This is a genomic window from Chryseobacterium wanjuense (genome assembly GCF_900111495.1).
GTDB lineage: Bacteria > Bacteroidota > Bacteroidia > Flavobacteriales > Weeksellaceae > Chryseobacterium > Chryseobacterium wanjuense.
Genome location: NZ_FOIU01000003.1, coordinates 57,672 through 115,342 on the forward strand (window position 1 = coordinate 57,672; position 57,671 = coordinate 115,342).

Annotated in this window: 54 protein-coding genes and 1 pseudogene (2 of these 55 cut by a window edge); 25 read left to right on the plus strand and 30 right to left on the minus strand. The window is 35.7% G+C overall.

Annotation, left to right across the window (positions count from 1 at the left end; all coding sequences use genetic code 11):
* The 3 genes from BMX24_RS16760 to BMX24_RS16775 form a co-directional block, all read left to right on the plus strand.
* On the plus strand, positions 1-239 hold the 3' portion of the coding sequence (locus tag BMX24_RS16760) for a serine hydrolase domain-containing protein (protein ID WP_170835735.1). 76 nt of this gene lie to the left of the window's left edge; 239 of the gene's 315 nt are visible here — the last part of the coding sequence; its start codon lies off the left edge, out of view; it ends in the stop codon at positions 237-239.
* A gap of 924 nt (positions 240-1,163) precedes the next feature.
* Entirely contained in the window at positions 1,164-1,940 is a 777-nt protein-coding gene (locus BMX24_RS16770; protein ID WP_170835736.1) for a helix-turn-helix domain-containing protein, read from the plus strand.
* Between the two features lie 166 nt (positions 1,941-2,106).
* The gene (locus BMX24_RS16775) at positions 2,107-3,504 is read left to right on the plus strand and encodes a serine hydrolase domain-containing protein (RefSeq protein WP_228404923.1); all 1,398 of its coding nucleotides are present in this window, start codon (positions 2,107-2,109) and stop codon (positions 3,502-3,504) included.
* A gap of 484 nt (positions 3,505-3,988) precedes the next feature.
* Here BMX24_RS16775 and BMX24_RS16780 read toward each other — a convergent pair whose 3' ends face one another.
* Positions 3,989-4,630: an outer membrane beta-barrel protein gene (locus BMX24_RS16780; protein ID WP_170835738.1), complete on the minus strand. Its 642-nt coding sequence runs from the start codon at positions 4,628-4,630 to the stop codon at positions 3,989-3,991.
* A gap of 380 nt (positions 4,631-5,010) precedes the next feature.
* Here BMX24_RS16780 and BMX24_RS21530 point away from each other — a divergent pair.
* A pseudogene (locus BMX24_RS21530) lies at positions 5,011-5,370 on the plus strand (TonB-dependent receptor); the annotation flags it as partial.
* On the opposite strand, the gene BMX24_RS21535 reads toward BMX24_RS21530, so the two are convergent.
* The gene (locus tag BMX24_RS21535; RefSeq protein ID WP_089794820.1) at positions 5,302-5,622 is read right to left on the minus strand and encodes a cytochrome P460 family protein; all 321 of its coding nucleotides are present in this window, start codon (positions 5,620-5,622) and stop codon (positions 5,302-5,304) included. The pseudogene BMX24_RS21530 and the gene BMX24_RS21535 sit on opposite strands and share 69 nt — an antisense overlap.
* Before the next feature lie 47 nt (positions 5,623-5,669).
* On the opposite strand from BMX24_RS21535, the gene BMX24_RS16795 reads away from it, so the two are divergent.
* Positions 5,670-7,091 carry a tetratricopeptide repeat protein gene (locus BMX24_RS16795; protein ID WP_089794822.1) on the plus strand — a complete coding sequence of 474 codons (1,422 nt, stop codon included), beginning with the start codon at positions 5,670-5,672 and terminating at the stop codon, positions 7,089-7,091.
* Positions 7,092-7,688: 597 nt separating this feature from the next.
* On the opposite strand, the gene BMX24_RS16800 is transcribed toward BMX24_RS16795, so the two are convergent.
* The 4 genes from BMX24_RS16800 to BMX24_RS16815 all read right to left on the minus strand — a co-directional run bounded on the left by BMX24_RS16800 (position 7,689) and on the right by BMX24_RS16815 (position 10,788).
* Positions 7,689-8,399 (minus strand): LytR/AlgR family response regulator transcription factor, encoded by a 711-nt coding sequence (locus BMX24_RS16800; RefSeq protein ID WP_089794825.1) that lies wholly within the window; start codon positions 8,397-8,399, stop codon positions 7,689-7,691.
* A 2-nt stretch (positions 8,400-8,401) separates the two neighbouring features.
* A complete protein-coding gene (locus BMX24_RS16805) occupies positions 8,402-9,433 on the minus strand; it encodes a sensor histidine kinase (RefSeq protein WP_170835739.1) in 1,032 nt (343 codons plus the stop codon).
* A 76-nt stretch (positions 9,434-9,509) separates the two neighbouring features.
* The gene (locus BMX24_RS16810) at positions 9,510-9,818 is read right to left on the minus strand and encodes a DUF4907 domain-containing protein (RefSeq protein ID WP_170835740.1); all 309 of its coding nucleotides are present in this window, start codon (positions 9,816-9,818) and stop codon (positions 9,510-9,512) included.
* Positions 9,805-10,788: a Kelch repeat-containing protein gene (locus tag BMX24_RS16815; RefSeq protein WP_089794832.1), complete on the minus strand. Its 984-nt coding sequence runs from the start codon at positions 10,786-10,788 to the stop codon at positions 9,805-9,807. The genes BMX24_RS16810 and BMX24_RS16815 overlap by 14 nt, the downstream gene beginning before the upstream one ends.
* Positions 10,789-11,013: 225 nt before the next feature.
* Between BMX24_RS16815 and BMX24_RS16820 the strand changes: the two genes are divergently transcribed.
* The 6 genes from BMX24_RS16820 to BMX24_RS16845 all read left to right on the plus strand — a co-directional run bounded on the left by BMX24_RS16820 (position 11,014) and on the right by BMX24_RS16845 (position 17,137).
* Positions 11,014-12,354 carry a DUF4270 family protein gene (locus BMX24_RS16820; RefSeq protein ID WP_089794834.1) on the plus strand — a complete coding sequence of 447 codons (1,341 nt, stop codon included), beginning with the start codon at positions 11,014-11,016 and terminating at the stop codon, positions 12,352-12,354.
* 9 nt (positions 12,355-12,363) lie between these two features.
* Positions 12,364-13,596 (plus strand): outer membrane beta-barrel protein, encoded by a 1,233-nt coding sequence (locus tag BMX24_RS16825; RefSeq protein ID WP_089794836.1) that lies wholly within the window; start codon positions 12,364-12,366, stop codon positions 13,594-13,596.
* Between the two features lie 184 nt (positions 13,597-13,780).
* Complete coding sequence (locus BMX24_RS16830) at positions 13,781-14,800, plus strand: sensor histidine kinase (protein ID WP_027381485.1); 1,020 nt, start codon at positions 13,781-13,783, stop codon at positions 14,798-14,800.
* Entirely contained in the window at positions 14,797-15,456 is a 660-nt protein-coding gene (locus BMX24_RS16835; protein ID WP_228404892.1) for a LytR/AlgR family response regulator transcription factor, read from the plus strand. Before BMX24_RS16830 ends, BMX24_RS16835 begins: the two co-directional genes overlap by 4 nt.
* 218 nt (positions 15,457-15,674) lie before the next feature.
* On the plus strand, positions 15,675-16,061 hold the full coding sequence (locus tag BMX24_RS16840; RefSeq protein WP_089794838.1) for a hypothetical protein: 387 nt from the start codon (positions 15,675-15,677) through the stop codon (positions 16,059-16,061).
* Positions 16,058-17,137 carry an alpha/beta hydrolase family protein gene (locus tag BMX24_RS16845; RefSeq protein WP_089794840.1) on the plus strand — a complete coding sequence of 360 codons (1,080 nt, stop codon included), beginning with the start codon at positions 16,058-16,060 and terminating at the stop codon, positions 17,135-17,137. The genes BMX24_RS16840 and BMX24_RS16845 overlap by 4 nt, the downstream gene beginning before the upstream one ends.
* A gap of 222 nt (positions 17,138-17,359) precedes the next feature.
* On the opposite strand, the gene BMX24_RS16850 is transcribed toward BMX24_RS16845, so the two are convergent.
* From BMX24_RS16850 to BMX24_RS16870, 5 genes are all read right to left on the minus strand, one after another.
* Positions 17,360-17,830, minus strand: coding sequence for a heme-binding domain-containing protein (locus BMX24_RS16850; protein WP_089794842.1), 471 nt, complete (start codon positions 17,828-17,830; stop codon positions 17,360-17,362).
* Between the two features lie 41 nt (positions 17,831-17,871).
* Positions 17,872-19,029 carry an efflux RND transporter periplasmic adaptor subunit gene (locus tag BMX24_RS16855; RefSeq protein ID WP_449390478.1) on the minus strand — a complete coding sequence of 386 codons (1,158 nt, stop codon included), beginning with the start codon at positions 19,027-19,029 and terminating at the stop codon, positions 17,872-17,874.
* Complete coding sequence (locus BMX24_RS16860; RefSeq protein ID WP_089794846.1) at positions 19,030-23,379, minus strand: CusA/CzcA family heavy metal efflux RND transporter; 4,350 nt, start codon at positions 23,377-23,379, stop codon at positions 19,030-19,032.
* A gap of 141 nt (positions 23,380-23,520) precedes the next feature.
* Complete coding sequence (locus BMX24_RS16865) at positions 23,521-23,907, minus strand: hypothetical protein (RefSeq protein WP_034753324.1); 387 nt, start codon at positions 23,905-23,907, stop codon at positions 23,521-23,523.
* Between the two features lie 289 nt (positions 23,908-24,196).
* Positions 24,197-26,002 (minus strand): hypothetical protein, encoded by a 1,806-nt coding sequence (locus BMX24_RS16870; protein WP_089794848.1) that lies wholly within the window; start codon positions 26,000-26,002, stop codon positions 24,197-24,199.
* A gap of 781 nt (positions 26,003-26,783) precedes the next feature.
* Here BMX24_RS16870 and BMX24_RS16875 point away from each other — a divergent pair.
* Both BMX24_RS16875 and BMX24_RS16880 read left to right on the plus strand, forming a co-directional pair.
* On the plus strand, positions 26,784-27,779 hold the full coding sequence (locus tag BMX24_RS16875; RefSeq protein WP_089794850.1) for an AraC family transcriptional regulator: 996 nt from the start codon (positions 26,784-26,786) through the stop codon (positions 27,777-27,779).
* Positions 27,776-28,819, plus strand: a complete 1,044-nt coding sequence (locus BMX24_RS16880; RefSeq protein ID WP_089794852.1) for a helix-turn-helix domain-containing protein — start codon at positions 27,776-27,778, stop codon at positions 28,817-28,819. The genes BMX24_RS16875 and BMX24_RS16880 overlap by 4 nt, the downstream gene beginning before the upstream one ends.
* A gap of 16 nt (positions 28,820-28,835) precedes the next feature.
* Here the strand turns inward: BMX24_RS16880 and BMX24_RS16885 are convergent, their stop codons facing one another.
* A complete protein-coding gene (locus tag BMX24_RS16885; RefSeq protein WP_089794854.1) occupies positions 28,836-29,168 on the minus strand; it encodes a helix-turn-helix domain-containing protein in 333 nt (110 codons plus the stop codon).
* A 65-nt stretch (positions 29,169-29,233) separates the two neighbouring features.
* Complete coding sequence (locus tag BMX24_RS16890) at positions 29,234-29,680, minus strand: transposase (protein ID WP_089794856.1); 447 nt, start codon at positions 29,678-29,680, stop codon at positions 29,234-29,236.
* Between the two features lie 888 nt (positions 29,681-30,568).
* Here BMX24_RS16890 and BMX24_RS16895 point away from each other — a divergent pair.
* The 5 genes from BMX24_RS16895 (at position 30,569) to BMX24_RS16915 (ending at position 34,490) form a co-directional block, all read left to right on the plus strand.
* Positions 30,569-31,306 (plus strand): hypothetical protein, encoded by a 738-nt coding sequence (locus BMX24_RS16895; RefSeq protein WP_139176870.1) that lies wholly within the window; start codon positions 30,569-30,571, stop codon positions 31,304-31,306.
* Between the two features lie 333 nt (positions 31,307-31,639).
* Entirely contained in the window at positions 31,640-32,407 is a 768-nt protein-coding gene (locus tag BMX24_RS16900) for a hypothetical protein (RefSeq protein WP_089794860.1), read from the plus strand.
* A 195-nt stretch (positions 32,408-32,602) separates the two neighbouring features.
* The gene (locus BMX24_RS16905; RefSeq protein WP_089794862.1) at positions 32,603-33,370 is read left to right on the plus strand and encodes a hypothetical protein; all 768 of its coding nucleotides are present in this window, start codon (positions 32,603-32,605) and stop codon (positions 33,368-33,370) included.
* 415 nt (positions 33,371-33,785) lie between these two features.
* Complete coding sequence (locus BMX24_RS16910; protein ID WP_089794864.1) at positions 33,786-34,127, plus strand: hypothetical protein; 342 nt, start codon at positions 33,786-33,788, stop codon at positions 34,125-34,127.
* Between the two features lie 3 nt (positions 34,128-34,130).
* Complete coding sequence (locus tag BMX24_RS16915; protein WP_089794866.1) at positions 34,131-34,490, plus strand: helix-turn-helix domain-containing protein; 360 nt, start codon at positions 34,131-34,133, stop codon at positions 34,488-34,490.
* Positions 34,491-34,793: 303 nt separating this feature from the next.
* Here the strand turns inward: BMX24_RS16915 and BMX24_RS16920 are convergent, their stop codons facing one another.
* The 3 genes from BMX24_RS16920 to BMX24_RS21065 form a co-directional block, all read right to left on the minus strand.
* A complete protein-coding gene (locus tag BMX24_RS16920) occupies positions 34,794-35,780 on the minus strand; it encodes a hypothetical protein (RefSeq protein ID WP_139176872.1) in 987 nt (328 codons plus the stop codon).
* Between the two features lie 49 nt (positions 35,781-35,829).
* Positions 35,830-36,570, minus strand: coding sequence for a hypothetical protein (locus BMX24_RS16925; protein ID WP_139176874.1), 741 nt, complete (start codon positions 36,568-36,570; stop codon positions 35,830-35,832).
* A 345-nt stretch (positions 36,571-36,915) separates the two neighbouring features.
* Positions 36,916-37,362 (minus strand): hypothetical protein, encoded by a 447-nt coding sequence (locus BMX24_RS21065; RefSeq protein ID WP_139176876.1) that lies wholly within the window; start codon positions 37,360-37,362, stop codon positions 36,916-36,918.
* A gap of 1,592 nt (positions 37,363-38,954) precedes the next feature.
* Between BMX24_RS21065 and BMX24_RS16935 the strand changes: the two genes are divergently transcribed.
* The 4 genes from BMX24_RS16935 to BMX24_RS16950 all read left to right on the plus strand — a co-directional run bounded on the left by BMX24_RS16935 (position 38,955) and on the right by BMX24_RS16950 (position 42,086).
* A complete protein-coding gene (locus BMX24_RS16935; RefSeq protein WP_089794874.1) occupies positions 38,955-39,542 on the plus strand; it encodes a DUF6759 domain-containing protein in 588 nt (195 codons plus the stop codon).
* Between the two features lie 367 nt (positions 39,543-39,909).
* Positions 39,910-40,914 (plus strand): hypothetical protein, encoded by a 1,005-nt coding sequence (locus BMX24_RS16940; protein WP_089794876.1) that lies wholly within the window; start codon positions 39,910-39,912, stop codon positions 40,912-40,914.
* A gap of 483 nt (positions 40,915-41,397) precedes the next feature.
* Complete coding sequence (locus BMX24_RS16945) at positions 41,398-41,709, plus strand: hypothetical protein (protein WP_089794878.1); 312 nt, start codon at positions 41,398-41,400, stop codon at positions 41,707-41,709.
* Positions 41,706-42,086 (plus strand): helix-turn-helix domain-containing protein, encoded by a 381-nt coding sequence (locus BMX24_RS16950; protein WP_089794880.1) that lies wholly within the window; start codon positions 41,706-41,708, stop codon positions 42,084-42,086. Before BMX24_RS16945 ends, BMX24_RS16950 begins: the two co-directional genes overlap by 4 nt.
* Before the next feature lie 390 nt (positions 42,087-42,476).
* Here BMX24_RS16950 and BMX24_RS16955 read toward each other — a convergent pair whose 3' ends face one another.
* Complete coding sequence (locus BMX24_RS16955) at positions 42,477-43,850, minus strand: MBL fold metallo-hydrolase (protein WP_089794882.1); 1,374 nt, start codon at positions 43,848-43,850, stop codon at positions 42,477-42,479.
* A 260-nt stretch (positions 43,851-44,110) separates the two neighbouring features.
* Here BMX24_RS16955 and BMX24_RS16960 point away from each other — a divergent pair, with 260 nt between their 5' ends.
* Complete coding sequence (locus BMX24_RS16960) at positions 44,111-44,791, plus strand: outer membrane beta-barrel protein (RefSeq protein WP_089794884.1); 681 nt, start codon at positions 44,111-44,113, stop codon at positions 44,789-44,791.
* A gap of 602 nt (positions 44,792-45,393) precedes the next feature.
* Here BMX24_RS16960 and BMX24_RS16965 read toward each other — a convergent pair.
* The 7 genes from BMX24_RS16965 to queG form a co-directional block, all read right to left on the minus strand.
* Positions 45,394-46,176: an NAD(P)-binding domain-containing protein gene (locus BMX24_RS16965; RefSeq protein WP_089794885.1), complete on the minus strand. Its 783-nt coding sequence runs from the start codon at positions 46,174-46,176 to the stop codon at positions 45,394-45,396.
* A 162-nt stretch (positions 46,177-46,338) separates the two neighbouring features.
* A complete protein-coding gene (locus BMX24_RS16970) occupies positions 46,339-46,947 on the minus strand; it encodes a hypothetical protein (protein WP_089794887.1) in 609 nt (202 codons plus the stop codon).
* A gap of 133 nt (positions 46,948-47,080) precedes the next feature.
* On the minus strand, positions 47,081-47,743 hold the full coding sequence (locus tag BMX24_RS16975; RefSeq protein ID WP_089794889.1) for a succinate dehydrogenase cytochrome b subunit: 663 nt from the start codon (positions 47,741-47,743) through the stop codon (positions 47,081-47,083).
* A 96-nt stretch (positions 47,744-47,839) separates the two neighbouring features.
* The gene (locus tag BMX24_RS16980) at positions 47,840-48,301 is read right to left on the minus strand and encodes an SRPBCC family protein (RefSeq protein ID WP_089794891.1); all 462 of its coding nucleotides are present in this window, start codon (positions 48,299-48,301) and stop codon (positions 47,840-47,842) included.
* Positions 48,302-48,313: 12 nt separating this feature from the next.
* Complete coding sequence (locus tag BMX24_RS16985; RefSeq protein ID WP_228404895.1) at positions 48,314-48,928, minus strand: murein L,D-transpeptidase catalytic domain-containing protein; 615 nt, start codon at positions 48,926-48,928, stop codon at positions 48,314-48,316.
* A 42-nt stretch (positions 48,929-48,970) separates the two neighbouring features.
* Positions 48,971-49,654, minus strand: a complete 684-nt coding sequence (locus BMX24_RS16990) for a TIGR02117 family protein (protein ID WP_089794895.1) — start codon at positions 49,652-49,654, stop codon at positions 48,971-48,973.
* 361 nt (positions 49,655-50,015) lie between these two features.
* Positions 50,016-50,960 (minus strand): tRNA epoxyqueuosine(34) reductase QueG, encoded by a 945-nt coding sequence (queG, locus tag BMX24_RS16995; protein ID WP_089794897.1) that lies wholly within the window; start codon positions 50,958-50,960, stop codon positions 50,016-50,018.
* Between the two features lie 123 nt (positions 50,961-51,083).
* Here queG and BMX24_RS17000 point away from each other — a divergent pair, with 123 nt between their 5' ends.
* Positions 51,084-51,383 carry a rhodanese-like domain-containing protein gene (locus BMX24_RS17000; protein ID WP_089794898.1) on the plus strand — a complete coding sequence of 100 codons (300 nt, stop codon included), beginning with the start codon at positions 51,084-51,086 and terminating at the stop codon, positions 51,381-51,383.
* Positions 51,384-51,414: 31 nt separating this feature from the next.
* Entirely contained in the window at positions 51,415-52,032 is a 618-nt protein-coding gene (locus tag BMX24_RS17005) for an HD domain-containing protein (protein ID WP_089794900.1), read from the plus strand.
* A 195-nt stretch (positions 52,033-52,227) separates the two neighbouring features.
* Here BMX24_RS17005 and BMX24_RS17010 read toward each other — a convergent pair whose 3' ends face one another.
* The 6 genes from BMX24_RS17010 to mutY form a co-directional block, all read right to left on the minus strand.
* The gene (locus BMX24_RS17010; RefSeq protein ID WP_089794902.1) at positions 52,228-53,007 is read right to left on the minus strand and encodes an alpha/beta fold hydrolase; all 780 of its coding nucleotides are present in this window, start codon (positions 53,005-53,007) and stop codon (positions 52,228-52,230) included.
* Positions 53,008-53,022: 15 nt separating this feature from the next.
* The gene (locus BMX24_RS17015) at positions 53,023-54,012 is read right to left on the minus strand and encodes an NAD(P)H-dependent flavin oxidoreductase (RefSeq protein ID WP_228404897.1); all 990 of its coding nucleotides are present in this window, start codon (positions 54,010-54,012) and stop codon (positions 53,023-53,025) included.
* Positions 54,013-54,092: 80 nt separating this feature from the next.
* Complete coding sequence (locus tag BMX24_RS17020; protein WP_089794904.1) at positions 54,093-55,463, minus strand: peptidylprolyl isomerase; 1,371 nt, start codon at positions 55,461-55,463, stop codon at positions 54,093-54,095.
* Between the two features lie 87 nt (positions 55,464-55,550).
* Positions 55,551-56,474 carry a PfkB family carbohydrate kinase gene (locus tag BMX24_RS17025; protein WP_089794906.1) on the minus strand — a complete coding sequence of 308 codons (924 nt, stop codon included), beginning with the start codon at positions 56,472-56,474 and terminating at the stop codon, positions 55,551-55,553.
* A gap of 24 nt (positions 56,475-56,498) precedes the next feature.
* Positions 56,499-57,056 carry a gliding motility lipoprotein GldD gene (gene gldD, locus BMX24_RS17030; RefSeq protein ID WP_089794908.1) on the minus strand — a complete coding sequence of 186 codons (558 nt, stop codon included), beginning with the start codon at positions 57,054-57,056 and terminating at the stop codon, positions 56,499-56,501.
* Between the two features lie 313 nt (positions 57,057-57,369).
* Positions 57,370-57,671, minus strand: the 3' portion of a protein-coding gene (gene mutY, locus BMX24_RS17035) for an A/G-specific adenine glycosylase (protein WP_089794910.1). It continues 742 nt past the right edge of the window; 302 of the gene's 1,044 nt are visible here — the last part of the coding sequence; the start codon falls outside the window, past its right edge; it ends in the stop codon at positions 57,370-57,372.

The window sequence follows — 57,671 nt, forward strand, 5'->3', positions numbered from 1 at the left end:
ATGTTCCCGGTGTAGCAGTAGCTCTGATTAAAAATGGTGATATTTCATTGATACAATCGATAGGATATGCTGATGTAGCAAGTAAGAAACGAGTGACACCACACATCATTTTCAATGTAGGCTCTGTTTCCAAGGTTGTTTCCGCATGGGGTTTTATGCAGCTTATAGAAAAAGGAGAATTGTCATTAGATAGCCCTGTATGCTTTTTGGGTAATATTCAATGTCTTTGTTCTTTCTAGTGAACCATTTGTAAATGCTTCCTTCACCACAATCAACTGTTTTACTTGCTGTCCTTCAAAAGCCAAAAGGAAGAACAAAAGATTTCATTATTTTTTGAGTAGCTCCAACGAAGTGTATATCATTATTAGACTTATAATGATTTTCATTAAAAAAACCTCATATTACTATACAAGGTCTTTTTCTAATTTGCATTAGCTTAAGCTTAATTTTCTAATTCAATTCTTATATGACTCAAAATGCCTTTAAGCCATTTAGAAACAATTTCTGATCAGATATACTGTGTTATATGTGTTCGTAATCAATAAATTTGTAATAAATTCATAAAATTATGTTAGGAGATATAAGAAAACACTTAATAGAAGTGGCTAGAAGTAAAAGAACTTGTATTATACTGAACTTAATAATCACAACTTCAGTTAAACCTAAATTTTGATAACAGTTTTGACAGAAAATTAATCGATGATTGGCTTGGTGAAATCTCATTACATGAGTATAATAATAAAAGACCTCTAATAAGTGCTTTGGTTATACACAAATCAGATAAAGAGCAGGGAAATGGATTTTATAAATTATGCCAATCTATTTTCGAAAAAAATTGGGAAGATTTAAAGGCTGATAAAAATTTTGAAAATCAAAAATCGAGGAATGTCATGAATTTTGGAGTAATACAAAGAATTATAGGAATTATAAAGATGACTACTAATAAACTTTATAAATAATAATATGGATTTATTTGTAATAGCCACGACTTTATCTGACAGTTAAGAATATGAAAAACTTTTACAAAATGAATTCTTACTTGACTTCAGTGTTTCTGTTTTTTATCAATCTCGATTAGAATAGCTGGATAGCTTCTTCGCTAAAGCCGATTATCTTTCTGATATATGATAAAATATTATCACGTAAAATCATACCTTAGCAAAATGATCAGACTAAGCAGTGGAACTTACCTTGGGGAAAACACCAGCCGATATGAAGGCAATGGTATCCAACTCGTTGATACAGTCTACCATCAGGTTGTTTCAAACGATTGGCATTCTCATGAGCACACTCACCTTACTTTAGTGCTCGATGGAGGAAACCGGGAGCAGCGGCGCGGTGCCGACTACCAGCTGGGTGCAGGTCAGGTTATCTTTTATCATAGTGATGAGGTACACAGAAACGACCATACATTGTTTCCTTCACGGAATATTAACTTGGAGATCGGACCAGAGTTCTTTGCAAAATATGAACTCACTGAAGTCCAATTTGCTGAAGCTATTAAATTTCATAATATCAATGCATCATTTATTTTACGCGTTTTTAAAGAAGCAGAGCTTAATGAGGACGCTCTGACCGACCACGTTGCTGAATTGCTTATTTCTCCTCTAAACAAAAAATATAAAGTACCTCCAAAATGGGTAAGAGAGCTGCATCAGCTATTGAATGACAACTGGCAAGAAATTCCCAGCCTCCATGCGCTTGCAGCCCTTGTGAGTGTACATCCTACCACAATCTCTAAGCATTTTACTCAATACTTTGGATGCACACTAAGCCAATACCTTAGAAAGCTTAAAATTGAACGGGCGATCCCGATGTTGCGGGATAAGTTTTCGATTTCTGAGATAAGTTATTTTTGCGGGTTTGCAGATCAAAGCCATTTTATTAGAACCTTCAAAACAGAGACCGGTTTATTGCCAAAAGCCTTTCGTAAATTGTAAAGGCAAATCCTGTTCTATTTTTTTATTCCAAATGTCATTAATTTTGTTAAATGATTAGGACTCATTTAATTGGTTTGTTGTTGCTGTTAATAACCTTTAGATCCAATGCACAGGATGTTAGGTCAAAATTGACAGCTTTTATACTAGCCTGGCAAAGGAAGACAGGCTGAACGGTAACGTGCTGATAGCCGAAGGAGAACAGGTAGTTTATCAGAAGTCTTTTGGCTTTGCCGATTTTGAAGAAAGAAAAGTTAATAACATGCGGACAGCATTTCAGCTTGCTTCACTTTCAAAGCCTTTCACAGCCATCGCCATCTTGCAATTGGCTGATCAGCGAAAGCTAAATTTGGATGATAAATTGAAAAAGTATATTCCAACTTTTCCTTACCCCGGGATCACCATCAGTCAGCTCCTTTCACACAGTTCAGGAGTTTCAGATCAGGATTTGGGGCAAGCACTGGCGACATTTGAGAAAGCAAACGGACACCCACATACCAATACAGAGTTGTTGCAATTTCTTGCCGGACATCCAGTGAGTTTTAAGCTTGCACCGGGTCAGAAGTGGTGGTATAGCAATTTGGGATATGAATTACTGGCCTGCCTAGTCGAAAAGGTATCCGGGAAATCATTTGACCGGTATCTAGCACGATACATCTTTAAACCCGCGGGTATGAAAAACACTTATCTGCTTTCTTCTCCGAAGGCGCAGCAAATGTATCAGGCGAAAAACTATGATTACCCAAAAATTTATGCGACCGACCGAATCCGTATTGATCAAACTGCAGCGGATTATAAGGAACGGGCTTATGGACACAGCAATATTGTGAGTACTTGTGAAGATCTAATGAAGCTGGCAAATCATTATTTCAATGGATCGTTAGTAAAACTCGAAACAGTGAGCAAGGCAATAAAAGGCACACGACTTGAAAACGGGCAACCCAACTCAGTTTGGATGAATATTGGCGGACTGGGAAATACAGTAGACGGGCTCGGATGGTTTATTTTTACGGATTCGGAAAATAGAGGTCAGTTATTTCATGCCGGCGGTATGGCCGGGGCGGTGACAATATTGCTATATGACATGGAGAAAAAACAAACGGTGATCATTTTGGATAATACAGGGAGTGAGGGCATTTACAAAAATGCCCAAAACGGCATACGAATACTAAACCACCAGCAAATGACACCTGCTAAACGAAATCTGGCTAAGCTGTATGGCCGCTGGCTGGTTAGCAAGGGGGAAAAAATAGCTGCGGAAATGTTGACATCAAATAAACAGGATACCACTAATTTCACACTTTCTGAAAATGACATGAACAATCTCGGATATGCTTTTTTAGGAGACAAGCTTTATAATAACGCGATTGCAGCTTTTAAATTAAACTGCACAATGTTCCCAATCAGCGATAATGCATGGAACAGTTACGGCGAAGCACTAGAACAGATCGGACAAACTAAGGAAGCGGAGGAAATGTACGTCAAGTCCTTGCATCTAAACCCGGTAAACATCGATTCGCAAAAAGCATTGGAACGAATCCATGCTGCAAGCGGGATTAAGAAATAATATTAATAGAAGTACAAATCCAAACTTTTTTGTACAGGATTTAAGAAGTTTATATACGCTGTGAGAACACTAAATATTATAAGAAAAGAGGACGAGCATCGAATTCTTGATTTAAGGACAAATCGCAATTTAGGGCATCGTAGCATAGCCAGTGAGATGAAACGTTTATATGAGTACTCAATCTCGACTGCAACTGTTCATAAAATTCTTAAAAAGAATAATAAACAGTATTTGAAGCTTAAGCGTTACTACCGTAAAAAACAAACACAATATCATGCCGGTATTTTCAGGTTTCAGAAGGGATAATAAATAAAATCAATGTTGCTTAAATATAATTTTCTACTAGACTCAGCAATCACAACAAGCCCAGACAAACGTCAGGGCCTGTTGCTATCAGTGATTTTTAAGTTTTAATGTCAAGTATCTTTTACTGTTTTATAGTGTTAAAAATAAGGGAAGAATGTCCAAACAGATCGCCCTTCTTCTAATTTCCCAGATCATTATTCTGCATTTTTCTTCTTGTGCTTTTTATTTCGTCTTTAAGCTTTCCAAATTTATAAGTGACATTGAAACCAAATGACTTATAATAATCTCTCACATAATTACTTTGGTAGAAATCAATTCCATTTATTTCAGTAACTCCATTCCTGAATTTATTAAAAGGATTATTGATATAGGCTGAAAATGAAAGCTGATTGTCCAAAATACGTTTGCTGAAACTGAAAGAAGAGCCTGTAAAAACATTGGTCGTACTTTGAAGACCGGCCGGCATTTTACTATTGATATCGATGCTTGAATTGATATTCCAATTATTTACAAACTGGTAATTGGCTGAAAAATAAATATAATACGTAAAAAGATTGTTTTCAACTTCAATGCCATCCAGCTTACCTTTAATAAAGAAAAAAGCAGAATTTCCATTGACACTCAAAGTCAGTTTTTTAGTGACAGGATAATTCAGGTTATAGTCCAAACCCAATCGGCTTGCTTTGCTAGAGTTTTCAAAGGTTGTTCTCGTAATATTTGTCGCAGGATCATAAGTTGAAACTTTCAGATCGATCTTATTAAAAAAGGAATAACCTAATCCAAGGTTAAGGCTGATCTTATTATTATAAGAATAATTCAAATTTGAAGTCTGTAAAGGAAATATTAGATCAAATGCGAACAGACTACCAACTAATAATCAATATCATGACTCAAAAAGACCAGAATTTCTAGAGAAAAATTTAAAGTATTATAGAAACTTCCCCAAAGAAAAGAATCTTGATATTGATTTCTTACATACTCCTTCTCTTTTAAACCTAGATTCCCACTCATTGAATGACCTATTACCATTGACAAAATCGACTAGTAATGTATATCTTTTTATTCCATAAAAAAATTTTACAAATATTTGCACTCCTCTTTTTTTCAAAATAAAGTGATTTTAATTTTGGAAAAACATCCTATTATTTTAAATTTGTTATCAATAAGTTAATAATGAGAAAATAGTTAATTTTAACACTATTGGTGGTAGGAAGTTTTAATTTTGCACAAGAAATTAAGAGTTCAACGGTTCAAGATTCAGTCCAACTTACAAAAGATGTCCAGGAAGTTCTTATAAAAGCACAACGAAAAAAACAATTTGTAGACAAGGCAATTTATACTTTTGATGATGAAGCCTTAAAAAAAGCAAGATATGCTAATGATCTACTGCAAACCTTGCCTGAACTTCAATTTGATCCTATTTCCAGCAGTATTTCTAGTATTAAAGGGGGGAAATTTTTACTTTTAATAAATGGTGTTGAATCTACAGAATCACAGGCAAGAGGCATTCGACCGGAAAATGTCATAAGAGTTGAGTATTATGATAACCCTCCTACCCGCCCGATTCGCCATCGGCTTGTGGCATTCAATACATTCATTATCAAAGTCATGTGTTTCTCCATAGGGCTTAAGATCATTTCCCTTCCATCTTCCCCATCCCCATTCTTTAATCTTTTTATACTTTTCTGCATCCTTTACCCTCAATTCGACCTGAAGAAATTCACCTATTGCAATACTACCATCCTGCTTTATCAACTTTACGACAGATATTAATGTTATTTGTCTCACAATATTTTTAATGCTTTTTTGCATATTTTTGTAAAAAAGCAATATTGAATGCCAATAGTGATTAAAAATTTATGGGAAAAACAAAATTTATAAGAACATTATGCACATTACATTTCCTTTTTGTGTTTTTTCAGGTACATGCACAGAATACAATACCAGAAATTGACAGTCTACAAAAAAATGAAGCAAAGAGATTACAGGACATTGGTAACCTGAGAGGGAAGATTTTACTTGAAAAATCACTGTTTAGACAATCCAAAAAATTAAAGTATAAAAAAGGAGAATTAAGAGCATGCATTGGCATCGCATCTACACTATGCGGTCTTTCGAGGCATAAAGAAAGCTTTCAGCTCTTAGAATATTCTAGCAGAGAGCTAAGGAATTTTGATGACGCTGAACTAAAAACTAAACTAAATATTGTATACGGAAGGAATTATTATAGCTTAGGAATGTACAAAAAAGCGGTAAAAAGCTTTAATGAAGGAGTAAAAAATGCTTGTGAAATTGAGGATACAAAGAACAGGAAAAAACAGCTTTTTTATATTTATGAATGGAAGAGATCGAGCTTCTCTATGATGGGAATGAGTGATTCAGCAAAAATAATGGAACGCAAATGTATGGAATCTCCCATTCCGATGTTATTTATAGAAATAGCGCAAAGGCATATGATGTCTGGCCAGATAGATTCAGCAGAATTTTATCTGGGTAAAGCTGCCGTTTTAGCCCAAGACGCCTCTGCGGAGAGTAAATCCAACGTGCTTCGAGGCTATGGTGAACTGTATATGAAGACAGAAGATTATGACAAAGCACTGACCTCTTTATTCAGTTCTTTAAGCATTTCCCAAAAAGCAGGGCTCAAGAGTCGTGACAGAGAAACATACAAACTCATTGCCCAAGTTTACAACAGGCTTCATCATATTGAAAAAGAAAACGAATATTTGCAGAAATACTCTACTCTTAATGACAGCCTTATTGAGAATGAGAAAAGCGCACTGGATATTCCGATAGAGATATTACTTAACCAAACGGGGGAGAAAGGCATCAAGAACAATACAATTCCTCCTAACTACATCGTCCTGTTATTAGCGGGTTTCACGGGTATTTTGCTCACCTACGCGATTTACAGTAAGAAGCAGAAATCTAAGAATAAAATAATCCGTGAAGAAGCATTACCTATCAATGATGATAATAAAAAACCGGATATCAGCCTGAATGAAGTGGTTCAGCTTGCCATAAATGGAGATCCCACTTTTATCATCGTATTTAAAGATTTTTATTCTGATTTTTACACTACTTTAACTTCAAAACATCCAGAACTTACGCTCAATGACCTGCGGTTTATTGCCATGGTGAAGCTCAATTTTTCCAACAAAGAGATTGCCCAGTATGGGAATATGTCGATCCGAACTGTCGAATCAAAAAAGTATAGATTACGAAAGAAACTGGATTTACCGGCAGACCTTGATTTTAATCAATGGGTTTTGGGACAATAGTATACATTTATTTTTTTAAAATTTTGAATCAGTCACATATTTCCAACACAAAAGATACATCCTAAACACTAATAAATTAGTTTTTTTCCAAAATTTATTCTGGTAGTGTCAAATCCAATAAAAAATAATTTTAAACTTATTTATACTTATATCTTAAATGAATTTTGAAAATATATTCAATTTCTTCTACCCTCTTTTAATCATCGAAAAAGATCAGAGCAAGTGTAATTATTCAGCAAGGTTGCAACACTCATATTCATTATCTATACTAATCAAAATAGTGTATCAATAATAACATAATGCTCTATAAATTAACAACATGAAAAATTTAAGATTAATTATTTGTTTCTTTCTTTCTTTTTACAGCAAAAAGCATATACAGTCAGCAAATAAAATTAGAAAAGGCAAATCTTGTGCCCCATAATGTTTATATGTAAATCAACAATTTACAAGGAGAAGATATTATTAAAGTCGTAAAAGATTCTGCTATTAAAGAAGCGGACGAGCCTACATTTGTCCAAATAAAAAACACTGAAATACCGGTATTTTTAATATAGAAAATTGGAGAATAAGTCCTGCAAATTCTCCATAGAGTTCTTATTTATATTTTCCAATTACTTCATTGAGAAATGCTTTATATTTTTCACTTATGGGTACTCTTTCATTTCCAACTGTAAGACTATTTTTTCCGATAGTTTGTAAATGTTGAAGTGATATTATATGTGAATTATGAACTCTGATAAAGTTCTCAGAATCAATCTTTTCCATAATAGACTTCATTGTTTGATGCACAATAAGTTTTCTGTCCTCCGTATAAATGATAATGTAGTCTTTAAGAGCACTGATACGTTTGATCTCACTTAAATTCAATTTTACATCTTCATTATTGAAGCGCACAAAAATAAATGAATCTTTGAGAAAATTCTGAGTACTTTTCTCCTTCAGCATTTTCGAATTGCTGTAATGTTTATAGCTTTTGTAAACGGCTTTGAGAAATCTTTCAAAAGAGAATGGTTTCAACAGAAAATCAACTACTCCCATCTCGAAACCCTGTACTGCAGAATCATCATAAGCTGTAGTAATTATTACATCAGGAAGTTTGTTGAAGCTTTTCAAAAACTCTATCCCTGAGATGTTAGGTAGGTTGATATCAAGAAAAATAAGGTCGATATTTTTCTCTTGCAAAACAGGGATGGCTTCCTGGATATCATAACAGTTTTTCACAAGATTCAGGAATGGTATTCTTGAGATATATTCTTCAATAACGTGATGCGCCAATTCTTCATCATCAACAATTATACAGTTCATATTTAATTCAATTGAAGTTTTAAATTAATTTTATATTCTGATCCGTTATCGTTAATATCCAGCTGGTATTTTCCCGGATAAAGGAGGTTCAGCTTCAATTTGGTATTTTCCACTCCCAATTTGTTCTCGTTGGTTTTTTCATGGTTTTTTCTTTCATAAAAATTCCTGATGCTGAAATCCAGCAGCCCATTTTGCAAATGGACATTAATATCCAGAGGTCCTTTCCTCAAATCAGCATACTTAAATGCGTTTTCCACAAATGTTAAAAGTAGAAGCGGTTCAATTTCATAAAGATCAAAATTACCATAAAATTCACAATTAATATTATTGAATTTACTGAAACGGATGGACTGTATCTCGATGTATTTCTTAATGTTGGTAATTTCATCATTCAGATTATTTCTCTGCATGTTTTTATTATTAAGCACATAACGCATAATATCAGATAAAATAAGAATGACCCTGGGAGTGTCTTTAGACTGTGTGATGGATAATGAATAAATACTGTTAAGCGCGTTAAAAAAGAAATGGGGGTTGATTTGCTCACGCAGGATTTTTAATTCGCTGGACTGTCTTTCAAATTCCAGAGCGCTGATTTTTTTTCTGTTCTCCATCCATTTATCTAAAAAGAAAAGCAGGGTACTGAAAATAATGGAAAAAATTCCTATTTTGAAGAAAATGTCGGAAAAATGGATATCATCATTAAATGAGCCTATCTTTCCATCTTTCGGAAGAAGTGGAGGGTGCTGTGGCAATGGCGGTATAAAAACGATCATAAGAGCAATATATATCACGGCAAACGAAATCGTAATGACAAGAATTTTTTTAGGCGTCTGTCGGATAATAAACGGGAGAAATATATAATAGTTTATGTAAAACAATATCATGGAAACCAGGAATATTTTCAGGTTCATGAGGAGAAGAAAATTCCCGAAAATAGAATAGTCTATGATCAGTTTGAAGAAAATAAGAATACTCCAGATAATCCAGTGATAAATGTAGGGGGTTTGTATTTGTTTAAAAAATGAAGTCATAAAATCCATCTGTTTATTTATGTGCACAAATTCCTTCAATACGTAATTGAAGGAACTTTCATTGTAATTAAAGCATCTAATACTCTATATTCATAGAATCCAGTTCATGTATAGAAATTTTTGGTAAAGAATATTTATCTATTTTACTCACAACAAGATCGGCTGTCTTTCGTGCATCTGTTTTGGTTTTAAAGCTTTTATTCCCCTGTATGGCAGGGACAAAAGGCTGGTTAATTATTATCTTTTGTTTTTTTAAGATTTGATAGCCGTATCCTGAATTTTGTTTTGTTATTTTAATTTCAAGACTGTTATTTTTCTTTTCACAGCTGACCAGAAATATTCCCAACAAAAAGAATAGTCTCAAAAAGTTTTTAATCATCATCATTTTCACTTTCGTTTGGATGAAATACCCAGATATCATCAAAATACGAGGAACCACTGTTTCCTGTAAGCACATAGCCATAATTTCCTAATGAAAATGCACATGCACTTTCTCTGGCAGATCCTTCAAATGCTGTTCTTTCCGTCCAGTCATTAGTCGATGGGTTGTATTCCCAGGTTGTATTTCCTACACCACCCGTAGATCCTGTTGAAACATATCCTAAACCTCCGGCTGCAAAGGCTGCAGTTGAAATACGGCTTTGTGAGTCGTCGTCATTACTGGTGTCTACTTTTCTTGTCCATGTTTCAGAAGATGCATCAAAGGCCCAAAAATCTGAAACCAGGCTGTTGTTATTACTTCCAAATCCAACATATGCTATATTATCGATGACAAAAACGGCACCATCTCTTCTCTTAGAGCCTCCTAAACTTGTTATCGTGCTCCATGATGCATCAGACTCACTGTATTTATAAAAATCTTTTAGCTCGCTTCCGTCATATCCTGTTCCTACATAACCTTTATTTTCTATCCCGAAAGCTAAGGCTGCATATCTTCCTGTTCCAGGAAAATCATCGATCTGGCTCCATGAATTAGAGGAAGGATCATATTTGTAAAAATCTTTCAGTTTATTCAATCCATCATATCCTGTTCCTACATACCCATATAAATTAGTGGCAAAACCTACAGCAGAACTTCTTTTTGACCCTAAAAAATCCGCTTTTTGAGTCCAGGCATTAAGATTAGGATCATAGCTCCATAAATCATTATAATAGACATCTCCGTCATATCCTCCTGTTATATATCCCTTTCCATTTACAACAAATGCTGAAGCATTGGAACGGGGTTTACCATCCAAATCCGAAACTCTTATCCAGTTACCTATCAGTTCATCGTCATCATCATCATTTCTACAACTTACTACCAAAAATGTTCCTGCAAAAGTAAGAGCTAAGACTAAAAGTTTATTGTTCATTATTCATTTCTTTTTTGCAAAACAATTTCATTCTGATGTATTGCGAAAATTTTTTAGACAGATCACTGCTTTTTATAGTCAGATTATATTGTTTTTACGATGGTTTAAAAATATTTCCAAAATAGCCATTTATCTAAAGGTACATTAGTTTTGTCTAGAACTAACGGCCAAAGGGAGAATAAATTTTTCCTCAATAGCAGTTTCCTCTATGTTTGCGGAAAAAAGATGTATAAATACCTATTATTATGTGTTTCATTATTGTTTTTATTTTCCTGTGAAGATGAAAGCAATACGTATGAAGTGGGAAGCTCCTGGATAGATGCCCAATCCAAAATCGTGATGATCGATACCCTTACTATGAAGATGTCGACAATTATGGTGGACTCTGTGGTGACTTCCGGAAGAAGCGTAATGATGGTAGGTAATATAAAAGATCAGACTTTCGGTAAAGTGACTTCTTCTTCCCTTTTTGAACTTACTCCTGAAAGCTATACATTAACATCTCCCTCCAATGCTGTTTTTGATTCCGTGGTCATGTATCTTACGAATACAGATTTTTATTACGGAGATACCCTGAAAACATATAAGCTTGATGTACATCCTTTAGCAGACAGGATAAAACTTAATAACGGATATCTATATAATAAAAGTAATTTTAATTACTCGTCAAATTCTATCGGAAGTACAGAATTTTATCCCAGACCAAACACAGACAGTAGTTATGTAAAAATTAAACTGGATCAATCGTATGGGCAAACGCTTTTTAATACCTTAAAAAACAATGATGTTAATAATCAGGAATATTTTCTGAATTTTTATAAAGGTTTGGCATTGGTTCCTTCTTCCGAAAATAATGCGATGTTGCGTTTTGGAATAAATTCTTCTTATCAGGTGCAAATCAGTAAAAGTACTAAAGAAAAAGTTTCAAATATTGTGAGAATGTATTATCATACAATATCGCAAAACGGAACTGAGCCAGTGAAATACACATTAGATCTGAATCCGAGTACAAGTTATCAATACAATAAAATTCAAAGCGACTTTACAGGCTCTGATCTGGCAAATCTTACCCCGGCTAATCCCATACCATCAGCAAGTTTAGGAAATAAGACTTATCTCATGGCGGGAATCGGTGTTTATACTAAAGTAGAGCTTCCTTATCTGAAATCACTGAAAAATTTGTATGAAAATTATAAGATCATTGATGCTAATCTTTCGGTAAGTCCAGTTGCCGGATATTATTCTCATCAATTTTATAATCCCAGTCCGCTTTATTATTATGTAGGAGATAAATTAAACCATATTGTGAGTGCATACACTTCTGACGGAAGCACTGAAATCACATCCGGCTTATTGGCCGACAGCGAGTTTCAAAATGAGCATGTTTACAATTTTTCTTTGACAGAGTATGTTAAATCTATATTGTCAGAATCTGCAAACTCCAATTACAATACACTTATTTATCCTTCTTCATATATGGACGTACTTTCAGGAAAAACCGTATTGGGAGACCAGAAGAATACAACAAATCCTGCTAAACTTAAGGTATATATTTTAGGATATTAATTTAGAATTATGAATAAAAAAAATAAAATATTAATCAACCTATTCTTCCTGTCTGCTTTTGCATCAGAATCTTCGGCTCAGAACTCCTCTCCGTATTCATATTTTGGAATAGGAATGTTTAATAATGTAGATGATGCCAGAAATATAGCCTTAGGGAATACCGGTATTGCATTGGATGCACCGGATTATATCAATTCTAAAAATCCTGCGGCCATGACTGCCATTTCTACAAGGAATGTGATTTTAAATGTGAGCGGGATGCTCAAATATAATACAATTTCCAGTAATTTAGGATCAGACAGAAGATTGAGCTCCAATTTCACCAATTTCAGTGCTGCTTTAAGGATTTCAAAAAATGCTTTTGTGGGTATCAGTATGCAGCCGGCAACTTCTTCCGACTATAAGATCTCATCTACCATTCCAATTGAAGGAACTGCCAGCGAATATCCCGTTACTTACGAAGGAAGTGGAGGCATCTCAAACTGGGGAATAAGTTTAGGATATAAAATTAATGATAACTGGAGTGTCGGAGGTAAAGTAAAAAATAATTTCGGAACCATTGTCCGTAAAGAAACCATTACAACAACTTCAGAGGTTGAAATCAGCAGAAATATAAGATATACAGGCTTTAGCTATAACCTGGGAACACAGTTTAAAAAAGATTTTACAGAAAATTTTCAGCTGACTTTGGGGGGTGTCGTTAATTTCGGAAGTAAACTGGTTTCAAAAAGGGAAGTTTCATATACCGAAAATAAAGATTATACCAACAGTGTTATCTCAAAACTTTCTTCGAATGATTCTTCGCTTCCTTTAGAACTCGGACTGGGAATAGGTCTTTTGAAAAATGAAAGATATCGTATGACTTTTGACTTTACACAGAGTAATTGGGATGATGTAAAAAATACTGAAACTTCAGAGCAGTATTACAGACAGAATACCTATGGTTTGGGGGTTGAAATTCTTCCTGGAAGAAAACAGATCGAAAAAATTTCCGAAGCGTTTATTTATCGTTTCGGAATTAATTATGATACCGGATATTATAAAATCAATAAAGCTAAAATTGACAAATTAGAAGCCACCTTTGGGCTGGGTATCCCTCTAAAAAAAGTGATGCTGAATGTAAACTATGGATATGGGATTCACGGAGTCCAAAAAAATGTTTCAATCAGAGAAAATTATCATATGCTGAATATTAGTGTGAACATTCTCGATATCTGGTTTAAGAAACGTTATCTTGATTAAATAAGTATTTTTTAAACAAGCATATTTAAATGATATACAGAATTAGATCAAACCATAGCCATTATTGCCAATCAATAGACAAACTGACTATTCTGTATCAAAAGACAGTCATTTCACCCTCTAGTTTTCCAGTTTCATCGCATTATTACATCATCGGATTTAATATTTTCCTTTCTTTGTAACAATGATTAAGAATGAGAGAAAAATATATCTTTATAGTGCCTTATTGATTACTCTGGTGGTCAATTCAGCAAAACTGATGGCTCTTAATGGTGATGGAATCATTGCCCGTTACTGGCAGTTCAATATCTGGGAATATGGTTTTCAGTTTCTCTACAATATGATTTTCTGCCTGGTCCTGCTGCATGTTAATCTCTCACGAGGTAAGCTTTTTAATGTATTCAGAGAAAACAGACAGTGGTTTAAACTATACGCATTCAACACCTTGCTGGTTGTAGCAGCCATTATACTGGGAAGCGTTATTCATTCTTTATTATTTGGAGTCGTTCAACTTCCAGGAGGCAGGATAAGAGGATATTTTGCACGCTTTTTACTCAGCAGCATAATGATTGCCGTAGTTATCCGTCTTATTCTTCTGATGCGTGAAAGCAGAAATAAAGACCTGATCAACGAACAGCTGCATACCTCCTACCTTCAGGCCCAGCTGCAATTACTTCAGGAACAGTTAAATCCACATTTCCTTTTCAATACGCTGAGTAGCCTTTCTGCCATCGTAAGGGAAGATCCACGTCTTGCGCAGACGTATATTTTACACCTTTCCAAAGTTTTCAGATATACATTGGTGCACTCAGGCAACGAGATGGTATCCCTGGAAAAAGAACTTCAGCATCTGGAATCCTATATTCAGTTGGTGAAAATGCGGCTCGAAAATACCTTTCAGATTCAGATTAATATCAACGCAAGTATTTTAGGCAAACAGATTCTTCATTTATCACTGCAACCTTTGGTAGAAAATGCCGTTAAACATAATAGAGCTACAATTTTATATCCGCTAATGGTAGATATTTATGAAGAGAATGAATGGCTCATTATCCGAAACAATCTTCAGCTTACCATCAGTGAAACAGAAGGAACCGGACTTGGACTCGCCAACCTGAATGAAAGATACAAATTACAAACTCATCATGAGATAGAAATACATCAGACCAAAGAATATTTTATGGTAAAACTTCCGTTGCTATGACACAAAATTTACATATTATAATCATTGAGGACGAAGCGGCCACAGCAAGAAACCTGGAATATATCCTGCAAGAAATTAATCCGGATATTAAGATCATTATAACATTACAAAGTATAACAGAATCAGTACACTGGCTAACGAATAATAATAGTGATTATGATCTGATATTTTCAGATATACGGCTTTCGGATGGATTATCATTTGAAATATTCAGACAAATCAATATTAAAAAACCTGTCATTTTTGTTACAGCATATAATGATTATGCCATTGAGGCCTTTCGGAACAATGGCATTGATTATGTTTTAAAACCTTTTGACAAGGAAGAAATACAGCGGACGCTGCTTAAATACAACACCCTTATTGCTGCTGATTTTAAGAGGGAACAGACCAAAACAGCAGCTCTGCTGCAACAGCTCCAGTCTGCAACGAAGCAGTATAAAAAATCATTCCTGATCCATTATTGTGGTAAGCTTATCCCGATAGAGGCAGCTAAAATCAATTGGTTTTATACTGCTAACGAGATTGTATATGTACATACGGCAGATGGCAGGCAATACGTAACGGAATTTACACTGGAACAACTGGAGCGTGAGCTGAATCCCGCCCTGTTTTTCAGGGCTAACCGCCAGTTTATGATCAACAAAAATGCATAGATACCGTTGAATATTTTTTTAATGGAAGGCTGCTTGTCAAAATACATCCATTACCTCAGGAACAAGTGCTTGTCAGTAAAGCAAAAGCAATGCAGTTTAGAAAGTGGCTGGATCAATAATAACTTCACCCCGGAATTTAGCAGGTTCACCCTTTTTTATCTTAACGGAGACCATAGGTATTGCTACATTTGTTTCATTAAAAATTAAATTTTTCCAAGATGCTTTTAAAACAAAAAAAAAAATTGCTTCTTCTTGTAACAGCTTTTCTATGTACGGCATTTACAAGCTTATCGGCACAAACAAAAAAATTAAAGGACAGCACTCCGGAACAGCGTGCAAAGATGCAGACCGAGTGGATGAAAACTAAGTTAGCCTTAAATACTACGCAAGTCCAGCAGGTCTATGCTCTTAACCTTCAATATGCTCAGAAGAATGACCCTGTTATTCAAAGTAATGAAGGCAAACGGGCTAAATTCAAAAAACTGAAAGCCTTCCAGAAAGAAAAATCTGATGCACTCAGCCACATTCTGGATGCAGGACAATATAAAAAATATCAGGAGCTTAAAGATCAGATGGTTCAAAATTTTAAAGAGAAAAGAAAATGAAAAAACTAGTATATCCATGGGTAATGATCATGTTCATTACCACTTCAGCCTGCTCACAGAGCAGTAGTAACGATAATGATGAAATGGCTTTACAGGCAACACCCGGTAACAGTTTTCAGGGACCCATACAAAAACCTACGTCAGGATATGGTGCAGATGGTAATTATGAGGTAGAAGAAATTACTTTTAACAATCCCCAATATGCAGGAACGCAGGTTTCAATTTTCTATCCGAAAGGGATCACTTCTCCCAGGCCTACCATATTCTTCTCACACCCATTTGGTGGGGAGGAGAAGGATTACAATATAGAGCTGTATAACTTTATTGCAAAGAAAGGCTATGCAGTGGTATTTGTACCCTACCGTACTATTGACATCAGTGTTGATCACCGCTACCAAACCTTATGGGAAGGATTCATAAAGGCTGCTGCAGATTATCCCAATATAATTGATACTCAAAAAGTAGGATTTATGGGACATTCTTTTGGTGGTGGAGCAAGCATCGATCTCGCCTACAAAGCATTTACAGAAAAAGGATGGGGACAGAATGGCCGTTTTCTTTTCACCATGGCACCGTGGTATTCTTTTAACTGGAACAGTCCGTTAACCACCCAACAGCAATTGCAGAGTTTTCCGGCCAATACCAAAATGATAACACAGGTCTATGACGAAGATGATGTAAATGATCACCGAATGGCAATTGATATCTTCAAAAACATCAATATTACCAACGCTGAAAAAGATTTTATCTATTTTAAATCATCCACCGTTAACGGATACAATTATGTAACGGATCATGCTATGCCTAGCTCCCGAAAAGCCTTTGATGCATTAGATTATTATGGAGTCTACCGTCTTTTGGATGCCATGATGGATTATAGTTTCAATGGAAATGCCAATGCCAAAAATGTAGCTTTAGGTAATGGTTCCACTGCACAAGCTACCATGCCTTCTTACAACGGACAATCAATGGCTCCACTGGAAGTCACAGATAATCCCACACCGAAATATCTGCAAGGCAAATATCAGTTTCAATGCGGAGACAGCACCAATCCGCGAATTTCCTATTGTAACTAATTAAAAAAAGGCTATGATATAATTAAGCCTACACTTCTTAGCTTTATAAAAAGCGACGGCGGTTAACCAAAGGATTTGCTCTGCCAATCTATATAATTCGATTGATATTGAGCATATATTCTCGTAGGCTAAAATATATCATTGCCTTAAAATTAGTTATACTCATTTTCTTGATGAAAATCTTTTGTGAAAGTTTTCACAGAATCTATTAATTAAAGGAAATCAATTATTCAATTCTTTCTTTATCCCATTTGCCCATCGTTCAATTTCAGATTGATCTGAAGCAGAAAGCTTTGCGTTCCGATGAACAACCGTATAAGAAGTAAGCGGCATTTCACCCATTTTTACGGTTTCTACAATCTCATCAAGTTTTTCAAGCTTTTTTTCGCGGCTATAAGTATTAAATTCATCAAAGTTCAAATGTCTTTTGCCAGAATTTACGTGATCAGCCAACCACCATTTCACTGGCTGTACTTTACTGTACCATGGGTAGGAGGTATTATTGGAGTGGCAGTCATAGCAACTTGTTTTCAAAATTTCTTGAACTTTTGCCGGTATTTTATAATAATTTCCGATAGCATTCTCAGAGCGACTTTGGCTGATATTTTCTTTAACATTAATAAACTGAATACCAATAAACAGTAACAACAGTATAATTAAAATATTTTTTACGGTGAAAAATGACTTATCCATTATTTTAGGTTTTTAAATTTATATTTATATTTTTTGCGGAATTACTCCTCTTCGCTTGCCGTATTTTTAAGCTTCATCAAAAGCGTGTACGCATTTTTGGCGACGATTTTTTTATTCTTGAAATCTTCAAAATTTTTGATCTGAACAAAACCGTTTTCAGCTTCTCCCAACGTTACAGGAGCCAGTTTATAGGTTTGTTTTTTTTGTTGAACAAAAACATAATTGTTCCCTTCAAAACTGACAATACTTTCCTCTGGAAGTGCATTGGAAAAGGATGTTTCAGTATCGATCTCAGCGTTCATATATATTCCGGGAATCAGGTTCTGGTCATACTGCTCAAAATGGCAATGCACATCTGCCGTTCCGTCTGCATTGATATCTTTGCTGATGAGAATAATTTTTCCATTATATTTTTTCTCCGGCTGCGTATTGGTATAGGCGGTAAATCTTTGTCCTATTTTCAGCATTTCAAGGTCTTTTTCATATACTTTAAGATTCAGATGAATGTCATTAGGATTGATGAGTTCAAATAAAACATCAGACGGATTTACAAACTTTCCTATATTCACATTCACTTTGCTCACAAAACCATTGATTGTACTGTAGACCGGAACACTTTTTCTAATATTCTCAGCGGTTAAATTTCCCGGATTGATATTGACAAGCTGAAGCTGTTCTGCCAAAGTATTCATCATGATCCTTTGGCTGTTCATTTCAGACTGAGCCTGCTGCATTACTTTATCACTGCTTGCCTGGCTCTGGTTGAGCTTTTTCTGTCTGCCATAATCCAGTTCTGCAAAATGAAGTTTTGATTTTGCCATCAGATAATCCTGCTGAAGCTGTATAAATTGAGGATTTTCGATAACAGCAATCACCTGTCCCTTATTCACCCGCATTCCCGGAAGCAGATTGGTATTTTTCAGATAACCACCCAGAGGAACGCTTACGGAAACCAAATTCTGAGGCGGAACATCTATTTTCCCATTGATTTTAAGTACCGTAGAAATATTTTTCACAGAAAGTGACATTGTTTCTATAGGCGTGTTTTTAAGCTGGGCATCGGTAAGTATAACGATACTTTCATCTTTAGAAGTTGTTGGCTTTATAACAGCTTCTTCTTTTTTATGGCATTGAACCGAAAAAAAGAGGACAAGCATTAATAAAATCAAATATTTATTTTGAATTAATCTTGACATAATTTATTGATTTAAAGTAATATATTCCAGTTCAATGATACTTTCATTAAGATTCCAAACGGCATCTGTATAATTATTTTTGATGCTGATTGCCTGATTGGCAAGCATTACAAATTCCAGATAATTGATATCTCCGTTGATGAACTGTTTTTGAGCAGTTTCAAGAATGGTATCGGCATTTTTCAGTTCATATTTCTCGTACTGAGAAACAATTTCCATGTTTTTCTGCTGAATCTCTGAGAGTTTTTTATACTGTTTTTTTAAGGTAAACTCGGCATTCTGAAAATCATTTTCGTTCACTGATTCTACAATTTTTGAAGCTTCAATTCTTGCTTTATGGCTTCCCGAAAATAAAGGAACCGAAACGCCGACCTGAACAGAATGAAACTGAGGTGAAGCATTGTAAACCCTGTCATCTGCCCCCATTCCACGGAAGCTGTTGAGGTTGTAGGCGAGCTGTAAACCCGGCAGTAATTTGGATTTCTCCAAAGCCGTTTGCTGTGCTGCAATATTTTTTTGCTGTTCTAATATTTTCAACGAAGGATTATCGGAAACATCATTTTGTAGATTAGAAAGAGCGAAAATATGTTCTCCATCAGGAATGAATTCCGTTTCTGAATTGAGAAGCCATTGCAATTGCAGCTGCAAAGTTCTAAGTTCCTGCCGCACCTGTTTAATCTGGATTTCGATAGCTGATTTTTGGTTGGCAGCAGTCGTTTTTTCCAAAATATTACTCTCACCGCTTTTTAATCTTAAAGTTGCCTTTTCCAGAAATTGAGAATAAAAGTCTAAAGATTCATTCAGGATTTTCTCCTTTTCCTGCCAATATAGAATATTGTAGAATGTAAGCGTCACGCCTTTTTTCAGCTGATATTCTTTTAATGAAATAGTAAGCTCACTTTTTTTCCATTCTTCGGTGTACAGATTTTTCTGTCTTTTGTAAACGGTGGGAAATGCAATGCTCTGTGAAACTCCGAATTTTATATCCCGGTAAGCACTATTGATTTGTCCGTAGTCTGCAGAAATTCCTGTCTGAGGAATGTCTGAAGAAGTTTTAATAAGTGCTTTTGCATATTCTGATTTTAATTTTTCATTTTTCAGACCTCTATTATTTTTCAAAGCTATAGCAACAGCTTCATTTAAAGTGACCTTGGTTTGAGATTTCATAACACTTCCTGTCAATACAAAAAAGATGATAAGAATGGGTGTCACTGTATTTTTTCGTATTTTTTTCATTTTAAATCCCTTTTCAATAGTTACATACAGCAGCGGAAGCACAAAAAGCGTGAGTAATGTAGCAATCAAAAGTCCACCTATCACTACAGTTGCCAATGGCCTTTGAACTTCTGCTCCTGCTCCGTTGCTTAGAGCCATCGGAATAAAGCCTAGTGAAGCCACAAAAGCAGTCATCAACACAGGCCTTAACCTTGCTTCTCCGCCGTCTACAACAATTCTTACAATATTTTTAATTCCACCTTTATACAATCTGTTGAATTCTGAAATCAGGACAATTCCGTTGAGAACAGCCACTCCAAAAAGAGCGATAAATCCTACACCTGCACTGATACTGAATGGCATTCCCCTGGCTGCCAGTAAGAATACGCCTCCAATGATAGAAAGTGGAATCGCAGTATAAATCAAAAGGCTTTCCTTGACCGAATTAAAAGCCAGAAACAACAGCACAAAAATTAAAACCAAAGCAATTGGTACCGCAATCATCAGCCTGTTTTTTGCATTTTTAAGGTTTTCAAAAGAACCTCCGTATGTGATGTAGTATCCCGGAGGAAGTTTGAGCTGTCGGTCTACCTTAGCTTGAAGTTCTTCTACAATCCCCTGAACATCACGGTTTTTGATATTAAATCCCACCACGATTCTTCGTTGTCCGTTCTCCCGTTGGATTTGGTTCGGACCATCTTTAATCTCAACATTGGCAAGCTGCGAAAGCGGAATCTGATTACCTGATGGCGTAGGAACCAGTAAATTCCTGACATCATCCAGGTTTTTACGGTCATTACTATTTAATCTTACCACCATATCAAAACGTTTTTCGCCCTCAAAAACCAAGCCTGTACTTTGACCTGCAAAAGCGGTATTAATAACCCTGTTGATATCTCCGATAGACAAATGATACTGCGCTATAACCGGTCTGTTGTACTGGATAATAACCTGCGGAAGACCTGAAATGGGTTCGATATACAGATTTTGAGTTCCCTTTACTGTATTAACTATTTTTCCAAGCTGATTGGCATTTTTCACCAGTGTCTCCAGGTTTTCTCCGAATATTTTCAAAACAACATCCTGTCTTGCGCCTGTCATCAATTCATTAAAACGCATCTGAACGGGATATTGAAAACCAAATGTAACTCCCGGAACATCTTCTAAGGCTTTGCCCATTTTCCCGGAAAGCTCCGGAAAGGTTTTAGCAGAAATCCATTCGCTTTTATCTTTCAGAATTACCATCATATCAGAAGCATCCATCGGCATCGGGTCGGTGGGAACTTCTCCGCTTCCTATTTTGGTAACTACTTTCTGAACTTCCGGAAAACGGGTCTTCAGAATATGTGCCGCTTTTTGTGTACTTTCAGTTGTTGTTTTGAGATTGCTTCCGGGGAGAACTCTGGTATCAACAGCAAAATCTCCTTCTTCCAATGACGGGATAAATTCACCTCCCATTCTGCTTAAAACCACAACAGAAAAAGTAAAAAGAACAATCACGATACTGAAAATGATTTTGGGTATTCTTAAAACTTTCAGCAAAGCCTTACGATAAATTATTTCAGCTTTTGCCATTAACCGGTCTGAAAAATTCATTTTATGGCTTATTTTTTTGTTTAAAATAATAGAACTCATCATCGGAATATAGGTAAGCGAAAGCAGAAATGCCCCCAGTAAAGCAAAGGCAACGGTTTGTGCCATCGGTTTGAACATCTTTCCTTCAATCCCCTGCAGTGTTAAAATAGGCAAATACACTATAAGGATAATAATCTGACCGAAAACTGCACTGTTCATCATTTTTCCTGCAGAATCTATGACAATTGTATCCATTTCCTGTTTTGAAACCGAAAGGGCTTTGCGGAATTTTGAATTATGGGTAAACTGATGCATGACCGATTCTACAATAATAACAGCCCCGTCTATAATCAGCCCGAAATCCAGTGCGCCAAGACTCATTAAATTCCCACTTACCCCGAAGAGATTCATCATACAAATTGCAAAAAGCATCGCCAGAGGAATAACTGAAGCTACCAATAGCCCTGCACGGAAATTTCCTAAAAACAAAACCAGCACAAAGACAACAATCAACGCACCTTCCATCAGATTTTTCTCAACAGTTCCGATGGCGTTGTTTACCATCTTGGTTCTGTCTAAGAATGGCTCAATTACAACACCTTCCGGCAAGGTTTTCTGGATTTGCAGAATCTTAGCTTTTACATTTTTAATGACCTCACTGCTGTTTTCACCTTTGAGCATCATCACAACCGCACCGGAAACTTCGCCATTATCATTATAGGTCATTGCACCGAATCTTGTCGCATAACCATAGCGAACATCTGCAATATCTCTTATAAACAAAGGAACATCATTGTTTTTGGTGACGATTGAAATATTTTTAATATCATCCAGATTTCCGACCAATCCTTCGCTTCGTATGTATAAAACGGTAGGTCCTTTTTCAATATAAGAACCACCCGTATTCTGATTGTTGGTTTTCAGTGCATCGAAAACATCCGTAATGGTAACTCCGTACGCATTCAGTTTATCAGGATTTACTGAAATTTCATATTGTTTTAGCTTTCCGCCAAAACTGCTGACTTCCGCAACACCTTTTACCCCAAGCAATTGTCTTCTGACAATCCAATCCTGAAGCGTTCTGAGTTCTGTAATATCATATTTACTTTCATATCCTTTTTTAGGACGGACTACATATTGATAAATTTCCCCCAAACCTGTTGAAATAGGTCCCAGCGTGGGGGTTCCTATATCCGGAGGAATCTGATTCTGCACCTGCTGCAGTCTTTCTGCGACCTGTTGTCTCGCCCAGTAAATATCTATATCATCATCAAAAACGATGGTAACCAGCGAAAGCCCAAACCTTGAAAAACTCCTAATCTCTTTCAAGCCCGAAATATTACTGTTGGCCTGTTCTATGGGAAAAGTAACTAATCGTTCGATATCGGTAGCTCCGAATGACGGCGCTGTGGTTATCACCTGAACCTGATTATTGGTAATATCAGGGACTGCATCTATCGGTAATTTCGTCACCTGATAAGCTCCAACGCCTATCAATCCGAATACCAATAATGCTATAATGAGCTTATTCTTTACAGAAAACTCAATGATTTTTGTAAGCATATAATTATTGATTAATCTTAATTATTGTGATAAATTTTGGGCATTCTGAAACATCGGATAAAGGGTATCTGCATTATTTGCAAATACTTTTATGATAAATACAGAATACCTCCCAATCAAAGAATGATTGAGAAAAATGGATTAAGATTGATAAAATTTCGGGGGCTCCCAGATGGAATTTAAAATTTCTTTGTTGTAAAGTATACTTTTGTAAAAAGTTTTCTTTATTCCGGGAGCATTATATATTTTGTCTGTAAAATGAAAATCTACAGAAGGATTAATTATGAAAACAACGGAAAGGAGATTTGCATGTGAAACAAATGGCAATTTTTGATCTGTCTGATAATCTGCATCTTTTACGGGATGATCATAATGCATTTTCAGAAAATCTATAAGGGTGATATTTTTATTTTGTCCCTTATGTTGTAGAAAATGCTCTATAAGAACAGGAATTTTCAGCAACTGGTAAAGTTCAGTTGTTGAAACCAAATAGAAGGAAAGTAATACTATGGAAATAAGCCTTCTCACAATACAAAATTAGATTTTTTTCTTTTTAGAACGATTATAAAATAATACAATTTTTAATAATGAAAAATTGGTTAAGAGCTATTATCATCAATCACTTATATCTTCTGATCTGCTATTTCTAAATATTTAATTTTTTTTGTAAAAGATTCATTAACAGAAAAAATCATTACTGTACAAAATGTTTCCATCAGCATTTATAATATGTCCCCTCTCCTGTGATTCACAAAGCGTTTTGTAATATCATCGATAATTTTTTATTTACTTACCGTTCTTTACCACAATTTCTCAATTAGGCACCTGTAGGGATTTTTATATTGGATATTATTGATCTATAATTATGCAATTGATGCTTAATCATTTTAAGATCTTTTTTAAACATTTCAGAATCTTGGAATAGATTATTGTAATAAGCGATCCCGGCCAAAAGGTTTTCTTTAAAGCCGGTCCATTTTTTAGATTGGGAATTGGTAATCTTTCCGGAAAAAGCTTCAATCTCTTTTTTAAAATAATCCACATACAGTTTCAACTCGCTGATAAACATATGAGGTCGATAGCCATCTGAAAGAATATTAACATTTCCGTAGATATGCCGAACCATTTGGGAAAGGGAAACTTCCTTGTCAAAAAAAGCAAGATTAGGACCAGGACAAATAACTACTCCCTGTTTTTCTCCTTTTATTTCCATACCATGCTCAAGATATGCTGAGTTCGACAGCCCGACACATAAGCAGGATTTATCTATAATGCTCAATTTGTTTTTCTGAAATGTTTCTTCGGATAATTCGTTTTTTTGCTGTTCAAGTTCTTCTAGTTTAATTTTCTGATATTTTTTTGATGCAGTGCAGATTCCTTTCGGAGAGAACTCCTTACTCAATGCCAGAAGCTTTTTCGGACAAGAACTGCCAAATTTGTTGTTGGATATTTTCAACTTTTTCAATGTTTCGTTGGATGTTCCTTTTATTGCATTGAAAGGCACTCCTAACGGAGAGATGTTGCTCAGGAAAAGATCTTCTGCTTTTGCTTTCATAAGCAGTTGTCTCGTTTCGGAATCTAGTGTGGTTGCCTCAGGAACAAGAAGAAAGGGAGAGCCCCATCCTATGCTGTCTGCTTCATAATGGGAGAGTAAAAATTCATGTTCGTCTGATGTTCCGACTCCTCCCTGAACAGTAATTTTCATTGGTAATGGCTTGGAAACTAAATATTTACCTTTATACTCTAAGGCTGTGATCATTAAAGAATGTGCGGATTGGATCAATTCTTCTTTTCTTTGCTTAAACTCTTCCATAATTGGTCCCAATAACATACCTTCCGTTGCAAAGGCATGCCCTCCACAATTTAATCCTGATTCCACCCTGTATTCCGAAACCCACAGCCCTTTTTTTGCTAAGAAATTTCCTTGGATCATTGCAGAACGGAAATCACTCACCTTTAGAATAATTTTCTTTCTCAAACCTCCGTCTAAATCTGGAAAAAAATCATCAAATTCTTCTAAATAGGAGTAAAGGCGCGGATTCATTCCAGCGGAAAGAACTACTGATGAACTAAGCTTACTTTGAGCAAACCCTCTTAGAGAACTGTGTGCATCATTGTAATATGCAGGAAGCTGTTTATTATTTTTAAAATTGTCCTTATCTACTTTTGTCATAATATTAACATCAATATTTCCGGGAATAAGATGAGTATCTACAAAATTCTTAATAGCTAAAGCGTCATGCTCTTTTTGTCTGTCGAACCTAAGAAGAACATTTTTAATCGTTGATGCATTGGGCAGCATATTAATAAAGCCCTTCAAAGCCTCTTTATTTTTACTGATCTCCTTTTTAAATGACTCAAACTTTTCACAGACGATAGTATCAACCATGTCCAAATAAGCGCTGATCCTCCGAGCTCTATAATCTTCTTCATTGGTTGAAATGCCCCAAAAAGTAAGATTAAATTTCTTACTGTAAAGTTCCCTCATCTTTTCCACAATTTCATCATCAATGATTGAAATCACTGAAGAAATTCCGTATTGTGCCACCCGTATAGGGCTATCTATGGTATAGGCAAGTCCCATTACAGGAATATGAAAGCTATGTAATGACTTATTGTTCATATTTAGATTTTTTTGTATTTTATTATTACTAAGTAATAATCACCTCATTAAATTTCCTGTAAAATTATTAATACAATACAACACCCACCATAAGAAAAAGGTATAGATTAGAACCATTCTAAATAAAACAGCATATTTTCAATGATATAATCTATAATTCTATCTATTCTTTTAAGATTTATCTATAATTACATTAAAATTCTCAATTTAATTTGTCGGTAATACAAAAAAGTTTTTAAAGAAATGGCGATCACTGCTTCAATTACACCATTCTTTTATTACATCTCGACCCGCTTTACCTCTATTTCAATAATGTAAGTGTAAAACTATTTTCAGCAAAAGTATTTCTTGTTATATTTGAAGCACATGTCCCCCAAGTTCTAACAAGCATATAATATGCTCCGGTATTAAGGTATGCTATGTTGGAAGTGTAGATAAAATCAAAGCTTCCCGGACCTGCAGCCATGTGAACATCCTGAACAGTAAATGCAGGATTAACATTAGATAAGGTACTTTGGCTCAGATTATAGGCAATAAACTGGCTGCATCCGTTAGAACTTTAAAATGAAAAAAACCAATAATTTTTTTACTGTATGTTCAGTCCAGGTTGTTCTTTTAATCTAATTCTTCCAACAATATAGGGATATGAGCAACCGCCCTGTTTTATAATGTAGAAAAAATGATATTAATGATATGATACGAATCATTAAGATTTTTTCATCCAATTGATTTATATTTGTGTAAAGTTTATTAAGATTGTATCACTTTAAGAAAAATCACAATGCCCATAGTAAAATATGGAATAATTGAAAAATCCTTTCCTTGGCTTGTAAAAGCATTTATTTTGTCTGTTCTGTTGGATATAGCCAATATTGTTTTACAACTCAACCTGCCGGTTCCGATGCTGTATGGTATGATATTACTTTTTTCTCTTTCTGAATACAGGATAATAAAAAAAGTATATATTCTACATTTTTTCCCTTTTCTTTCCTTTTTTATTTTCTGGATTTTTTTGAAGGTTCTATCGGTAAAAGACCCTACTTTAGAGGTATGGGGACTGTTTGAAGGAGTTTTTACTGGTGTGTATATTATCTATACCATCTTCTATCTTTACCTTGCAAAGTTGTTTATCTGTAAAAAGGACAGTGAGGAACGGGCCATTATTTTCCATGTCAGAAACTTAATGATCTTTGTCTCACTCATATCGGTAGGAAAACTTTTAAAGCTGTTCAATTTTTCTATCATAAGCTTTAATCTGGCAGCGCTGAATGGTGCTGTTGATGTTTATACGATTGTTTTTGTCATTGCACATATTTTCGTTCTGAGGAAAAAAACCAACGCAGTTCCTGCCGAACAGAAAGTGTCAAAAAAAAGCACAGCTGCATTATCGCTGTCACCGGAACTCCTTGAACAGTATAAAGCAACTGTTGAAGACTTTTTTTCCTGCAGCAGAGAATATACAAAACCCAACTTTTCCATAACCTTTCTTGCAGAGCGTACAGGAATTCCCAAACATCATCTGAGTTTTTTGTTTAACCATTACCTGAAGCAGAATTTTAATGAATACCTGGCTAAATTCCGTATAGACTATGCTGTGGAAATGATGAGTAATGACTCTTATATGAACATGACCATCGAAAGTATCGCATTTGAATGTGGATACAGCTCTGCCACTACCTTTAATAAATGGTTCAAGTTTTTTATGCACTGTCTTCCCAATGAATTTATCAAAGATCTCAACCACATATCAAAAGTTGAGAGCACCACACGATTATGAAACTATCTTTTTATCTGCAAATTGTAATTATTATCATCTGCATCTTTTTCATCATAAAAAGCAACAGGGATAGCAGGCCTGTGCAGCTTGATATTATTCTTTACTTTTTCTACTATGCCCTGCTTCACAATATTTATACTTCTATTGCCTACTATATCTACTATCCTACCGAGAAGTTTTTTTTTATAGAAATAGGGGCACCTTTCGGAACTGCCTATGGGCTGCTTCTGTATTATGCCGCTTTAAAAACCAGCGATAGGGCGAATATTAATATTAATCTGAAAATACACATTATTCCCATTATATTCTGGTTTTTGATGTTTTTTGCATTCTTTATCAGTGGGATCTATGAGGATGTCCCGACCAGGAAACGGTACAACGGATTCCTTTATATGTATATGGTGCTGTCGTGGCTGTTTTATATTGTAAAACTTTATATCTTCCTTTACAAATCTACTGTTAATATAAAACTGAAGTCGATCCTCTCTACCATCTCCTACATATTGGGTTTTACAGCATGTGTTTTTATATCCTACCTGCTTTCTGTTAAAAAGTACAATAATGATTTTAAACGGACTCTGATATATCTTGCCTTTCTTTTCTGCATTATTGCTGCAATAAGGTTTTATCATTACAAAAAAAGCATACTTTCTGGTAAAGAACGGTCAAAAGATCAGAATCCGGAAGAAAACAGCGGCGATATATCCAATGAAGAAGAAGACCTGAAATACAAAGAACTGGTAAGAATTATGGAATCTGAAAAAATATACCTTACTCCTAAGCTCACTGTTGCTGAAATGTCCAGAATTACCAACATCAGTCCTCCTATTTTAGCCGAAATATTAGCTCAAAGGAACCATACTTTTGTGACTTTTGTGAACTCGTACAGGATAAATCATGCTATCGAACTTCTTTCCAATACGGATCTTCCTATTGAAGATATTGCCTACAGAAGCGGATTCAACTCCAGAAGCGCTTTTTATAAGCAGTTCATAAAAAATACCACCCGGCACCCAAGCGATTACCGGCCTGCATCATAATTCGGTCTAAAAATGATTATGGGAACAGCTTTCTCCATCTGGCAATGGTATTTCTGCTTAGCTTAAAATGCCTGGAAACTTCGGAGTTATTCAGATGATGCTTTTTCTGATAATTCAGAATCGTATTGATAGTTGCCTCATCATACGATTTATGCTGCTGGTTAAAGAATTCGGTATCTTTTTCGCCGTTACCAAAAATAATTTTGTTCAGTAAGATCACATCAAAAAGCAGTATTTCATCCTTCGCCAGAATTTCTCTGCAGTATTCCAGCTTATCAGGATGCTTAAGAGTAATGATATCGCAGAATATCTTTTTATAATTGGGCTTGCTTTTTATTATGGGCTTCATCTACTTTAATATTTGAATATTTATAGGTGTCTGACTATCGAAAATGGAAATGCTGTTTTATAAATTCAAATCGTATCATCGTATTTGCTGATCCATTTATATAGTGTCGCTTTGGGAATTCCATATTCTTTAATAATTTCAGATTTAGTTTTCTCTTTATTGGCTATTCTTCCAAGTATAAACTCTATGATTTCTTTTGTATATATGTTTTTACGGAAAACGGGCAGTTTTGTATCTTTTACATTATCCGAAGCCGATGGGGCATAAAGAATTAAATGCTGGCTATATATCCTGAAAAAATCATATTCTAAAAGTTTACTCCACCGCAAAAGTATTTCACTGTTTATACCCGGCTGTGTAAACATTTCCAATATTTTATCTTCATCTGTTTTAAGAAAATTGCATGTCCTTACCATATCTATATTCTTTTCTTCCCATCTTTCTCTGATAATATTCCCTATATGAATTTCTTTAAACTTAAATTTTGAATTGCCTTTGCTATTTTCAGCCATTTTTCTAAATAATTTATTTAATTTGTGTTCTGCAGTGATAGTCTATTGGTAGGAAGTATCTTCCGGATATTTTTTACAATAATTTTAAGAATATTATTTTAATCCTCAACTTGTCCAAAAGTAAATATCTGATAGAGCGCATATAATAGTGCCGTCTTAACTCAAAATTTTCCCATTGCTGCAATTTATTAAGATTTATTTTTGGAGTAGAATAACTTTTTCAATACATCCTACTGTCGCAAAACCAACTCCGGCAACCTATAAGGTCTGGCAGATAAAACAATAGGCTGAACATATGAGGGAATCCAGCCTAATTGTATTGAAATGAATTTTTTCCATCATTAAAGGGTATTTACCTTCATGTTTTAGAATCATATCACTTTGTTGAGATAAATTTACATTCTATTTTACACGCAAAAAAACAAATGTTGTATCATTTTCCCGAAAACAGTACATATTTTATTAAAAACATTTCATTTGTTTCAATTTTCATCCGTCAAAATTACAGGGGTCTCCAAAAAACAAGTCTACTTTATGACTGATGAGAAAAAAAGAGACTATAAAAACATTACGATCTGCCATGTATAATTATTATTAGCAGGCTTTAGCATCATCGAAAAATCGGAACTTCAAAATATCTTCTGTAAAGTAAATTGTATCTACACTGAAAATTAATGCAAGGGATTTTTAAGGATGTAAAGATAATTTCCAGCCTTAATTAACATTCTTTATAAAATATTGACAATCTGCATATTAACCTCAAAAAACAACCGTATCATTTTCAGGAAAACGGTACAACAATCTCTATTATCTGCTTAAAATTATATATATATTTACCATTATTCTTCGGTACTCAACTATACTTATAACCCCTAAAAAAACTAAAAAATGAAACACCTCTGTACTTTACTCTTAAGCCTGTATGTATCGTTGATATTCTCCCAGGTAGGAATAAATACACCTTTGCCAAACGCTACGCTGGAGGTTACGGGACAACCTTCGGATATATTAAAAATGGATGGACTTATAGCCCCAAGAATAACCGGTGATCAGTTGAGGGCAAAAACCTATACCACCTCTCAGAACGGAGCCATAGTATACGTAACGGCAAAAGATTCGGCACCATCCGGTCAAAGCGTCGAGGTATTGAACCCCGGCTATTATTTTTTTAATGGCGACAAATGGGTGGGTATGGCAACAAGCAACGCATTCGTTCCAAATGTTGTAGCAGCAGGAAGAAGCACAAGTACCATTGTACAGAACAGCAGTACGAATTATACAAAGTGGAACTTTACCGTAACAAGAAATGATGGCAACTGGAATACAGCGACAAATTCTTATACAATACCGAGTAGCGGGTATTATCAATTATCTCTTTCAGGAAAAGTTATGCCAAATACTACGGGTAATGCCTTCACATGGCTAGTGATGTATGGAACAGAACGGTTTGACTATAGTAATTTTGTCAATTATGCAGCAAATGCAGAATACAACAGAGGTGGAGTTATTGTTTTATATCTAATACAAGGCACTGTAGTTCATTTCGGAGGCTTCCCCTGTACGGGTTGTACAGGTTCCTACACAGTTGGAGAAAGAACTTTCAGCATTGTTTCATTAGGATCATAATAACGATAAAGCAACCAATCATTTATTATCCCGGCTTTACCGAGCTTTCATATATTCTTAGTACAAAACTGCGTATTGTTTATACCATAGACAGTGTCGTAAATTCAATATAGGTAAAACAGGAATAAATTTTCCACTTATCAATTACAGCCATTTGAAAAGCTGACAATTGCGACTACCGATCATGCACAACTAAAATGAATATTCAATACAATATCAATGGGTTGCACTTTTTTTCGGGTTGATAATAATTGTGAAGCATTTTTATTCCCTTAGCACCAACATTAAAAAAAGACTAATCTAACTCCATTTAAATTTATTAAAATTAAACTCATGAAACAAAAAACCTTATTCATTTCTTTCCTTTACCTGCTAGGATTCGGTCAATATGAATCTCAAATAGGCATCAATACAACCAATCCCCAGGGTACTTTCCACATCGACGGAGCCAAAGATAATGCCGCAACGGGAGTTCCTACCCTGGCACAGCAGGCTAATGATGTTGCAGTTACACCTTCCGGAAATGTAGGAATCGGAACAGTATCTCCTTCCGTAAAGCTGGAAGTCACCAGTCCGGTTCTTTCCGGTGCGATCAAAATTGTTGACGGATCACAGGGAGCGGGGAAAATTCTCACTTCGGATGCCAATGGCGCAGGTACCTGGTCTTCAGCGGCTACAGCAACCAAAGCCATTGTAACTGCTACAAGTACTTCTACAGCAACAACATCCGGCACGCAGGGAGTTTTCACCTATATTCCCTCTTTAAGAATCAACTTTCCTGTCTCGGGATATTATTCTTTAACGCTGAAACCTTTTGTTGTAAATGCAGGTGCAGCAAGAGATACGGGAGGATATGTCGGGGGATTGTATCTTCGGAATACGGCAACTCTCGCAACGATCCAAATCGGAGTGGTTAATATTAACCCGGGATGGCCTTATGGCGGATATGGCTATGCCTTTTCATCCTATCCTTTGGAGTACATCCCTGCCGGAAATTATGAGGTCGGTGTGATAACCCTGTCTACGGCGTCTGCTCAGCAAACTACTTTTCAGTATACGCCTCCGGTAAATAGTGTGGTGGGAATACTGTCGGCACAATAAGCCGGTATTTGTACCAACAGACTGAGACAAATAATAATTGCCACCTCTTATTCAGATATATAAAGATCACAAAAGAATCCTTTTAGCTGGTAATAACATCAATTATGAAATATATGCGCTCATCTGTATTATAAAACTAAGCTACCGCATATTCTAACGATTATCTCTCTTATATAACTTAAAAATATGACTATTATGAAAAAAAGAATGCTATTTATTTCGTCACTTTACCTGTTGGGATTCGGCAGATATGAAGCTCAAATAGGTATCCAGACTTCAAATCCTCAGGGTACTTTCCACATCGATGGGGCCAAAGATAATGCCGCAACGGGAGTTCCGACTCTGGCACAACAGGCTAATGATGTTGCAGTTACACCTTCAGGAAATGTAGGCATCGGGACGGTATCGCCTTCTGTGAAACTGGAAGTGACCAGCCCGGTGCTTTCGGGAGCCATTAAAATTGTTGACGGATCCCAGGGCGCAGGGAAAGTGCTTACTTCCGATTCTAACGGAGTTGGCAGCTGGTCTCCGGCAGCTACGGCTATAAAAGCTGTTGTAACCGCTACAACGACTTCTACGGTAACAACATCCAGCACCCAGGGAGTCATTACCTATTTTCCGACGTTAAGATTAGACTTTCCTGTCTCGGGATATTATAGCCTAAGCATTAATCCACATATTGTAGATGCCAGTACAGCGAGGGATCCTAACGGATATGTAGGAGGCTTGTATCTGCGGAATACAACAACCCTGGCCACCATTCAGATCGGGGCTGCCAACGTCAATCCGGGATGGCCTTATGGGAATTACGGATACAGGTTTGCCTCTTTTCCTTTTAAGTATGTGCCTGCGGGTAATTATGAGCTCGGTGTAACTACGCTGTCTACGGCTTCTGCCCAACAGAGTACTTTTGAGTATTATCTACCGATAAGCACAGTGGTGGCAGTACTGTTTGCACAGTAATCTGTACCCTATTCATGTAAAATAGAAATAGTAATCCGCCTCGGAACCGAGGCGGATTTTTTTTTACAGTTAATCATCAGTAAAATAATATATCAAACTGATAATTGATCATCATTGAAAGCTATAGTCGCACGATGCCTGCAGTTTCTGAAATTTGAATTCGCTTAATTAATCACAACTTATTTCAGCAATCAAGAATCTAGAAAATTTAATCAGTTCGACATTTGAATGCTATAAAACACAACTTTTTCTTCTCATTTTCTATACTGATCATCAAATAAAAAAAGTGAGACATATTCTAAATCAAACAAATAGAATATTTGCCAAATAAAACGCACGTGGCACTTTAGAGTCGGGCTCACAACAATAGCTCTGATCAATCTGTACACTTTACATCATAAATTAAAACTAAACCATGAAAAAAAGCAAACCGACTATTATTCCGATGCTTATTATTACTTTCCCCATTTACGCACAAGTTGGCATAAACACAGATCTGCAGATACCATTTCATATTGCTGGCAACAGTTTTAATGGATTACCATCATTATTGCAACAAGAAAATAAATCTGCTGTATGGGCCGGAGGAAATGTAGGGATGGAAACTTTTACATCCAGTCCGAAGCTAAGGGAGAGGTTAGGAAAAAATGGAATTTTCTGTGTAGAACGCAGCCATACCATTAAAGATGTAGTTCCGAATATAGCTCAGTTCGGTTTTGGTGTAGCAGAGAATGTATTATATCAAGAAAATGTATAAGCTATGATGACCAATATTACAAAACAAAAGCTGGTTGCTAAGCTTGACGAATTTGAAAAATCCGGCCTTTATCTTAGAACTAACTTTTCTCTTTCTTATCTTACTATGTATTGTGAAACAAACAGCAAATATATTTCTTATTTGATTAAAACCTATAAGGGCAAGGATTTTAATAATTACATCAATGAACTCAGAGTGCAGTATATTCTAGAAAAACTTCGTACATGCCCACATTATAAAAATTATAAAATGTCTACCCTGGCTTCGGAGGCAGGTTTTTCATCACCCAATAAATTTTCTATGATTTTTAAAAAGCATACTTCATATTCACCTTCTATTTTTATAAAGTGCATGGATAAGTAAATTGCAGAATTAGAATTTAGATATAGCAGCGGGGATATTATTGATCAAAATTTGTTCTAGTATTTTAAAGCAAGTAAAAACAATTATAAAAAGTAAATCCTTAATTTATAATCAGCTCAATTTCGCCGGTTTTTTGTTTCCAAACATAGTAATCAACAAACCGGTGAAGTGATATTTTGAAGCTAATAAATTATTTTTAATCAATTTAAACAGACTTTAAATTTTAAAATATCTAAAGTCTGTTTTGTAAATAATTTTTGCTCCAAAGAGCATACGTATTCCTAATGACTAAATGCTTTATTACTATAATTTTGTAATGGCCAAATTACCTAAAGAGATAATATCACTTGTATCACCGTTATATTGAGCTCTTATCCTGAGTTTATCCCCTGCATTTAGATTCCCGGTCCAGAATAAACGGTTCCCATTATCAACATCATTAAATTGTGCCACACTGATATCTGTGATCACTTTTGTCCAACCAATTCCACCATCTGTACTTTTTTCGACATGCATCATTGTCCAGAAAGCTGAAGTTGAGGTAGTGCTGGCGGTATGAGTATTGGCTATCTGAAAATTAAAAGTGTAGGTTCCTCCCATATTGGCAGGTACTGTGAAAACATTATTCGTCCAGGTATTATGTGGGTCATAATTTTCAACGGTAAACTGAACTATTGTCAGAGCATTTATACTCCCTGCTATATTTTGATTTCCTGGTACAGAAACACTTATTACCTGTTTAGGTATGCCTAAACTGGAAGTCGGCAGAGGAGCCCATACCGTACCATTGAAGGCAAGCAAATCATTTGCTATGGGAGCTGCAGCAGAAAGAGGTTTTCCCTGCAGGGCGGTAACTGCGGTTGTGTTACTGTTGGCTGCCGCCGTGACATCTCCGCTAAGGGCGGCTCTCTGGAAGGAAATCCCGTTCAGAGGAATGGAAACTGAGCCTGTATGTTCGGTCACTGAAAATCTCTGCCAGACATTCCCATCAAAATAATAATAACCCGGTACTGTAATATTAACAGTTTTAGGGGACGAAATACTTACTGCAGAGGATGCATAAACAATCGCACCGGCAAGTGTACCGGTGTACTGTGTATCTGCCAACTTAATCTGATTACCTGTAAGGCGGGGAGCGATAATGCCTTCGGGTCTGCTGCCGTCCGTGGTTTTTGCGACGATATCCAGAGTAGCTTTAGGATCTGCACTGTTGATTCCGATCTGTGCCAAAATGAATGTGCCCGGCAGTGTAAGTACAGATACAAGCATTTTTTTAAAGAATTTTTTCATTTTTATCAATTTAGTTAGTTTTTTTATAGATGGTTTTACATCTTTCAACTTAAAACTCTTCAAGAATCATGGATTCCTTTATTCCGGATACATCGGAAAGTGTGCATGTAAATCGCAATATAGCTCCCGTTTCAAGGTCATATACATGATACACATTATATTCATCGGCACCGCCAGCATAATTGTCGTCCAGATTAGTCCACATATTCGGAGTTATACTCTTTACAGTTCTTTTCTGGTATACAGTTGCAGATGTACCAACCCCATTTTGCCCCCAATATTCAACATCCCAGATATTAAAAGCTCTTGTTACTCCATTATTCACTTTGATCTGCCATTCCCCTCCAACAGTTGCTGTTCCGGTATAGCGAAAAGAATATGCTCCTGAACCACTATTAAGGACAAACGAGGGACTTGCACTAACCATTTTCTGCTTAGTTACAGAAACTCCTGCAGATTCTGTATTCCCCGAAATTATAGTCCCGTTTGCATCCGTAGCCAGTATCGCTGCAGAAGGCAGCTTAGTAAGCCTGACACCGGAAGAATTGTTTATACCGCTGTTTACTTCCAGGTTTTCCGCAGGAACAACTGTTCCTACCCCTAATTTTCCTTGCGGAGTAATGACCACATCATTAGCCTGCTGTACCAAAGTAGGAACTCCGGTTGCGGCATTATCTTTAGCTCCATCAATGTGGAAAGTACCCTGAGGATTTGAAGTATTAATGCCAATCTGGCCGTTTACAGGGCTAAATAAGCAAGATGCTGCCAACATGAAAAAAAGTTTAGACATAGTTTTGTATTTAGTTTTATATGTTATAATGAGAACTATACAGAAAGGATTTCAAGCCGTGCTTTTAAGAATACATTTTGGGATCATGAGGATCATTCTTCAAAAAAATATTAGAACGATTATCTTTTCCAATTAACGTACGCTGAATATCAAAGAACAGCAATTGTATTTTTTTATAATTGAGGAAGACATCAAATCACATCAGATAAATACAATTTAATATCTGAGCCTTATAAAATTTTTACAAATAAGAAAAGTGTGATGTCCAAAGAATACCTAAAATAGATAGCAATGCAAATGCGTTGCATCTACAGCAGTTATTGACATAGAAAAAGTTTTATTTTTTTAGCGGATTAACTTTACAGCCATTGATACTTTTTGGGCAATGCCGGCAGCGGCAGCAGGGTTAAAAGTATCGCTCAGAAACAACGATATAACATCACCGGAATTCAGAGTGAAGAAATTAGTAGTAGAGACATCCGTTCCCATTGAAGCTATAGGTGAACCATAATGAGGAGAAGCTATCTCGGTTCCATTCTTACGTATTGACCAAGTTGTTAAATAAGGACTGGTAGTGCCTTGTGACCAGCCACTTATAGTAATTTCGTAAAGTCCGGAAACAGGTACACTTACGGTATCAGCTGTTATATCCACGGCTCCTCCCTGCCCGACAACAGTTCCTGCTGTAAAATCTATTTTACTGGGTACTGTAGTGGCTGCTCCTGCCCTCAGCAAGCCTAACCAAGAACCTGCTAACGCATTCCACGTTCCTACTCCATTAGCATCACTCATAAGGACCTTATTAGCACCTTGGGTTCCGTCTGTTATTTTAATAGCACCATTTACATTGCCATTGTTAATGTCAAGTTTTTGAGCAGGTACAGTAGTCCCTATTCCTACACTTCCAGCAGAGGTAATGATGACATCGTTAGCCTGTTGCAAAGAGCCTGGAACTCCCGTTGAAGGATTGTCATTGGCTCCGTCTACATGGAAGATATTCTGAGGGTTAGGTGTATTTATACCAACCTGAGAAAATATAAATAAAGGAGCAATAATAAAGCTTAAGGTAACAAATTTTTCTTTCATATGTTATTTTAACAAAGTAAAGATATATGAAAGCATGAATATAGAAAAACACTAGTTATACCATTTTCAAGAAAATGATACCTTTAAAAAACTTCATTTACAATCGATATTGATTTCTTAATTATAATAGGAATCTTGTAAAGATCACTTTCTTCTGGTAACAGAACAATGTAACTTTCTAAAGCTTATTCATAATCTACCCCTTACCTGCTCCCTCATTGTTTTGGAACATTATCAGTCTAAGCAGAATTAGTACTCCGATTGTGTTTATTTTTGATTATTGTATGATGATAATGTGACCAATAAAGTCAAACATAGACGTGATTTCAAAATTATTGAAAAGATTGCAGAGGCAGGGGGAAAACCTGCGCTCTGCAATCAAAAGAAACCATGAAAACTCTAATAGTTTCAAATTGTTCTGTTAATATCAATTTGAAACTTAACAATTAAATAAAACTGAGATTTTTCTGAGTCAAAAACTATATATATTACAATTTGTTCAATTAGTAAAAAATCCCGGTAGGTTTAACCTTCAAATATTACTACCGGGATACAACTAACCATTGGACGAGAGTTACTCTTATAACTTTTTTGGATCTAATCTGCTCGAGGTTTCATTATTTAACAGCTATCTACATCATTCTCCCTGATTTGCAATTCATTTAGTTATAATGCATTCAGTTGCTTCCGTTCATTCTTTTTTCCCATATTCAGCACATTCAAACATCATCAATATTGTTTTATTTTTACTGATTTCCAGTTTACTTACACTAACAACTGAAATAAGATTATTTTTTGCTAGTCAGATTAATGATTTATGTTCAAGTTTCAAGCTTAATCTGTAGACAAGAATAGGAAAGAATTTTCACGCTTAAAAACGATAGTGTTACCATTTTCCTTAAAACGGTAACACTACTGCTTTTTTCATACTAAAGTTCGGTGTAATTTTACCCTGACCATTTTAATAACCAAAAAAACTAAAATTAAAAAACTAATAATATTCAATACATCATGAGAAATCCCAAAATTCCAATACGTAAGATTCGTTCTGTTTATTCAGACTTTTATTTTTTAGGTTTCTTTATCTCAAAATAACAATTCGCAGTTGCGCAAAACTATATCGTCTTACTCTTCAAAGCACACGTCATTTGAGGAATATCCTTCCTAAACATACACTAAATACATGATTACAATGATGATATTATTAAATCATTGGAATAAGCGATGAAGAATGAAGAACGGACCAGGTGTTTCAACATCCGGGAATTATCTTAATTAACAATAAAAAACACATATCAATGAAATCAATTATCCAGATTATACTGTTAGTATTTTTCAGCTTTCTTTATGGTCAAAAGAGTCTTAAAAACATATTAAAAAGCAATAATATCATTGAAATAGAGACTTTTCTAAAAGCAGCACATCCTGATGATCCGAGGAGGAATATTTTGAAAAAAAAACTTATAGATCTTAAAAATTCATCATGGACAAAACCGGGAATTGGTCCGTCAATGGCGGCCCGGCCGATTGTAAATAATGCAGAATTTTATGTGGATGAAGAAAAAGAAGAGTTTGACCTTCTGATTTCGGAGACTTCCAATCAGCATAAAGAAAAGACCGTCCAGTTACTAAACGCATTATTTGCCACCGATCTAGAAGGAGAATCAGCAACCTTTCTGATACAAAACAGAACAAAATGTAACATCATCTTACGAATACAGCCGAAAACAGATGATAAGATAGTATATAACCTAGCAGTGAAAGGGCAAGCAGAGAATTTCATTACTTTAAAGAAAGGACAATACTTAATCAAAGGAAAAATATGCGGTCAATTATACAGCAGTGAAAAAGAACTCAGTAAAAGCCTTCTTATAGAATTAAAATAAAAGCAGGACAGGTGTATATGTCCTTTCAAACCAGCTTGTAGAAGTAAAAATATTTAACTTGAAAAAAACACGATTCTTTAAAATGCATTGATGACACCAGGAATAGCAGAAGTTATTTCTTCTGCTATAGATCCTGGGGCTTGAGAAAACTGACTGAATTATTTATAAACTATAATACATGATAAACAAAATGCCCCCAACACAATTAAACACCTGTAAACAAAATACTTACATTTTTCAAAACAGTCTATTCCAGAAGAAAAATAGTAATGAGTTTTCCCTTGATTAATCAATTCTTTGTTAATGAAAAAATTGTCAGTCGAACAAATATTACTTCACAACCCTCAGATTATAAAATACCTTACAAATGAAAAATAAATTTACCTTGAATATTGCAGCAATGCTTTTAATATCAACAAATTTTTATGCGCAAGACGGAAGAATAGGAATCAATACCCCAGATCCCAAAACAACATTAGACGTAAACGGTAAAACGGATGCTTCCGGAAATGTCCTCACTATGGATAAAACGGGTCTGCAGGCACCACGACTGACCCGTGCGGAACTTACAGCCAAGGGAAATACGTTGTATGGTGCTGACCAGAAAGGAGCATTGGTTTACATTACAGATGTCTCAGGAGGAGATACTTTAGATCAGAGAACAAATATTACGACCATTGGTTATTATTATTTTGACGGCAGTATATGGAACGGGTTAAAAAATAATACAGCTTCTTATACACCAGGAGACATCAAGCATTCTGTAAAAGCAGCAGACCACGACGGATGGTATCTTCTGGACGGGCGAACAGTCTCCAGCCTTCCCGCGAATGCTCAACTAGCAGCAAATAATTTGGGGTTTACCGTCAATATTCCCGATGCCACAAACAGGGTTCTCAAAACGAAAACTTCCTTAGAAACTCTTGGCACGACAGGCGGCAGCAATACGCTGAATATTGCCCAAACCAATCTGCCTAATATTAATTTATCTGGCTCCATATCGGGTACGGCTCAAGCAAATGGTGATCATTCTCATGCTTTTAGTGCCACAACATCATTGGCGGGAATCCATGCACATGGGCCGATAGCTGGAACCGGGTTCTTATTAGGAGGGACTACCATAGGTAATAATGGCACAGGAAATTATCAGGGAAACGGTCTGCAAAGTTCGTGGGGAGGTGTAGGTCTTGGGGGCGCAACAGCAAATGCCGGAAACCACACCCATACTCTCTCCGGAACTACGGCAAATACCGGTTCTCATACGCATACTGTAAGTGGAACGACAACAGTATCTACCGGAGGAGCTAATACGGCCATGAATAATATGCAAGCATATCTGGTTGTTAATACTTTCATTTACCTTGGTCTATAAGAAAGTAAAAACTGTGGAGATTGCTTAATGGAATTCACAGACATCAGCAATTAATCACATAAGTAGGATAAGATTACATTTTTTTAATTAATGTTCCTCATCCCGGTGTAAGGTTAGATTTTATCCTCCAGTACTTTTCATCACCGGGATGTTTCTTAGTTCATTTTGTAAGCAGAGGTTTTTCCACAATACACCTGTTTTCAAAACCGATGTCACGATTTATATTTGAAGTTTATTGGTACACTTTATTTGGCGTGGTATTGATGACCACCTATTGATGTAATCTTCCCATGACTTGCTCTGATATCTGCAGATGCTGTCCTGAATTTAATCAATAAAAAAATGAAGCTCCTATTTGTTCAAATTTCAATAATAAAGAACAGACAGTCAAACATTTAATCTGACTAACATCACATTTCATCGTGACGTATATCATCTTATCTTCAACAGGGTTTGCTCACCTTTGAAAAAACTTATAACAAAATGAAAACACATGTAGAATTACAAAAAGATGTTCAGGATACCATGACATGGGAGCCTTTGCTGAATTCAGTAGTAATCGGAGTAAAAAAACGGCAGGCAGAACATGCTGTAAAAAATGTTTTGAGAGTAAAGGCTTTAGTGGAAAATATTGAAGACAGGCTACCCCATCCACAGTCAAAAAATGATATAGAAATTGTCGGTAAATTATTGCTGTATTTAAAGCAATACGTCCCAGAAACAACCGAAATTTCGATTTTGAAATTCGACATGAACACCACCATAAGTACAAATTTTAAGACAATTCTGATATGATGACCAATATTACAGAACAAAAGCTGAGTGCTAAGCTGGAAGAATTTGAAAGATCCACCCTTTATCTTAAAAATAACTTTTCTATAGCTTATTTAGCCGTATACTGTGGAGTAAACAGCAAATATCTTTCTCATTTGATAAAGAAACACAAGAACAAAGATTTTAACAACTACATTAATGAACTGAGAATAAACTACATCATAGATAAACTTCGGAAATGTTCACATCATAGAAATTATAAAATAGCAACTTTGGCTGAAGAAGCAGGTTTTTCCTCCCCAAATAAATTTTCCGCGGTTTTTAAAAAACACACTTCATTTTCACCTTCTTTTTTTATAAAATGCCTGGAGAAAAAACTTCCTGAATATATAATTTAGACGTAAACTATGAAAAACACAATGACAGAGATAGGAAAAGATTACAATTTTTAATAAATGTTGCTTGCCTGATAAAGAATCAGACGGAAACGGATACAAGGTGGAAAAAACTTTTTCCGGCTTGATAAATTGTATGTAAACCTGAGTTCGTGATAAGACATTTCTGTTTTTAATAAGGTAAGGAAGCCTGAAGAAGGAAATTATTGAGATCACAAAAAATAATTATATTTTGGTTTTGATTAATTTTCGTAACTCTGACTAATTCAATTGTAAGAAACTATCACTCTAATAGTAACTTCAAGCCTCCCTCTTCCAGCTTCCGCCATATTAATCTTAATTTTTTAACTCATATTAAAGTATATTCTGTAAACAGCTATAATACGCAGCCTATTACTTAGACATAATCTGATTAATGGCTGCATACCCGCCTTCTACCTCCGTAAAGTTCGTGTACCCTCTTCTATATAACAGGCTTGCTGCTATCATACTTCTATAACCTCCCTGACAATATAAATAAAAATGGTTTTGATTATTGATTTCCCCGATCCATTGGTTTATATCCGCTAAAGGCTTATTATATGTTCCTTTAAAAGAATATTCTGAGTATTCACTTTCTTTTCTCACATCAATGGCCAGGACACCATCATTCATTTTAGTAACAAATTCCTCTGCAGAGATACGATGAATGCGACATATCTTTTTCCCTGCTTTTTTCCAGGTTTCAAATCCGCCTTCCAGATATCCTATTACGTTATCAAACCCTATTCTACTCAGGCGGGTGATGGCTTCTTCGTGTTTTTCGGTATCAGCAACCAGTAGAATCGGTTGTTTTACATTTTGTATCATTGCTCCCACCCAGGGCGCAAAGCTTCCTTTCAGTCCAATATTTATCGAGTTCTCTATAAAACCTTTAGAGAATTCGCCTCCATCCCTTGTATCCAGAATGATTACATTTTCATTATTCGCTTTAGCTTCAAATTCCTCTGCCGAAAGGGGTGACATTCCACGGCTAAAAACATTCTCAAAACTTTCATACCCCGCTCGATTCATAACCGCATTCATTTCAAAATAGCCTGGCGGAGGAGAAAGACCATCAAGTACTGCCGAAATAAATGATTCCTCGTTTAGCTGATTGAGGGCGTAATTTACCTTTTTCTGGTTACCCAAAGTATCCGAAGTTTCTTTCATCATTTTTTTCCCACATAGCGAGCCCTCTCCATGACCGGGATAAACAATAATCTCATCTGCAAGTGGTAAAATTTTATGATATATACTTTTATAGAGAACTCCAGCCAATTCTTCCTTAGTCATATGGGCTGCTTTCTGAGCCAAATCGGGTCTTCCAACATCTCCCAGAAACAGGGTATCACCACTGAATAAAGCGGTTTCCTTACCTTCTTCATCAATGAGCAGAAAACAGGAGCTTTCCATAGTATGTCCGGGCGTATGAATCACTTTTATGGTGACATCCCCTAATTTAAAAATCTCATTATCTTCTGCCACGTGGGCTGCAAAATCGGGTCTAGCAGTTGGCCCGTACACGATAGATGCTGAAGTTTCATTAGCCAGATCCAGATGTCCGCTTACAAAATCAGCATGAAAATGCGTTTCAAAAATATATTTGAGTTTTACTCCGTCATTTTTCAATCTTTCCAGATAGGAAACTGTTTCACGCAACGGATCAATAATAGCAGCCTCTCCTTTCGAAGTGATATAATAGGCCCCATGAGCCAGACAACTTGTATAAATTTGTTCTACTTTCATTCTTTCAGATATTTAATGTTTCAAAAAAGCAATTTTTCATCTCGTCTAGTACACCTGCACCAGACAATACATAATATCAAAATAAAATCCTATTTATTTTAATTAAATAACTATATTTTTTTGTTTTTATAAAATTATCACTAATATTTTAATATTTTATTGAATTAATGATAAATATCATAATGACAATTATCACCAATAATCATGATTGATGATTTCTAAAACATTTGGAAATTTGAGTATCTCTAAATGTTTATATCATGAAAAAAATCGTATTGATGAGTGCACTTGCTATTGCAGGATCATTCAGTGCACAGGAAAAAAACCCAGGATTAAAAGGTACTTGGTTTGCAACTGCCCAGATGGGATATCAAAGTACAAAAGATGGGACTGAAAACGGAAAATCATCCAGTACAACAATTTTACCTGTTGTTGGATATTTCATCGCTCCATCCACAGCTCTTGGAGTCGCTGTAGGAAATATCGGAGTTAAATCAGAAAATCAGCTCGGATCTGATGTAACCCTGAAAACCAACCTGCTTGTTATAGAGCCACTAGCAAGGAAATACTGGAATATTCATGGAGGCTTATTCTTTTTTGGGCAGCTAGCAGTTCCCATGATTACTGGAAAGACAAAAGTTACCGTTAATGGAGAATCTGTAGCTGACAGTGATATCAAGATCAGCCAATTCGGGCTGGCTCTGTCCGGAGGTCTGGATTATGTAATGACAAAACACTTCACCGTAGAATTTTCCTACAACCTGGCAAATCTATCCTTCACCACAATTAAAAATTATCCCGGTACAACAAAGGATATTAAAACCACAGATTTTGCATTGGCGCATGTTGCTACAGTTACACCTCAATACAATGCCGCCATATTTGGTCCATCGGGCACTGCCATTGCTCCATTATCGTTTGGATTCAAATTCTTATTCTAGCTATAAAAAACTTACAAATATTTTCGACTATAATAAAATATGGCTTTTTCATAGAGCAGTTATTTGATGTAAGCTCTTTGCTTATACAAAGAGCTTACTAATTCAGATATACATAATGCATTCCTTCACCATTGCTTACATATATGATTAAGGGAATACTTATATATAACTTACAGACAGGAAAATAGCATCATTTTAAAACAGTTTATCTTGAACAGCTTCCTCCGTCGTCCTTAATCCCCAATTTATAAAGGATTACATATATTAAACACCAATTGGTAAAAAAACTTTGCAACTACAAGAAACTTAATGCTAGGTTTTGAATAGCCAGTTCTTATTTAATTTGGCTTAAACGAATTAAATTATCGATAAAAGTGTTTGTGTAGACGTGCGTAAACGTCACATGAGAGGATTATTAATTTCTAAAATTCTTTCCAAATCTTCCACCAAATGTTTTGATATTTCTTCGGTTATGGGTACTAAGCAAAATAGCGCAGACTGAAAAAGTCTGCGCTATTTTCATTTTAAAGCTTCCGGATTAAAATAATTCATTTTTTAATCACGCTTCCCTCTTATCTTTTAAAATTAGAAATCAATAAAAATTAAACACCCTCCGTAAATTTTTTCGGATCAGGGTAAACATAGGAGAAACCAAGATCTTTCTCTAACGATTTTGAGATAATTTTTCTGCCTTCCGGAAGAAAATCGATCGGAACAGATAATCCTTTCTGATAATTAATAACTTCCTGTTTCATCGGATGCCACGGCGCGACAACATTGTAAGTTTTTGAAGAAATATTTTGTTTCATCATCGTTTCTATGATCCGACAAATGTCGTGATAATGCACATGATTAACGATCTGTTCAGGTGATAAAATGTTATAATTACTAAATACCCGGTTATCTCCCATCAAACCGCCTAATCTCAAAATATTAACCTGAGAAAATTTTTCTTTCACTAATTTTTCGACATTCAACATACTTGGATTCAGTTGTTCGTCTGGTAAAGTGTTTTCCGAAATCTCTATCGGCTCTTGAGGATAAATCCCTACTGAACTCATTAAAAATAGCTGACCTTTAAAACCTTCAATATACAAGCTTATATTTTCAAAACGGTTGTGCAGTGATTCTGTCGTCATTTTCTTTGAAAAGGGCACCGTGATGATGATTACCTCCGGATTTTGGCTTAATAAAGTGGGTTGAAAATATTCACTTATCTTTTTACTATCGGGAAAATCCACCAAAAAAGGCTGAATACCAACTTCCTGAAGCTGTTCAGCTTTTTCCTGGGTTCTTGTCGTAGCAGAGATTTCGTACTCCGGCTGCAAGTGTTTTGCAATACGGGATCCCAACCATCCACATCCGATAATTCCGACTTTTAACATTGCTTAATTTATATCTGCAAAATTACGAATTACAAGGTTGTAGTTACGGAAATTTAACGTTGAAAATAAAAGATTGAATTTTTTAATTCAATCTTTTTACAAAAATAAAAAACCTCCGGATCAATTGATTCCAGAGGTTATATGTATGCTTATTATTTTTAATTATAATTCTAAAAGTCCATCCGTAAGGCTTTTCCACTGTATTTTAGAAAAACCGAACATTCCGCCAAGTGCGATGAAGATATTTCTTATTTTATCTAAAAATCTGGCTTCGAAATTAGGTCTTTCGTTTCTCCCGTAAACAGCTGCTTTTATATAATTTCCTTCCCTGGCAATCATAAAGCACGAACTCGCCCGCGCTCCATAAAAGTGAGCAATATGAAAATTTTTCATCTGTCCCGGAATATATGACGGACTGCAGCACATGATTATTTTTTCGTAGCTCTCTTCTTTTTCACTGAAAATGCTGGTAATTTTCACCCAGTCATATCCTTTGGCTTCCGCATCTCCCAGTCCGGGAATGTCGATTCTGATAAAATCTCCGATTTCCGGTTTTCGGCTGAGATGATTTCCGTAAGAATCATAGAGTTGAAAATCAGCAAGTTTTTCGCTGCAATAGCTTTTCCATTGATTGACAGAAAAAAATTTCTCCTTCAAAATCTCAAATTTTTGAACTGCTACTGATGAATTTTCAAATACTTTCTGACTTTCTGTATCATGGAAACCACCATTCTTCTGTTGTGGAACACCAGAAATTTGTTTCGCTTTCATAATTTAAAATTTTATTACCTATCAAATGTATTAATCTCCTCATAAGATTATTATGAGTGAAATCATATCGTATGAATTAAATCGCTGAAAATCAAAAGAAAATAGGTATTAAAAATCTGTTATTGTGCTATTTTTAATGTGCAAAATGATGAAACAAAGCAATAAAAATAAAACATGAAGGAACCACAATCGCAAAATATCTCCCGAATTGTGCTAAGGCTCTCGCATACCGGTTATTAAAGCCCACCGACTGCATCGATGAGTAGAAACCGTGCCACAAATGAAATCCCAACAATACAAAAGCACAGCAATACAAAAACGTACGAACCGGGCTTTGAAATTTGTGCACCAGCTCTTCATAATAGCGTGTTTCGTTCGGAACATTCATTTCAATAAATTTGTAATTCAGTTCCTGAAACCAGAAATCATACCAGTGTAGGCAGAAGTAAGAAAGAATCACGGCACCGGAAATAATCATATTCCTCGAGCTCCATGAGCTGTTGGCGGAACTGGCATTGCGGGCGTAGCCAACAGGTCTTGCCTTACGGTTTTGAATTTCCAGGATAAATCCCATCACAAAATGAAAAACCAACCCGAAAATAAGTATCGGCTGACCGATATATTGTACCAGCCAATTGTACCCCATAAAATGAGAAATCTGGTTAAAAAGATCTCCGCTGATCACCGAAGTAAAATTCAGTGAAACATGAAGCATGAGAAAACTGATGAGAAAAATGCCGGAAAGTCCCATTGCAACCTTTCTTATGATCGATGAATTTAGAATTTGAGCTGCCATATTACTCTGATTGTTAGTCTTTTTAAAGTTACTAAGATTTTTTGATCTCAGTTATATGACAATCCAATTTCTGATATTGGACAAGTTTTTGAAAATTTATTTTTTATTAAACCTTTCTTCAAGAACTTTATACCGGTAGTTGAAAATATTTTCCAGCTTTTTCTTTACTAAAACAGAATGGGCAATTTCACCCAGAAACCCGAAAGGCAATTCGTAATCCACCGTATCTTTCATTAAAACACCATTTTCATTTTCAATAAACTCATGATGATGATGCCAAAGTTTATACGGCCCTTTCTTTTGAAAATCGGTAAAGCTTTTCTGAAAATCTACCTGGATAATTTCCGTCTGCCATTTCATTTTAATTCCGAACAAAGGTGAAACATAATAATCGATGGTCATTCCTTCATAAATTTCGTCGTTGTCAAAATGCGTTAAAACAATGAAGTTCATGTCTTTCGGAGTGATTTCGGAAAGATTGTTTGCGGAAGAAAAAAACTTCCATGCAGTTTGTATGTCGCAGTTTAACTGTTGCTCGCGATAAAACTGATGTTTCATTTTTCTTTAATTTTAATCATAAATCCACATCAAAACAGGTTTTTTAGAATTCTGAAGCATTGGATCAATTTCCCTCATGGCATTATTGGAAATCGTGGGACAACCCCAGCCCTCGGGAGAACCTTCAGGGAAAACATCATCATCACTCATTAAATTCCAGGAATGAAAAACGATGAATCTTTTCAATGCATTGCTATTGGTTTTTTCAAGACCGTGCATTAAATATTTTACATTAATTCCCCAATCGCTGTATCCTCTGCCCTCAAGTTTGTACTTGCCCAAAGATGAAAGATGACTTCCGTCTTCATTGCTGAATTCAGGATCGTTTTTGGATCCATCGCTGCTCCAGGGATTTGCTCCGCAGCCGTGACCAACCAGATATTTCTTTGAAACAGAATTATTTTTAAAATCCCAGATCAGCAATCTCTTTACTCCCGAATGAACACTCATATCAATCAGAATGCAAAAATCTGTATTAAAACCTTTTGACAGGCAGAATTTTAAAGCTTCTCCGGCCTTAGATTTTGCTTTGTTGACATTAATTTCAGGTTTCTTTTCAATCTTTACAACTTCATGATTATACTCTGTTTTGATGGTATCATTCTTTTCCGATTTACATGAAAACAAAAACAGAAATACAAAAATTAGACTAAAAATTTTCAACGGATTTTATTTGTAATGTAAAAATATACCGGAATCTGTAGGCGTCCACAATGCAGCTTTTTGTCCCGCAGCTTTCAGGGCGTCGTTTGCCCAGGTGTTGCAGGTATCGAGAAAACTGTATTTTCCTTTGGCATCGTAGAAAGCATCATTATCGCTGTAGACCGCATTGGTAGGAATCAAAACGAAGTTGCCCTTTTCATCCCGGTCGAATTTATTTTCAATAAATTGTACCAGTTTCTGGTATTGATCTCTGCTGATCATGATTTTCTTACAGTCGCTACCCTCCTTCATTTCTTTATAATATGTGCAGTGCATCGCCGATTCACTCAACCAGAATGCCGCTTTAAAAGCCGTAGAAAATTTCAGATCTGCCCAGGTCGGTGTATCAAGATAGAAGCCTTTATCGCCCCATCCGATCCCGACATAGCTGTAATCTGTTTGTTTTGATTTTGTATTATTAAAAGGGATTTTTGCAGTCCAGTCTTGCAAATCGTTTTTTACAGGCATCACAATATCAGTATGAACCCCGTTTGTATAAATATAAATCGGGACTTCTTTTTTCTGTCCGTCATCCTTCGCCGACACTTCTATAAAGGGCAATAAGTATCCCAGAGCGGCATATAAAATAACAATTCCAACGACAATTCCTAAAACTTTTAAAATGAGAAACAGCATTTTTTTCGCAGTCATGTTTTAATTCAGATTAATAAAATTTAATTTATAATTTTTCGTAAAAGTATTTGTTTTAATCGAAATTTTCGCTAAATTTAAGTACGAAATATTCACAAATATGCACAAAAACACGAAATCAAACAAAAGATTTAAAATAAGAGTAAAAGTAGCTCCAAAAAGAATACAAAAAAAACGTTGATTTTCGGTGAGATTTGATCTCCTGAAAGTCAATTTTTCTTTTTAGAAAAAGCTTTTTCAAAGATTCTTATGCAAAAAATCTTTACCTCCTTAAAGCAAGAAATTTAAGGAATGGTCGATTAACCGCTTTATTTTGGAACATTAAAAATTCCAAACGAGGATTTATCACCAAAAAAATCAACTAATTCTTATCCGAAGACCCTCCCAAAAATTCAATATTACGCTTTAATCCGGCAAATTTGGTTCTCTTTACGGGCGATTTTCTGAAAATTTCCGAGAACAATTCCTGGGTAAGTTCCTTCCATTCTCCTTTTTTGAAATTTTTAAGCGCTTCATTCGGTGCAAATCTGCTTTGAAGATTAGGCACTGAAAACCGATTCCACGGGCAAACATCCTGACAGACATCGCACCCAAACATCCAGTCGTCCATTTTATCTTTGAAATAATCGGGAATTTCGTTTTTTAATTCAATCGTTGCATAAGAAATACATTTGCTTCCGTCGATGATTTTATCTGAAACAATCGCGTCGGTGGGACAAGCGTCGATACATTTTCTACAGGTTCCGCAATGGTCGGTCGTTTCATGGTCTGGAATAAGCTCCAAATCGCAGATGATTTCCGCCAGAAAATAAAATGAACCGTTTTGTTTTGTAATTAAATTAGCATTTTTTCCAACCCACCCGATTCCGGATTTTTTGGCCCAGCTTCGTTCCATCACCGGCGCAGAATCTACAAAAACACGAAATCCGAAAGCTCCGATTTCTTCCTGAAGCTCGGCAATCATTTCGCGGAGAATTTCTTTAATCACTTCATGATAATCTTCTGCATAAGCATATTTTGAAATCTTAAAATTCTCTAATGCTGAAATTTTTTCTTTCGGGAAATAATTATAAGAAAGCGAAATCACCGATTTTGAACCTTCTACCAACAATCTTGGATCGAGTCTTTTATCAAAATGATTTTCCATGTATTTCATTTCACCATGAAAATTATTCTTCAGCCAGGTTTCCAAATGTCGAGCATCATCTTCCAAAAAATCTGCTTTGGAGATACCACAACTTTGGAACCCAAAACTTTTTGCTTTGGACTTTATTAATTGAGAATATTTTTCAGCGTTTGAATTCATGATTTTTACATTGCAAAACTAAGATTATTTTATAAATTTGTTTGGGCTTTGAATGATCGAATTGCTGTATGGCTGTTTTTGATGGTTCAAATCTAGTTTTTAACTCTTAAATATTAATATATTATGTCTTTATCAGAAGTTTTAAAATCAGGAAACTATGAATTAATCGACGTTCGCGAGCCAATGGAGCTTGAAATGGACGGAAATATAGAAGGTGCGAAAAATATTCCATTGGGTGAAGTAGAGAACAGACAAGATGAGATTCTTTCTATCGAAAAACCTGTTGTGATCTTCTGCAGAAGCGGAAACAGAAGCGGAAAAGCACTGGAATATCTTAATTCTCAAGGTTTGAAGGACGGCTACAATGGCGGAGGCTGGGCTGAACTGAAAGCTACGATCGAAGCAAATCAAGGAACTTTTTAAAGTTCCTTTTTTTATTTTTAAAATTTTATTGATGGAATTAAAAGAAATATTTTCACAAAACTGTTTATTATTCACTAAAGATCAACATCTTATTGAAAATTTATGGTCTGAAATCGAACAAAAATATTCTGAAAAAAGCAGATATTATCACAACCTTGAGCATCTGGAAAATATGTTTTCTGAGCTTGATGCCGTGAAAGACAGACTTGAAAATTATTCTTTTATTTCGTTTTCTGTCTTTTATCATGATGTGATTTATGATGCGAGTTCAAAATCCAATGAAGAGAAAAGTGCCGAGTTTGCGAAAATCCGACTTGAAAAATTACATGTAGATTCTGAATCCGTTAAAAAAATTTCAGAACAGATCATTGCTACAAAAACCCATCAGAAATCTGAGGATAATGATACCAACTATCTTCTGGATGCCGACCTTTCTATCCTAGGGAAAGATTTGAAAACTTATATGGATTATACGAAGAAAATCAGAAAAGAATATGCTATTTATCCCGACATATTTTATAAACCGGGAAGAAAGAACGTTTTACAGTATTTTCTTAAATTGAAAAATATTTTTAAAACTGAATACTTTCACGAAAAATATGAAGTCCGGGCAAGAGCGAATATTTTGTTTGAGATTGAGAGTTTGTAAAAGGTTTATGTTTTGGCTAAAGCCCCATTATTGCTGAAAAATTAGGCGGGCTAAAGCCCGCTCTTATTGATGTTTTGAGTTTTTTTATGTTCTTAAAGTCTATTTTTATTTGACCACCCCGTCAAAAATTCTTTGAATTTTTGCCACCCCTCCAGAGGAGGGGAATTTATGACGCGCTAAAAATTCACGATTGACTTATTGACTATTTACTATTCTGTTGATAAACTCAGCTGATTTTCCCAAAACAACTTCCGGGACTTCCTTGTGTGGCGTATGTCCCACGTTTGGAATGATAAACTTTTCCGCACTTCCGCTGACCTGTGAAATTGTTTTTTCAACCTGATTCAAAGTGCCGTATTCATCATTTTCTCCTTGAATAAATAAGAGTGGAGCTTTACTATTTTTTAACATAGATTCAATATTCCAGCTTCGGAAACGGTCGCTGAGCCAGATTTCGGTCCATGCTTTTACCATCATATCCACCTTATCTCCGTGATATTTTTGCAAACGTTCCGGAAGACTCGTTGTTTTATAGGCTTCAAAAGCATCAGAAACACCTTTTACCGTCACGTCTTCCACAAAGATATGCCCAGCTTCACAAATGACAGCTTTTGTCTTTTCCGGGTACTTAGAAGCCGAAATCAAAGCAATGGTTCCGCCATCGCTGTGACCGAAAAGAATCATTTCTTTTATCTCTAATTCATCGAGCAAATCATTCAGCAGGTCGGCTTCCGTTTCCATATAATCATTGTCTCTTTCGTAAGTAGGCATCGGGGAAGATTTCCCATAACCCAAGCGATCATAAACCAGTATATTGCATTGGGTTGCTTCACTTAATTTTTCAGGAAAATCCCTCCAAAGCTGTGTGCAACCCAGAGAATCATGTAAAAAGACAATTGTTGGTTTATTTTTAAATGAATTCGAGTATTCTATATAAAGTTTTTTACCATTTACATCGATAATCCTTCCTTCCATTAATTTTAACTTTAATTAAAAAACAGGCATTTTGGCGTCTTCAAATTCCTGTAATAAATTTCTGAAAACCGTTTCCACAGGAAGCACTTCATCAATCAAAGCTGAAACCTGGCCGATTTCCAGTTCACCTTCTTCCATATCGCCTTCAAACATTCCGCGTTTTGCCCTTGCTCTTCCTAAAGATGCGATCAGTGATTCTTTATTTCTACCGATATTATAAATCTCTTCCAGCTCATTAAAGAACTTATTTTTAACCATTCTTACCGGAGCTAATTCCTTCAATGTCAAATGAGTATCACCCTCCTGAAGTTCTGTAATTTTCTTTTTCCAGTTGTCATGAGCACTGGCTTCAACGGTAGCGGCAAAACGGGATCCGATCTGAACTCCGTCTGCGCCGAGAATCATGGCTGCTTTCATCTGGGATCCTAAGGCAATTCCGCCGGCTGCAATCAAAGGTTTTGAGATATGTTTTTTTACATTGGGAATCAGGCAGAAAGTGGTCGTTTCATCCCTCCCGTTGTGGCCTCCTGCTTCGAAACCTTCTGCAACTACGGCATCGACACCCGCGTCTTCACACTTCATGGCAAATTTTGTAGATGAAACCACGTGCGCCACCTTCAATCCTTCTTTTTGTAAAGTTTCTGTATAAGTTTTCGGGTTTCCGGCAGATGTGAAAACAATTTTCACCCCTTCCTCCAAAATGATCTGAATAACTTCATCCAGATTCGGGTAAAGCATAGGAACATTCACCCCAAAAGGTTTGTCCGTCGCCTGTTTACATTTTTGAATATTTTCCCTTAAAATATCAGGATACATGCTTCCAGCACCGATCAACCCTAATCCTCCGCAATTGGAAACCGCCGAAGCCAGCCTCCATCCGGAATGCCAGATCATTCCTGCCTGGATGACCGGATATTTAATTGAGAAAAGTTCTGTGATTCTATTTTGCTGTGACTGCATTTCCTGAAGCTTCTTTGCTGTATTAAAATCTATAAAATTACCCATGCTGTAAAAATACTAAAAACAAAGATTCCATAAGAGTTTTGAACATAAAAAAACCTCCAGAAATTCTGAAGGTTTGTCATTTATTTTTTAATTGAATCTTTTTTCCAGCTTCCTTTAAAGTTGCAGGAATCGTAACGGCCATCAATAGAAATAAACGTGGTCGGAAGTTTTGAATTGACAAATTTTTCAACCATTTCATTTCGTTTTTTATTGAGCGCCATCTGCTTGATTCTGTCGTAATCTGTTTCCAAAGTAATCTGGTGTGCAGGAATTACGTCCTCAATTTTTACGATTTTTACCACTTTTCTCTTTCTTTCATCTTCATCGTCAAAAGCTGTGGTAATGTCTCCTTTGTTCAAACCAGCCAATTCGTAGCTGATGGTTCCGGGAACAGATTCTCTTTCAATCTTGTTAGAACCGTCTGAGCCGGCAATTACCCCTGCGTTGAACTTCGTTCTTTTGTCGTCAGAATATCTGAATGCAGCATCTTTAAAAGTAATTTTACCATTACTGATTAAAGTTCTGATACTGTCTAATTTATTTTTTGCCGTTTTGATCTCTTCATCCGTAGGCGTCGCCATTAAAAGAATATGTCTTGCGTCATAGATCTTTCCTGATCTTTTCACCAACTGAATGATGTGGTAACCAAATTCTGACTCGACAGGATCTGAAATTTCACCTTCCTGAAGGTTCAGAGCGGCAGCCTCGAAAGGTTTTACCATTTGTCCTTTAGAAATATTTTTCATCAAACCACCATTTGAAGCCGAACCTGGATCTTCAGAATAGATTCTTGCCTGGCTTTCAAAAGTTTCTCCTCCTTCGATATCTTTCTTGATTTTTTTAAGCCTGTTGATCAAATCCTGCTTATGAGCTTCCGTAAGCTTAGGATACATCATAATCTGAGATAATGAAACCTCATCTTTAATCTCTGGCAGCTGTGCTTTGTATGTATTGTAAAAATCGGTTACTTCGTTAGGAGTAACGTCTGCTTTTTCAGTAACTCTCTGGTATTTTGCCTGTCCGTAATATGTATCTGTATCGATCTTTTCGATAGCATTTTTCATTTCGTAACCGTTTCTGAACTTATATGCAGCCAACATCGTTTTTTCGTCAGGGAACTGAGAAAGCAACTGCTGATATTTTGCGTTAGCCTGCTCTTTGATCGCAGCAGAACGGTTTTCAATTAAAGTATCTTTTTTCGCTTCGTATACCAGAAGTTTGTTATTCAGAAGGTTTTCCAAAAACTCACACTTATCGATATTAGAAGCTCCCTGCTGTTTTGCATAATTCATCTGCTCATTCACATCAGATTCCAAAACGATTTCATCACCGATTACAGCAGCAATACCATCCACTAATTCTCCCTGTTTTAGCTGAGCTTTCACCATATTTGTCGCGAACAACATGATGAAAATTCCAAAAAGAAAAGTGATCTTAAGTTTATTTGTCATTTTACTATTTTAAACAAGTTGCAAATTTAGAATTCTTAATGAATTACACTAAATTTTTTATTATAAATATTTCTTAAAAAGACGTATTTATTGTACTTCGACGTCGAAAGTGGTCAATTCTTTAAATTGTCTCAATCTTCCGAACATATCAGATTCTTTTACTTCCTCGATTCTTTCCGTTCCGAATTTCTCAACTGTGAAAGAAGCCATTGCAGAACCTACAATTAATGCAGATTTCATTGTTTCGAAATCGAATTTCCCTTTTTTCGCCAGATAAGCTGCAAAACCACCCGCGAAAGTATCTCCCGCTCCCGTAGGATCGAAAACTTCTTCCAAAGGTAACGCCGGAATGGCAAATACTTTATTATCATGGAAAAGCAAAGCCCCGTGTTCCCCTTTTTTAATGATAACATATTTTGGTCCCAGGGTATGAATCTTTTTAGCTGCTTTTACCAGAGAATATTCTCCTGAAAGCTGTCTTGCTTCCTCGTCGTTGATCGTGATCACGTCTGTTTTAGCAATCATATCCATCAGAATATCCCAAGCAGAATCCATCCAGAAATTCATGGTATCGAGGATAACCAGTTTCGGACGGTTGTTCATTTTTTCAAGAACTGAAAGCTGTACTCCCGGATGAAGGTTCCCTAACAATAAAATCTCCGCATCCTGCATAGAATCAGGAATTTTCGGATCAAAATTTTCCAAAACATTTACTTCAGTTGCCAAAGTATCTCTGGTATTAAGATCGTTGTGGTATTTTCCGGACCAGAAGAACGTTTTTCCTTCTTTTACGATTTCAATTCCTTCGATATTGATATCTCTGTCTGTAAACATATCAAGGTGTTCTTGAGGAAAATCTCCCCCAACAACAGAAACGATTCCGGATTTTACACCCAAAATAGATGAAGTGATCCCGATATAGGTCGCTGCACCTCCTAAAATTTTATCAGTTTTTCCAAATGGCGTCTCGATCGCGTCGAACGCAACACTTCCTACAACTAAAAGTTTCATATTTTTTTCAAAGTATTATTAAAATTATTTTTTCCATTCAAATGTGTCGAGCAGATGTTTCATATCTTTTTTGATATAATCCACCGCAGGAGCCAAAGAATCTGGCTTTGGTCTTGTATTAAAGTATAAATAAGCCGTCACGAAATGTTTCGTGCTGTCTGTAATGTAAAATTGAAGATTGGAAGCGCTCTGCCCTTTCAGCTCGTAAAAATTCCCGTATACCTTTTTATCAGGATATTCGAAGGATTTTGTATCGATGGCACTTGCTTTAATCGTATGTTCGTAAACCATTTTTTCCGCTTCCCTGATGTGCTCTGCAAAGTCATTCTGTATCGGATAATACGTCACGAAAATCTTGGCTTTCATTTTCGGATAGTTCAGATAATACCAGCAAGGCTTTTTGGCATTCGTAATTTTAGCAAAATCAGAGTATTCAAATGTATACGCACAATTGTTTTCAAATTTCTGATATTTTGGTGCCGGATATTCCAGACGAAGTTCTCCGTAAGGCTTCGGAACAGGATCTTTTCCGCAGGACATCAAAAGCAATGCTACAAAAATAAAAATGACGTTTTTAAACATTTTGCAAAAGTACAAATTAGATTTCAGATTTCGGGAGACAAATTTCAGGATTTCAATGGGTTTATGTTGAATTTGCTAAACTTAAATTTTTGTGATATTTGTTTTAACGCAAAGGACACTAAGTTTCTTTTTGACAACTATACGTTTTTAAGTTCGCAAAGGCGTTTCACTTAAATAAGATTGCAAAGATTTCTACTGATCGCTGTCATTCAGAACACAGACTGAAGGTCTGCGAACGCAGTTTAGAAGCGGAGTGAAGAATCTCTATCCACAATTCTGTAAACTTCTATCTTCTAGCATCCATCTTCCATCCTTAAAGAATTCTATACGCCGTATCATAATTTTGAATATAATTTTCCAAAGGTTTTGGGAATGATCTTTCGTGAGAGCCTTCAACATCGGTAACAATGAAATTATTTTCAGCAATAAAATCTTTCCAGATATCTTCTGAATCAACCTCAACGTTAAAAATTTCTATACTTAAATTCTTGTGTGTCAATTTATGATTAACCGTTTTTACACTTTTAATGAATGAAATTAATTCATCAGAAATAACAGGTGGAAATTCAAACAATTTTTTCCAGATAAAATCATCTTTTCTCTGTTGAATTAAAA

Coding starts and splice junctions, on each gene's coding strand:
- BMX24_RS16815 (WP_089794832.1), bottom strand. CDS start 10,788: ATGAACAATAAACTTTTAGTCTTAGCTCTTACTTTTGCAGGAACATTT.
- BMX24_RS16920 (WP_139176872.1), bottom strand. CDS start 35,780: ATGAAAAAATTCTTTAAAAAAATGCTTGTATCTGTACTTACACTGCCG.
- BMX24_RS16845 (WP_089794840.1), top strand. CDS start 16,058: ATGAAAAAACTAGTATATCCATGGGTAATGATCATGTTCATTACCACT.
- BMX24_RS16980 (WP_089794891.1), bottom strand. CDS start 48,301: ATGAAACATCAGTTTTATCGCGAGCAACAGTTAAACTGCGACATACAA.
- BMX24_RS16860 (WP_089794846.1), bottom strand. CDS start 23,379: ATGCTTACAAAAATCATTGAGTTTTCTGTAAAGAATAAGCTCATTATA.
- BMX24_RS17015 (WP_228404897.1), bottom strand. CDS start 54,012: ATGGGTAATTTTATAGATTTTAATACAGCAAAGAAGCTTCAGGAAATG.
- BMX24_RS16905 (WP_089794862.1), top strand. CDS start 32,603: ATGAAAAAAAGAATGCTATTTATTTCGTCACTTTACCTGTTGGGATTC.
- BMX24_RS16880 (WP_089794852.1), top strand. CDS start 27,776: ATGAAACTATCTTTTTATCTGCAAATTGTAATTATTATCATCTGCATC.
- queG (WP_089794897.1), bottom strand. CDS start 50,960: ATGAATTCAAACGCTGAAAAATATTCTCAATTAATAAAGTCCAAAGCA.
- BMX24_RS16850 (WP_089794842.1), bottom strand. CDS start 17,830: ATGGATAAGTCATTTTTCACCGTAAAAAATATTTTAATTATACTGTTG.
- BMX24_RS16925 (WP_139176874.1), bottom strand. CDS start 36,570: ATGTCTAAACTTTTTTTCATGTTGGCAGCATCTTGCTTATTTAGCCCT.
- BMX24_RS17025 (WP_089794906.1), bottom strand. CDS start 56,474: ATGAAACTTTTAGTTGTAGGAAGTGTTGCGTTCGACGCGATCGAGACG.
- BMX24_RS16825 (WP_089794836.1), top strand. CDS start 12,364: ATGAATAAAAAAAATAAAATATTAATCAACCTATTCTTCCTGTCTGCT.
- BMX24_RS16990 (WP_089794895.1), bottom strand. CDS start 49,654: ATGACTGCGAAAAAAATGCTGTTTCTCATTTTAAAAGTTTTAGGAATT.
- BMX24_RS17010 (WP_089794902.1), bottom strand. CDS start 53,007: ATGGAAGGAAGGATTATCGATGTAAATGGTAAAAAACTTTATATAGAA.
- BMX24_RS16915 (WP_089794866.1), top strand. CDS start 34,131: ATGATGACCAATATTACAAAACAAAAGCTGGTTGCTAAGCTTGACGAA.
- BMX24_RS16890 (WP_089794856.1), bottom strand. CDS start 29,680: ATGGCTGAAAATAGCAAAGGCAATTCAAAATTTAAGTTTAAAGAAATT.
- BMX24_RS16965 (WP_089794885.1), bottom strand. CDS start 46,176: ATGTTAAAAGTCGGAATTATCGGATGTGGATGGTTGGGATCCCGTATT.
- BMX24_RS16870 (WP_089794848.1), bottom strand. CDS start 26,002: ATGAACAATAAGTCATTACATAGCTTTCATATTCCTGTAATGGGACTT.
- BMX24_RS16820 (WP_089794834.1), top strand. CDS start 11,014: ATGTATAAATACCTATTATTATGTGTTTCATTATTGTTTTTATTTTCC.
- BMX24_RS16900 (WP_089794860.1), top strand. CDS start 31,640: ATGAAACAAAAAACCTTATTCATTTCTTTCCTTTACCTGCTAGGATTC.
- BMX24_RS16935 (WP_089794874.1), top strand. CDS start 38,955: ATGAAATCAATTATCCAGATTATACTGTTAGTATTTTTCAGCTTTCTT.
- BMX24_RS16910 (WP_089794864.1), top strand. CDS start 33,786: ATGAAAAAAAGCAAACCGACTATTATTCCGATGCTTATTATTACTTTC.
- BMX24_RS16800 (WP_089794825.1), bottom strand. CDS start 8,399: ATGAACTGTATAATTGTTGATGATGAAGAATTGGCGCATCACGTTATT.
- BMX24_RS16950 (WP_089794880.1), top strand. CDS start 41,706: ATGATGACCAATATTACAGAACAAAAGCTGAGTGCTAAGCTGGAAGAA.
- BMX24_RS16960 (WP_089794884.1), top strand. CDS start 44,111: ATGAAAAAAATCGTATTGATGAGTGCACTTGCTATTGCAGGATCATTC.
- BMX24_RS16970 (WP_089794887.1), bottom strand. CDS start 46,947: ATGAAAGCGAAACAAATTTCTGGTGTTCCACAACAGAAGAATGGTGGT.
- BMX24_RS16805 (WP_170835739.1), bottom strand. CDS start 9,433: ATGACTTCATTTTTTAAACAAATACAAACCCCCTACATTTATCACTGG.
- BMX24_RS17020 (WP_089794904.1), bottom strand. CDS start 55,463: ATGACAAATAAACTTAAGATCACTTTTCTTTTTGGAATTTTCATCATG.
- BMX24_RS16770 (WP_170835736.1), top strand. CDS start 1,164: ATGATCAGACTAAGCAGTGGAACTTACCTTGGGGAAAACACCAGCCGA.
- BMX24_RS16795 (WP_089794822.1), top strand. CDS start 5,670: ATGGGAAAAACAAAATTTATAAGAACATTATGCACATTACATTTCCTT.
- BMX24_RS16875 (WP_089794850.1), top strand. CDS start 26,784: ATGCCCATAGTAAAATATGGAATAATTGAAAAATCCTTTCCTTGGCTT.
- BMX24_RS16955 (WP_089794882.1), bottom strand. CDS start 43,850: ATGAAAGTAGAACAAATTTATACAAGTTGTCTGGCTCATGGGGCCTAT.
- BMX24_RS17000 (WP_089794898.1), top strand. CDS start 51,084: ATGTCTTTATCAGAAGTTTTAAAATCAGGAAACTATGAATTAATCGAC.
- BMX24_RS16945 (WP_089794878.1), top strand. CDS start 41,398: ATGAAAACACATGTAGAATTACAAAAAGATGTTCAGGATACCATGACA.
- BMX24_RS16940 (WP_089794876.1), top strand. CDS start 39,910: ATGAAAAATAAATTTACCTTGAATATTGCAGCAATGCTTTTAATATCA.
- BMX24_RS16885 (WP_089794854.1), bottom strand. CDS start 29,168: ATGAAGCCCATAATAAAAAGCAAGCCCAATTATAAAAAGATATTCTGC.
- BMX24_RS16975 (WP_089794889.1), bottom strand. CDS start 47,743: ATGGCAGCTCAAATTCTAAATTCATCGATCATAAGAAAGGTTGCAATG.
- BMX24_RS17005 (WP_089794900.1), top strand. CDS start 51,415: ATGGAATTAAAAGAAATATTTTCACAAAACTGTTTATTATTCACTAAA.
- BMX24_RS16835 (WP_228404892.1), top strand. CDS start 14,797: ATGACACAAAATTTACATATTATAATCATTGAGGACGAAGCGGCCACA.
- BMX24_RS21535 (WP_089794820.1), bottom strand. CDS start 5,622: ATGCAAAAAAGCATTAAAAATATTGTGAGACAAATAACATTAATATCT.
- BMX24_RS16830 (WP_027381485.1), top strand. CDS start 13,781: ATGATTAAGAATGAGAGAAAAATATATCTTTATAGTGCCTTATTGATT.
- BMX24_RS16810 (WP_170835740.1), bottom strand. CDS start 9,818: ATGATGATGATTAAAAACTTTTTGAGACTATTCTTTTTGTTGGGAATA.
- BMX24_RS16895 (WP_139176870.1), top strand. CDS start 30,569: ATGAAACACCTCTGTACTTTACTCTTAAGCCTGTATGTATCGTTGATA.
- BMX24_RS16840 (WP_089794838.1), top strand. CDS start 15,675: ATGCTTTTAAAACAAAAAAAAAAATTGCTTCTTCTTGTAACAGCTTTT.
- BMX24_RS21065 (WP_139176876.1), bottom strand. CDS start 37,362: ATGAGTGATGCTAATGGAGTAGGAACGTGGAATGCGTTAGCAGGTTCT.
- gldD (WP_089794908.1), bottom strand. CDS start 57,056: ATGTTTAAAAACGTCATTTTTATTTTTGTAGCATTGCTTTTGATGTCC.